We start from the raw sequence: 57671 nt of genomic DNA on the forward strand, positions 1-57671 counted from the left end.
GTACCCCTCGGAGCAGCCGATGACCTCCCGGTCGCCGGCGGAGTTGACGCCGATGGCGACCAGCACGGCCACGTTCTCGTAGGACCCTCCCCAGCTGCGCTTGAGGTAGATGCCGTCGACGAAGACGTAGGGGTAGCCGCCGTCGAGCGGCCTCTGCCGCCAGGCTTCGATGGACGCGAAGGCCTTCTCGTTGAGGTTGGAGACGGTGCCGGAGGACACCGGCGCTCCCCACAGGAGCTCGGAGACATCCTCGATCCTCCTGGTCGAGACGCCCGCCAGGTACATCTCGACGATGGCTTCCTCGACCGAGGTCTCGCGCCTGCGGTAGCGCTCGATGACGGCCGTCTGGAAGGTCGCCCCGCGGAGCTTCGGCACGCTGAGCTCGACTTCCCCGGCGCCCGTGACGAGCCTTCTCGTGTAATGGCCGCTGCGGTAGGCCTCCCGGCCCGCCGTCCTCTCGTAGCGTCCGGCCCCGACGAGCTCCGACGCCTCCTCGTCGAGCAGCGCGTTGAGCGTCTCCTCTACGGTCTTCCTCACCAGATTCTTTATGTCGTTGCGCAGCGACTCCTCGTCGACTGATACGATGTTCGCAGACACGGCCCGTGCCCCCTTCGTCGGTGATTTGTTGTTTAGTCGCTAGAAATCATATGACGGGGCGCGGGCCGTGTTCCGCCATGCGGTTGTCAATTTGCGAAAGAAATTATGCGTCACCGCCTTCGTCTTGCGCAGGACTGCCCGAGCAGCAAACCAACACTATCTCGCCAGCCCAGCGACCACCCCTCCCAAAGATTTTCAAAAAAGTTGTTGACGCGCGCGTAACGACTCGTCTAATATATCCCTTGCGCGATGGACCTGTAGCTCAGTTGGTTAGAGCGTCCGGCTGATAACCGGGAGGTCACAAGTTCGAATCTTGTCAGGTCCACCACTTTCTTTCGCAATAAACACCCCAGCGAGAGCCGAGTCGCCGCTGGGGTGTTTATTACTGTCTCCGTGGGGGTTTAGCTCAGCTGGGAGAGCGCGGGCTTTGCAAGCCTGAGGTCAGGGGTTCGATCCCCCTAACCTCCACCATGATGGACCTGTAGCTCAGTTGGTTAGAGCGTCCGGCTGATAACCGGGAGGTCACAAGTTCGAATCTTGTCAGGTCCACCATCTAAAACGTAAAGAGCCCTGGGGCATTGCCTCGGGGCTTTTTTCTTACCCGTTGGAGCAGTTAATTTGGGACGGGGCTTTTTTGGCTACCCTGTTCTGCGCAGCCTCAGTTTCTAGACCTGTCACTGGGTAGCTAAAAAAGCCCCGTCCCAAATTAACTGCTTTGATTTTGTGTGCTGGGCGAAAGTTTGGGTAGTATAGCTATTCAACGCGGCGGAGCTGCCGCGCATGCCAATCACAACGTACCGGAGGTGTTCCATGGTTCGTGTCGACATAGAGACCATCGTCATGGCCGCCGGTCCCGTGCCATCGCTGATCGTCTTGCGCGAGCGTTGCCGTAAGTCGGATTCGTCCGCGCCGCTGCGCTCTCTTTCCATCCAGACCGGTTCCTACGAGGCAGCGGCCATCAGCCGCGGTATCGATACCGGCCGCACCGATCGCCCCATCACCCACGATCTTTTGCTCGATACCATCGAAGTGGTGGGAGCAAAGATCGAGCGTATCGAGATCGTGCGCGCCGAGCCGCCGGTGTTCTACGCGACGGTCGTCGTGCACACCGATAGGGGCGAGCGTATGCTTGACGCACGACCGAGCGACGCTATCGCCCTTGCCGTGCGCAGCAATGCCCCCATGTTTGTGGAGGACGATATCATGAATCGCTTGGGCACCGTCTCTCCGCTTGCCGACGAGGTTGACGACGAGAGTGAGTTCGAGAAGTTTGACGAGTTTGTCCACACGCTCTCGCCCGATGATTTCTAAATGTCGGTTGAGCACGATGCACGGAGAGCGCTGATGGGCACCAGCGTGTCGGCCGAAGCAGCCGCTATCGCGCGTGAGGCCCATATGCGCGCCGAGGCATTTGAGGCCGCGCGCATTGCGTATGTGACGCAGGCTCGCACCCTTCGCGAGCGCCGTGACTCCTATATCAAGATGGTTGTTGTCTCCGCGCTTGCCGCGGTAATCTTGTCGCGGCTTCGTGGTACAGTTGGTGCGCTTGGGTTTTCGATTTCGACGGGCCTGGTGATCTGGGGCGTGGTCGATGCGGTAATGCTGACCAACCAGATCAAGGTGCTCGACAAGCGCGCGGCGGATATGGTTCGCGCCCGTGACGCTGCCGCCAGAATCGCGGCCGAGGCACAGGAGTTATAACGACGCCGAATGCGATGGGAAGGTCAAAAGATGGCACAGGATATGCAGGACGCCGGTAACGTCTCCGCCGAGCTCGACGCCATGGTGTGCGATCTGATCGGTGCGTTTTTGGACGACCTTGCCGCCGGTGAAAACCCGGGCGTTGTCGTGGCGATCGAGGATGCCGCCTCCAACCGCTATCTTGCGGCTCTCGACGAGGACGGTGAGGAGGCATGCCTGGAGGCTGCCACCAACTTTATCTCCGAGCACAAGATGGGTCTCAAGGACGAAGGCCTGGGCCGCATCGCCCGCTATGCCATCGGCTACACCGGCTGTGTGGAGATCGAGGGCGGATATCACGACGCTTTGCTCGTTAGCTTCTTCGAGACCACGCTCGAGAGCGGTTTTTCGGCATATGTGCTGTACGAGGGCATGGGCGCCGGCGATGGTTTTATGTGGAGCGACCCTGAACCTGCAGGTGAGGAAACCCCTCTCATCTAGAATCGCTAAAATAAACGAGTTTTCGGTAAAAGGCTCAATATTCCCGCCGAGCGTTGTGTTGCTGGACGGGTCACATACGCGTGCCGTTTGTATATAGATAGAAGATAGGGGAACTACATGCGCGTAGACAATCTGAGGAACATCGCCATTATCGCCCACGTCGACCACGGTAAGACGACGATGGTCGATAAGCTCCTGCGTGCCACGGACGCCTTCCGTGCCAACCAGCAGGTCGAGGATCGCGTCCTGGACTCCAACGACCAGGAGCGCGAGCGCGGCATCACGATTCTCGCCAAGAACATCTCTATCGAGTACAAGGACGTTAAGATCAACGTCATCGACACCCCGGGCCACGCCGACTTTGGTGGTGAGGTCGAGCGCGTGCTGCGCATGGCCGACGGTGCCCTGTTGCTGGTCGACGCCTTTGAGGGCCCCATGCCCCAGACCCGCTTTGTCCTACGTCACGCCATCGACACCGGCCTTAAGATCATGATCGTCATCAACAAGATCGACCGTCCGGGCGCCAACCCCGAGAAGGCCTACAACGACTGTCTGGACCTTATGGCCGACCTGGGCGCCACCGACGACCAGCTCGAGTTTGCCATGGAGCACGTGGTCTATGCCAGCGCCATGAATGGCTTTGCCCGCCTTGACCCCAACGACGGCAACATGGACATGTACCCGCTGCTCGACATGATCATCGACGACATGCCCGCGCCCGAGGTTGACGAGACCGCGCCGCTCGCTATGCAGTGCGTGACCATCGACCACTCCAACTTTGTCGGCCGCATCGGCATTGGCCGCGTGTACTCCGGCACCATTCGCCAGGGCGATCAGATCCTGGTCGTCAAGAACGACGGTTCCAGCGCCACCGCTACCGTCAAGCAGCTCTTTACCTTCGACTACCTGGGCCGCACCGAGTGCCAGGAAGTCGGCGCCGGCGACATTGCCGCCGTCGTGGGTATCGAGCGCACCGACATCGGCGATGTCTACACCGATCCCGAGAACCCCGTCGAGCTCGAGCCTATCGAGATCGATCCGCCGACCCTGTCCATCGTCTTCGAGGCCTCGACCTCTCCGCTCGTCGGCCGCGATGGCGACATTGTGGGCGCTCGTCAGCTCAAGGAGCGCCTGTTCAATGAGGCCGAGAACAATGTGACCATGAAGATCGAGGAGCTCGAGGACAAGAGCGGCGTCGAGGTCTCGGGCCGCGGCATTCTGCACCTGTCCGTCCTGATGGAGTCCATGCGTCGCGAGGGCTTTGAGTTCCAGGTCGGCCGTCCCCGCGTTCTGTTTAAGAAGGATGAGAACGGCAACAAGATGGAGCCCGTCGAGCAGGCTGTCGTCGAGTGCCCGGACGAGTACTCGGGCAAGGTCGTCGAGGTCTTTGGCACCTCTGGCGGCATTATGACCAGCATGGACACCTCGGGCATCGTGACGCACCTTGAGTTTAAGATCCCGACCCGCGGCATCATGGGCCTTAAGAACCGCATCATGAACGTCACTCACGGCGAGGGCGTGTTCTATCACACCTTCCTGGAGTACGGTCCTTACGCCGGCGAGATCGGCAACCGTCAGAACGGCGCCATGATCTCCATGACCACCGAGAAGGCCGTTGCCTACGCTCTGGGCACGCTGCAGGAGCGCGGCCAGCTGTTTGTTGAGCCGGGTGTCGAGTGCTACGAGGGCATGATCGTGGGTGAGCGCAGCAAGGCCGGCGACATGGTCGTCAACATCGCCCGTACCAAGAACCTGGGCAACCAGCGTTCCTCGACCTCCGATATCTCCGTGCAGCTGGTGCCGCCTCGCACCTTCTCGCTGGAGGAGGCACTGGAGTACATCGCCGATGACGAACTGGTGGAGATCACCCCCAAGAACATCCGTCTGCGCAAGCGTCTGCTCAACGCCACCGATCGCAAGAAGGCTGCCGTTCGCGCCGGTCAGGTCAACAAATAAGCGCTGAGCTCTGTAGCATTCACAAGAAAGGGCGTCGACCATCGCGGCCGGCGCCCTTTTTGTACCACCACAAAGAGGAAGGACACCTTTGCGGTGGTTGGCGGTTAGGCGGAGGGAAGGCCCGGGGTGTTGGGGGCCTTTTGCGGTTTGACGTGGGCGTTGCGCCAGATGATCTGAATGAGATAGCCCAGCATAAAGACGAAGGCTACGCCGCTGATAAAGTTGCCCATAAGGGGAAGTGCTGTAAGGGCGCCGGCGATGGCGCCGCCCACGGCGGCCATGGCGTAGCGGTTCTGGCTGTGCCCGACCATGCGTGCGACCGCGGTGCCCGCAAAGGCCGCCGAGACCAGGGCGATGCCGATGACGCCGCACATCAGGGCTCCGGCGAGCGACAGGCCGGCAATAGAGATGATGAGCAGCAAGATGGCGGGAACGGCGGCTACCGTGCCCAAAAGACCGCTCACCCACAGCGGGGCGGGGTGCCGGTGAAGCATGCCGGCCGCGCTGGCTGTTGCACGCGGAAAGACGAGCTCAAGGAGAATCGCGACAAAGCAGGTGGAAAGAGCTGCGGCAACGATGCCGCCGATGACGTCGTTGATGGTGGAGGTATCCTCGTTCTCGGTGCGGTCGATCTTGAGGGCTCCCACTTTGGCGCCGTCGGCGCGTTCGGGATCCTGTGAGACATGAGCGTTTACGGTGCCGGTGATGTTGGCGTTTTTGCCGAGCACCAGCTTGTCGGCCCAGACCTCAACATCGCCATCGACAGTGCCGTCGATGGTTACCGTACTGCCCGCGAGCACTGCCGACTTGGCGGAGCCGCGCAGGGCAACCGTCTCACCTGCGGCATAGAAGCAATTGGCGGTACTGCCGGAGTTAAGTACGACGTGCTGAGCGGCAACTGTCACGCTTCCATCAATGGTGGTCTTGGCGATATCGATGGTGCGCGCCGCCAGGCGAACGGCGCCGCCTACGGTGCAGTCGCGAATCGACAGGCTTTCGCCGGCGGCGATGATATCGCGGTCGATGGACGCGTCGTCCAGGCTAAGGCTTTGACCGGCCCAGTACAGATCGCCCCCGACGCCGGATGGACTGGAATCCCCGTCGGACACGAAAACATTGCCCGCGGTGTCGGTGCCGGCGAATGCCATGGAAGGCAGCGCGGTAAACGCCAGCGCGATAAGCGCGAAGGCCATAATGAGGTGTCCGCGCATGTTGTGATGTTGCGCCGCCGCGGGTTGGTTGTGAGGCATGGTGAATCCTTTGCTTGGTGATTTGCATACGACCAATATGGTACCCATTGCGCCTTCGCTCTAAAAGAAACTCGCGGTTGCAGTATTCTGCATGGGCAATTGCCTACGTAAGGCGTCGCGGGATATCGGGCCTGCGGCCGGTTGTAGATAGGCTGTCACCTTGCGATGGGCCGGGCTGTGCAATCTATTTTTTACGATGTAGGAAACGCGCGATATCGTCCTCGGTGGGGCTTTTGATGTCAAAGCGCAGCGAGAGCCAGCGCAGGCCCATGGTCACTGCGACGCAAACGACCAGCGCGACGACATTGCTGACCAAGCCGCTCATGACAAGGCAAACATAGCTTGCCGATCCAGCGATAGCCGCGATGGCATAGAAGTTGGTGCGCTGGAAAATACCCGGCACCACGCCCATAAAACCATCGCGCAGCATGCCGCCGCCTACCGCGGTAAAAAAGCCCATCATGATGCACACGACCGGTGCAAATCCGTACACGAGCGCCTTATCTGCGCCGGTTGCCGCATAAATACCCACCGAGATGATGTCGAGCAGGGGGATGAGCTTGTCGGGCTTGTCGACGATGGCAGGGAAGATGTAGATGATGGCCGCCGTGGCGATGGACAGCGGAAGCGCCATGGGCTGGTTGAGGATGTAGACGTTGCCCACCTGGAGCGTCATATCGCGCAAAAGACCGCCGCCCAGACCGCAGACCACGGCGAGCGCGACGGCGCCCACCAGATCGAGTTTGTGCTCGCGCGCAACCAGTACACCCGAAATCGACGCCGCGACGACAGCGAACATCTCGAGCCAAAACGGGATGGCAACCATGGCATCCGAGGCGTGTGCGGTAACGATTACAGTGGCGATGACGGGCAAGGTGGGTTCCTTTGGGTAGTTGGATTGGAAAATGCCCGTACATAGTACATGGTTGTGGGAGGTCGTGACCCCATTGCTCGGTAAACGGTCGGAACTGGGCGCGGTCACAGGTTCCAAACATGTACATCAGCATCCAAAAACGACATTTTTGACATCTTTGGAGGGTGATGTACATGTTTGGAGATCTGGGTTGGTGTTGAACGCCCTGGCGGGTTCGAACCCCTCCTCCGCCGTATTTGTTTGTAAGGGACTCAAAACAAAAAAGCTCCCTTTGTTGGGAGCTTTCTCAACCAAAATGGCGGAGGAGGAGGGATTCGAACCCTCGTGACCTTATACAGGCCAAACGGTTTTCGAGACCGCCGCATTCAACCACTCTGCCACCCCTCCGCGTGGGGTAAAAACAAAGCAGGCACAAAGGCCTGCTTTGGAATTAACTGGCGGAGAGTCAGGGATTTGAACCCTGGAGACGCTTTTGACGCCTACACGATTTCCAATCGTGCTCCTTCGGCCACTCGGACAACTCTCCGTTAAATGCGAAAGTCAGTATACACGAGGAATCGCAAAGTGCAAACCAAAAACTTGGCATTTTTCAAATTGCATCGCTCCGTCGTTTGCCCAACCGTGCCGAAACCAATCGATGACCTGCGTAATCTGACCAGACGAACTGTTCAAATGAGGTAGTTACGGACGGTCGGGAATCAAGTTTAATAATTCAAAATGTCGCGTTGTACCGCTGGTATGCATTTTGCGACCGCAGCCATGCTGCGAGCGACTTGCGGTTATCTGGCAGAAAGTCGGTATGTACCCGCCCTTGTCCTCAAATCCGTCAAGCTCTTGGACAGCATTTGGTTGGAATACGCAAGAAAGGCCGTGCGAGTATGGGCATATGTGGAGGTCATGAGGTTGTAGCTGCATATTCTTGCAGCCTGGGAGGTTGAAAGATACTATTACCAAGTCTTTTCCTGCTTCAGGCGCACCTTCACGACCTGAAGCCACATTTGTCCAGAGGAGGTGACAATATGAAGGCTTATGAACTGCTGTTCTTTGTTGACCCGTCGCTCGACCCCGAGACTCGTCTCGCTGTTATGAAGCGTATCGATACCACGATCGCTGAGGGCGCTGGCAAGGTCGACTCCGTTGACGAGTGGGGCAAGCGCAAGCTCGCCTACGAGATCAACGACCTCACCGATGGTGACTACACCCTCATCAACTTCCACGCAGATCCTACCCAGATCGCCGAGCTTGATCGCGTCCTGCGCATCACCGACGCTGTGGTCCGCCACATGATCGTCCGTCGCGACGACCAGGAGTAAGACTGTCGTTTTGGACTGGGCTTGTGCCCCAAGAGGAAGTAGTGAGTAATGAGCATCAATCGAGTGAACATCACCGGTAACCTCACCCGCGATCCCGAGCTGCGCGCCACTGCCGGCGGAACCCAGGTTCTGTCCTTTGGCGTCGCCGTGAACGATCGCCGCCGCAATGCGCAGACTGGCGAGTGGGAGGACTATCCCAACTTTGTCGACTGCACTATGTTCGGCACCCGCGCCGAGGCCGTGAGCCGTTTCCTGGCAAAGGGAAACAAGGTCGCGATCGAGGGCAAGCTGCGCTACAGCTCTTGGGAGCGCGACGGTCAGCGCAGGAGCAAGCTTGAGGTCATCGTCGATGAGATCGAGTTTATGAGCTCCCGTGGTGGCCAGGGTGGCTACGATCAGGGCGGTTACGCCCCCGCAGCTCCCGCGCCCGCAGCACGTCCTGCCGCACCGGTGGCTACGCCGCCCGCGGTCGACGTCTACGATGAGGACATCCCGTTTTAAGGGTTGTTCACCTATTTTTGAGTGAGAGGCGGCTTCGGTTCGCCGAAGTTGCCAAATGAAAGGTATTTTGACATGGCTAATGATTTTTCTGCACGTCAGCCGCGTCGTAAGTACTGCCAGTTCTGCAAGGAGAACACTGAGTTCATCGACTATAAGGACACTCAGCTTCTCCGTAAGTACATGACCGACCGTGGCAAGATCAAGCCCCGTCGCGTCACTGGCGCTTGCACGCAGCATCAGCATGACATCGCCAACGCCATCAAGCGTGCCCGCGAGATGGCTCTCCTGCCGTACACCGTCCCCGTGGTTTCCTCTCGTGGCAACCGCGACCGCGGCTAAGAAGGGAGACGCATCATGAAGGTTATTCTTCTCGATGAGATCAAGGGCAAGGGCGGCGAGGGTGACGTCGTAGAGGTCGCTCAGGGCTACGCTGAGAACTTCCTGTTCCCCAAGAAGCTCGCTGTTGCCGCCACCAAGGGCAACCTCAAGCAGCTTGACGAGCGTCGCAACAACATCGCCAAGCGTGAGGCCGTCCGTCTGGCTACCGCCAACGAGACCAAGGCTGCCCTCGAGGGCAAGCAGGTCACCGTTGACGTCAAGGTCGGCGACGAGGGCATCCTCTTTGGCTCCGTCACCGCCGCTATGATCGCTGACGCCATCAAGGATCAGCTCGGTATGGACATCGACCGCAAGCGCGTCGAGCTCGGTAAGCCCATCAAGGTTGCCGGTGCCCACACCGTTGCCATCTCGCTGTACCGCGAGATCAAGGCCGAGGTTGTCGTTCTCGTCGGCGTTACCGCCGAGGAGCTCGCTGCCGAGGCTGAGGTCGAGGAGGCCGCTGAGGTCGCCGAGGCCGAGACCGCCGAGGTCGAGACCGAGGCTGCTGCCGAGTAGCATTTGCTGCAACGCAACAATCTTGTTCTAAGAAGGGCGCTCTGGGAGACCAGGGCGCCCTTTTATTTTTTGCGCTGGGGGAGTGTCGTGGCAGCCATTGAGATGCGGTCCCGTGTATGCGTTGTGTTAGACCGCTTTGGATACTGGGACTTTTCCTATAATCTTTCTTGCTTAGATAGCAGGCGAAAGCGAAGGAGCTCCTATGGTCACCAAGGATGATGCGTGTTGGATAATCGGCCTTTCCGCAGGTGCGGGCATCGACGTATATCTTGATGGCGGCTGGGGCGTCGATGCGCTTGTCGGGCGTGAGACCAGGGCCCATAACGACATCGACCTGTTCGTTCAGCGCGGGGATTACCAAAGGTTCGTGGATCTAATTGCTGATGAGGGGTTTTCCGAGGTGGCTGCATCTTTCACCACCGAAGATCACACGGTGTGGCAAGACGAGGCGGGGCGCATCGTCGACCTGCATTGCTTCGATTTCGCCGAGAATGGCGATATTCTGTATCAGGGAGATCGTTTTCCCGGGGAGGTCTTTTCGGGGAGGGGGCGCATCGGCGAGGTGGAGGTGTCGTGCATCGACCCCGAAAGCCAGCTGTTGTTTCACTTGGGCTATCAGCATGACGAGCACGACGTCCACGATGTCATGCTCCTATGCCGTGAGTACGGTTTCGACGTTCCCGAAGAATATCGCTAGCTGTTGCTATTTGCATCGGGGCACGACTTCAGCGCTTGCCGCAGATGCGCTGCGCCAGACCGCCCTGGACATCACGCCACGCCGTATATGGCCCTCCGCGCACGCGAGTCCCATTTCGCCTGCTTGATCCAGTACTCGTAGAACGGATAGGGGGTCGCCTTGTACTGGCGCCAGGTCTTCTCGTACGTGCCGCGGGCCGCCTGCCTCACTATGAGCTCGGTGAGCTCGTCCGCGCTCCTGCGGACCTTGAAGCACCATGTCCACTTGAACCAGGCGAGGTAGTTCTCGAGGCGTCTCGTGGAGACGCCCCGGAACCTGCCGATGAAGTGCCTCATCTGGGAGTGGAGGCTGTTCACCCTGTTGATGGCGTGCTCCTCCCTCTTGCTGGCGATGTGCGCGCCGACGCCGAGGGCGGGCAGGACGCGGCGGTACACGCGAGCCCGGTCCGTCGAGATTATCGCGCCGACCGTGAGCTTGTCGGCGAGCAGTTCCCTGGCCGCCGCCTCGTCGAGGCCGCCCCTCCCCGCGATCTCGTAGAAGATGTCGCCGGCGTCGTTGATGCCGGTGAGCACGCATATCTTCTCGTGCCCGTCGGTTCCCTGCGACCTTGTGCGGGGCTTCCTGGGCACGCCGGACTCCGACCTGGAGCGGTTTCCCTTAAAGCTCTCCCTGAAGAAGCACTCGTCGAGCTCGGCCCCGCCGCCGGCCTCCACGCGGAAGGCGGGCATGCGCTTGGCCATGGCCTCGAGCAGCCTGTGGCGCATGAAGAACGCCGTCTTGAGGCACACGCCTCACTTTTCCGCCGACTCGCGCAGCGGGAGCATGTCCACGTGGCACTCCGCGAACCTCATCCAGGCCGACCTGTCGAGCTTGGTGGTGGAGAAGATGCGCATGGTGGCGTCGGTGAAGGTCCTGGCGCACCCTCGGCAGAGGAACCGCTGACGGCCGCGCCCGTCTCGCCCCCTCTTCACGTAATGCGGGGAGCCGCACCAGGGGCAGGCTCTGTCGGGATCGTCTTCCGCCCCCTCGCTTGCCGCGAGGTCGAAAAGATCCGCGTCTATCAGCGCCTTGAGCGATCTCAGGGCCCTGCTCTTCTCGGCAGCCGTCATCTGCGGGAGGAGCTGCCTCGTCAGCTGGGTGAGCACGTCTTCCATTGCAACCTCCATCTCTCCTGATGATGGAATTGTCGCAACCGGGGCCCCGTCGCGTGTACTGCGTGCAGGACACTTATCCAAAGTGGTCTAACACAACGCGTGTATGGGACCGTTCATCCGTTTGGTTCGGTGATGATTGCCGGGGCGCGGCCCGTTTTGAGGCTGTGGCTGATACTATGGATGCTCGCAAGCGATATGAATGAGGATGCTCATGGCATATGACGAAAGGGAGACGGGGCTGACGGTCGAGGACCGTGGCTCTAAGTTGGGTCTCCCTCAAAACCAAGATGCAGAGGCCAATGTACTGGCCGCCATGCTGCTATCGCCCGAAGTGGTCGAAGAAGCCCAGGTCGAGCTGCAGCCCGATGATTTCTACCGGCCCATTCATAAGACCATCTATACCGCGATGGTCGATATGTACAACAGTCGTATCCCCATCGACTCCATCTCGCTGATCGATTATCTGCGAAGCATCAACAAGCTCGATGCCGTGGGCGGCGAGGCGTACATTTTGGAGCTGATGGGTCAGACCCTGTCGCTCGTCAACTGGCAGCACCATGCCGCCATCGTTCGTCGCGACTCGATGCTGCGTGAGCTGATTGGCGCCACCAACGAGATTAACGCGCTGGCCTACAACGCCCCCACCGATACCAAAGAGGTCGTTGAGCTGGCCGAGAGCAAGCTGCTCAAGGTTACGGCGCGCGAGGTTAAGTCGAGCTACAAGACACTGACCGAGTTTATGGTCGAGGCCTATAACGAGGCCGAGGAAGTGTGCCAGGCCGGTGGCCAGGCAGCGGGCGTTCCCACGGGCTTCCCGTCACTCGACCGCATGCTTATGGGCTTCCGCGAGGGCCAGCTCATCATTATCGGCGCCCGCCCCGCCGTGGGTAAGACCTCGTTCGCTCTAAACCTGGCGCTCAATGCCGCCGCTGCGGGCTACACCGTCGGCTTTTTCTCGCTGGAGATGTCGGGCAAGGAAATTGCCCAGCGCCTGATTTGCGCCTATGCCATGATTTCGATCAGTGATTTTCGCATGGGTCGCATTAGCCCCGAGCAGTGGGCCAATATCAACGAGGCCACGCAGACCTTGTCCAAGCTCGATATTCTGATTGACGATACGCCCGGCACCACGGTGACCGAGATTCGCGCCAAGAGCCGCCGCATGCTCCACAACAAGGAGAAGGCCATCATTATCTTGGACTACCTGCAGCTGGTGAGTCCTCCGCCGGGACGCCGTTTCGAGAGCCGCACCGTCGAGGTCTCCGAGATGTCGCGTGGCTTAAAGATTATGGCCAAGGAACTCAAGATTCCGCTGATCGCGCTGTCTCAGCTGTCGCGTCAGGTCGAATCCCGTACCGGCAAGCGCCCGCAGCTTTCCGACCTGCGCGAATCGGGCTCCATCGAGCAGGACGCCGATATCGTCATGTTCTTGGACCGTTCCGCCGACGTGGCTGAGGCCTCACGCGACGACCGACCCGACGAGGGCGTCACGCGTATTGTCGTGGCCAAGAACCGTTCGGGCCCGATCGGCGACGTCGACCTGATGTTCCTGCCGGCATCCACCAAGTTCTATGAGCTTGATGGGGTGCATACCGAGGAGTAGGACAGGCGCCCGTTGCACGGGTATACTGGGAATGTTTTGTGCTTCTGCCCGCCGTGTGGCGCGCAGACAGTCCATGTATGTAAGGAGTAAACATGCCGTCAACCGTTTTGGTCGGTGCCCAGTGGGGCGATGAGGGCAAGGGTAAGATCTGCGACCTGATCGCCGGCGACTTCGATGCCGTCGTGCGCTATTCGGGCGGCAACAACGCCGGGCACACCATCGTTGTCAACGGCAAGAAGTACGGCTTACATCAGGTGCCCTCCGGCATCATGTACGCCGACCACGTGTCGGTGATTGGCAACGGCTGCGTCGTCAACCCCAAGGTTGTCCTTGAGGAGATCGACATGTTCGAGGCCGATGGAATCACCACCAAGAACCTCAAGATCAGCGGCAACGCACACGTGATCATGCCGTATCACGTCGACCTGGACGGAGCCTTTGAGCAGAAGCTCGGCAAGAAGAGCATCGGTACCACCAAGCGCGGCATTGGCCCGTGCTATCAGGACAAGATGGCTCGTATTGGCCTTCGTATGCAGGACATGCTGGACGAGGAGCTCTTCCGCGACAAGCTGGAAACCGCTCTCGCCCGCGTGAATCCCGAGCTCGAGCTGCTTTACGGCCTGCCCACCTACACCGTGGACCAGATCTGTGAAGAGTACCTGCCCATGGCCGAGCGCCTGCGCCCGTACATCACCGAGACGAGCCTGCTGCTCAACAACATGATCGATGAGGGCAAGACCCTGCTCTTTGAGGGCGCCCAGGCAACATTGCTCGATATCGACCACGGCACCTATCCGTTTGTCACATCTTCTAACTGCACCGCCGGCGGCGCGATCACCGGTTCTGGTGTTGGCATGAAAAACGTCGACCGCGTGCTGGGCGTCATGAAGGCCTACATCACCCGCGTCGGTGCAGGCCCCATGCCCACTGAGCTTTCCTACGAGTCCGAGGCCGGCCATACGCTGACCGAGGAGGGCTATGAGTACGGCGTGACCACCGGTCGCCGTCGTCGCTGCGGCTGGTTTGACGGTCCCATCGCCAACTACGCCTCGCGCGTCAACGGTCTTACCGACATCGCCCTGACCAAGCTCGACGTGCTTTCGGTCTTCGACACCATTAAGGTGTGCGTGGCCTATGACGTCGACGGCGAGCGCTACACCAGCGTGCCCGAGCACCAGGTGCGCTTTGAGCATGCCAAGCCCATCTACGAGGAGCTTCCTGGCTGGAAGTGCGATATCACCGGCTGCCGCAGCTTTGAGGAGCTGCCGCAGGAGGCTCAGGACTACGTGGCATTTGTCGAGGATCTGGCGCACACGCGCGTGACGTTTGTCGGTGTTGGCGCCGGCCGCGAGCAGATCATCAACCGATTCTGGAAGTAATCGGCGTTATTTGGTTATTGCGATATACCCCTTCGCAGCCCGGACGGGCGGCCGAGGGGTATATTTGCTTGTAATGGGCCCGCATGGTTGACGGGCCGTTAATCCATAGAGGAGGCACCCTTGAAGGCGGACACTCAAACCATCGACATCCTGTTGTTGGGCAGCGGCGGCCGCGAGCATGCTTTGGCAGCCAAGCTCGCGGCATCACCGCGCGCCGGCAAGCTCTACATCGCCCCGGGCAACGGCGGCACCGCGAGCTGCGGCGAGAACGTGGTTCTCGACGATTGCGATCCTGCTGCCGTGGCGGCGTTTGCACAGAGCCACGGATGCGGACTCGTGGTAATTGGCCCCGAGGCTCCGCTCGTGGCGGGCGTGGCCGACGCCGTGCGCGCGGCGGGCATTCCCTGCTTTGGCCCGGGTGCCGAGGGCGCCCAGATGGAGGGCTCTAAGCTGTTCTCCAAGCAGCTCATGGAGCGCGCGGGCATTCCGACGGCCGCCTACGGCTCGTTTACCGACGAGGCTTCGGCTCTCGCCTATGTGCGCGAGCAGGGCGCTCCGCTGGTCGTGAAGGCCGACGGTCTTGCCGCGGGCAAGGGCGTTATTGTGGCAACCGAGCTTTCGCAGGCCGAAGAGGCCGTGCGCGAGTGCTTTGGCGGCACCTTTGGCGACGCCGGCAACACCGTGGTTATCGAGGAGATGCTCGTTGGCCCCGAGTGCTCGCTGCTGGCCTTTACCGACGGCAAGACCGTGCGACCCATGGCCACCTCGCAGGACCACAAGCGCGCGCTTGAGGGCGACCTTGGCCCCAACACGGGCGGCATGGGCGTCTACAGCCCGGTGCCCATCGTGACCGACGAGGAGCACGCCACCATGGTGAAGGTCATGGAGCAGACCGTGGCCGAGCTCGCTGCCGAGGGCATCGATTACCGTGGCTGCCTGTACGGCGGCTTTATGCTTACCCCTGCCGGCCCCAAGGTGCTGGAGTTTAACGCCCGCTTTGGCGACCCCGAGACGCAGGTCGTGCTGCCGCGCCTTAAGAACGACTTGGTCGAGGTCATGCTTGCCTGCGCCAACTGCGAGCTCGACCAGATTGAGCTCGATTGGCGTGACGAGTGGGCGGTGGCCGTTGTCCTGACGAGCGCGGGCTATCCCGGCAGCTACGAGAAGGGCAAGGTCATCACCGGTATCGAGGATGCCGAGGCCATGGAGAACGTGACCGTGTATCACGCCGGCACCGCCGTGGTGGACGGCCAGCTCGTGACCAACGGCGGCCGCGTGCTCGCCGTGACCGCGCTGGGCGACACGTTCGAGAACGCTCGCAACCTTGCCTACGAGGCTTGCGAGAAGATCGATTTTGAGGGCAAGACCCTGCGTCACGACATTGGCCTGCGCGCGCTGCGCGGCCGCGACGCCTGGGATGCCTAAAATCCGAGAGGAATGAGACGGATGGACGAGAAGAACGAAGAGCTCGTGGACGCGCAAATCGTCGAAGAGGACAGCCGCATGTATGGGCACGCCGAGGGCGAGCCTGGTGGCGAGGTCGCTGACGAGCCGGCGCTGGTGCTGGGCGACGACGACCCGCACGATGCCGAGCTGCACGAGAAGATTCTTTCGGAGGAGTGTGCCTGGAAGGGCAAGATCCTCGACGTCCACCGTCTTGAGGTTGAGCTGCCCAACGGTCACCGCAGTGCCCGCGATATCGTTCGCCATCCGGGTGCGGCGGCCGTTGTGGCGCTGACCGAGAGCGGCAAGATCGTACTGGTGCGTCAGTACCGCACCGCCATCGACCGCGTGACGGTTGAGATTCCCGCCGGCAAGCTCGACCCAGGCGAGGACCCGCTCGATTGTGCCAGGCGCGAGCTGCATGAGGAGACGGGCTTTAAGGCCGGGCGCATTCGCTTTTTAACGTCTATTGTCACGACCTGCGGTTTTTGCGACGAGATTATACACATCTACCTGGCCACCAAGCTCGAGTTCGATGCGCCCAACCCCGACGATGACGAGTTTGTCAACGTTGACCTGGTGCCGCTGCACGAGCTGATCGATGCCGTGCTCGACGGCAAGATCGAGGATGCCAAGACCGTCGTGGGCGCGCTCGCCTGCGACAGCATCGCGCACCGCCTTGGTGGTTCTGAGCTGTAACGAGTGGGGATAGCCCTGGGACAAGTACTACTGATTGCTTTGTCCCAGGGTCTTACGTTGCTGATATTTCTTTGAGGATCACATGCTGAAGCGTTTTCTGTCTTACTACAAGCCCCAGATGGGGCTTTTTGTTGCCGATACCATTTGCGCCCTGGTGCTCGCCGCCATTGACCTGGCGTTTCCCATTATCCTGCGCAATCTGTGCGGCGGGCTGTTTACCCAGGGCCAGACTGCCATTATGCAGGCGCTCGGTATGATCGCGGTGGGACTGGTGCTGATGTATGCCACCCGCTGCGCCTGCCGCTACTTTGTGAGCTATTGGGGCCACGTGATGGGCGCGCGCATGGAGTCCAAGATGCGCGAGGACTTGTTCGATCAGTACGAGCGTTTTAGCTTTGCGTACTTTGATCGCAACAGCTCGGGTGACATGATGAGCCGCGTGGTCAACGACCTGTTCGATATCTGCGAGGCGGCGCACCACGTGCCCGAATGGATCATTATTTGCGGTATCGAGATCATTGGCTCGTTTGTAATTCTGTTTACCATTGCGCCGGTGCTCGCGCTCGCCATGGTCGTGGTGACGGCGGTGTTCGCGGTCATTATGTTTTGGCAGAATATGCGCATGCGCGAGGTCTTTAGCGATAACCGCAAAAAGATCAGCGGCATCAATGCGCAGCTGCAGGATTCGCTGGCGGGCATGCGTGTGGTCAAAAGCTTTGCCAATGAGCAGACCGAACGCTCTAAGTTCCGTGCCTCTAACGATCGCTACCTTTCGTCCAAGGAAAACATGTATCACGCCATGGGCGTCTACACCGCGACGTATGGTCTGCTCTCGGGCGTGCTCTATGTGATCGTGGTGCTGCTGGGCGGTTGGCTCGTTGCCCAAGGCCAGCTGCAGGCGGTCGATATGGCAACCTTCGCGCTCTACATTTCGCTGTTCTGCACGCCGCTTGAGACACTCGTCAATTCGGCCGAGACGTATCAGAAAGCCATCGCCGGCTTTAAGCGCATGGACGAGGTGCTCTCGACTGTTCCCGATATTCAGGATAAGCCGGGTGCTGCGGATCTGCAGGTGACGGACGGCGCTGTTGAGTATCGCGACGTGTGCTTTAGCTACGAGGATGTCGAGCTGGGCGCGGGCGACGGGACGCGTCCCGTTATCGACCATATGGATCTGTCCATTAAGCCCGGTCAAACCATCGCTTTGGTTGGTCCCTCGGGCGGCGGCAAATCAACGACTTGTTCGCTGTTGCCGCGCTTTTACGACGTTGCCGCCGGCTCCATTAGCATTGACGGCCAGGATGTGCGCGACGTGACGCAGCGTAGCCTGCGCCAATCCATCGGCCTGGTGCAGCAAGATGTCTATCTGTTCGACGGAACGATTGGCGAGAACATCGCCTATGGCAAGCCGGGCGCCACGGCAGAAGAAATCGCCGAGGCGGCCCGCCGTGCCAACATCGATGCTTTTATCGAGTCGCTTCCGCAGGGCTATGACACCGTGGTGGGCGAGCGCGGCAGCCGTCTTTCTGGTGGTCAAAAGCAGCGCGTCGCCATCGCGCGCGTGTTTCTCAAAAATCCCAAGATCCTTATTTTGGATGAGGCGACCAGTGCTCTGGATAACGAGAGCGAGGAGGCGGTGCAGGAGTCGCTCGAGCGCTTGGCGCGCGGCCGCACCACGATCATCATCGCCCACCGTCTCTCGACCATTAAGCATGCCGACGAGATTGCGACCGTTGAGCATGGTCGCGTTGTGGAACGTGGCACGCACGAGGAGCTTCTCGCCCGTGGTGGCACTTATGCCCGTTACTATCGAATGCAGTTCGAAGGTGCGCGTGCGCACGAGCTCGACTGATTGATATGGCAGGAAGGTTATGGCTGATAAGAACCATCTGACTCCGGAAGAAGTGACGGAGTTATTCTCCGAAATCGATGCATCCGGCGTCTTGGATCCTACACTCGCCAAAAAGCGTACCGAGCGCATGCGCGAGAAAGAGTCTGCCGTCAAACGCGGTGACAAGGCGACACTGGCGCGGCTGCGCAGCGAGGATCGCGCGAGCCAGGCAAAACATATCGACCCGCTGTCCGAGGACGATCCTTCGGGTTCGCAGGTGAGCCATACCATTACGAAGACTGCCATGGTCGTTGTTATCGGCATCCTGGTGCTGATTGTGGGCATGCAGATCGGCTATGGCGTGATGCGACGCCTGAACACCGCGAACCTCTCCGAGAGCGTTTCGGTGGATACCGTTTCGACCGCGCTCAAAGGTGGACTTGAATGGGGCAACGGCTTTACGCAGTTCCCGCTCGATTTTACCGTCGACGAGGCCGACGAGGGTACGGGCACGGTTGAGGTGACGGTGCTGGACACGTCTTCTGCCAATGAGCTCGAGTTGCTGTCCAACGGTCAGATTCAGGCGGCGGCGCTCGCAACCAATGCCCTGCTCAACGACAAGATTGACCGTGTGGTGTATAACGTCCACGCCTATATCGACGAGGACAGCAGGATTCAGCATGATTCCTTCTTTGGCATGTTTCCCGCCCAGGGCCACCAGAGCGCCATCCTGACGTTCGTCTGGACCAAGAGCTCTTCTAACGCCACCAATATCGACTGGAAGATGCGTATCGTGAGTATGGATGACACCATTGCCGAGCGTATTCAGAAACAGGTGAACTCGGTATCGTCGCTCATCGAGGACCCGGCGGTGAGCCAGACCAAGATTGACGAGGAAAAGGCCGAACGTGACCTGGAGCACCGCCTGCACGGCCGCGAGATTTTCCGTGGCGGCAAGCTTGGCCGCACCCCGTCCGAATTACTTGAGCAGGACAAGCAAAAGTAGTCCGTAGCCACATAGAACGATGACATCCCGCGTGAGCCGCAAGCCCACGCGGGATCATTTTTCTGGGACGGGGATTAAAAAATTATTCTGTCATGTATGCGGTTGGCGAGTAGTCAATTTGGGACGGGGCTATTTTAGCTACCCCGGCTGGTGGCACGACGGTTAGGTTGATTGACGGACGGGGCAGCTAAAATAGCCCCGTCCCAAATTGACTACTCAGCGACAAAGCCCTGCTTTCAGAATGATTTTTTAATCCCCGTCCCAGAAAAATCATTATGCATAAGAAGTCATAATTATCATTTTGTAAACAATTCTATGTAATTAACGCCATACGGCATACTTGCGGTTAGAATACCGCGAGGCCTAACTACACACCTTTAAGCCGGTCCCGAGAGACCGGGAAGGAGAACTATGGCGAACAACCATATTGCGGGCGCTGCCGCCCGCACCATCGCGCCCAGCGAACTGTGCCAGCGCATGCTGGCCAAAACCAGCAAGGGTGCTTGCGGTCCCTGCATCCTGTACCTTGAGGATGGGACCATTTTTTATGGCCGTGCATGTGGTGCCGAGGGCACCGCGACCGGCGAAGTCTGCTTCAATACCTCACTCGAGGGTTACTTTGAGGTTATGACCGACCCGAGCTATGCTGGCCAGATCGTTACCATGACCTATCCGCAGATTGGCAATTATGGCATCGACGAGACCGATGTCCAGTCCGCCTTCCCCGGCGATGACGTACGCCCTGCGAGTGCTCCCGCCATGCGCGGCATGATCGTGCGCGACATGTGTGCCACGCCTTCTAACTGGCGCTCGGCCGTCAGCGTGCCGGAGTACCTGCGCGCACACGGCATCGTCGCTATCGAGGGCGTCGACACCCGAGCCCTGGTGCGCCACCTGCGCGACAATGGCTCCAAGATGGGCATTATCTCGACCGAGGTCCTCGACATCGACGAGCTTGCCGAGCGCTTGGCCTCTGCTCCCACGTTGGTGGGGGAGAACCTGGTCAAGACCGTGAGCTGCCCTGCACCCCATCCGTTCGCCGGAAGCGATCTGCCTGCCGAGCATGGCTTTGCGCTTGCGGCCCCCGCTCCCGCCCGCCACAACGTGGTCGCGTACGACTGCGGTGTCAAGCGTGGCATCCTGGAGGGTCTGGTCCGTGCTGGCTGCGACCTCACCGTCGTGCCGTGGGATACACCCGCGCGTCAGGTACTCGACATGAATCCCGATGGCGTCTTTTTGTCCAACGGTCCCGGCGACCCCGATGCCGTGGTAGAGACCTACGAGCAGGTGCAGCAGCTGATCGGCAAGGTGCCCGTCTTTGGCATTTGCCTGGGTCACCAGATGATCAGCTTGGCATGCGGCGCCCAGATGGAAAAACTCAAATTCGGTCACCGTGGCGGTAACCAGCCGGTTATGAACCTGGTCAGCCGCCGCGTGGAAATTACCGCTCAAAACCATGGCTTTGGCTTGCTGTTCCCCAGCTTGGGCAAGCTTGTCCCCGAACTTTCGGGCGGCGAGACCGAGCATGCGGCCGACGGCGATCTGCGCGTCTGGGTGCGCCGTGGTATCGCGCCCGTCGTGATGAACGAGCGCTTTGGCCGCATTCGACTGACACACGTGAACCTCAACGACGGCACCGCCGAGGGCATTCAGCTGCTCGACGCCCCGTGCTTCTCGGTCCAGTACCACCCCGAGGCCTCGCCCGGCCCCACCGATGCCCACTATCTCTTTACCGCCTTTACGCGACTCATGGACGGCGAGGAGAACTACCTGGACATCGACACCGCGAAGGACCGCCTGCAGGGCTGGAACTTTGCCGACGAGGGTTCCGCCACGACCGAGACCGAGGAGAACTAACATGCCTAAGCGTACTGACATCAAGCGTATCCTCGTCATTGGCTCGGGTCCCATCGTCATTGGCCAGGCCTGCGAGTTCGATTACTCCGGCGCCCAGGCCTGCAAGGTGCTCAAGGAGGATGGCTTTGAGGTCATCCTGGTCAACTCCAACCCGGCGACCATCATGACCGACCCGGGTCTGGCCGACCGCACCTATGTCGAGCCCATCACCGCCGAATTTATCGAGCGCGTGATCAAGAAGGAGCGCCCGGACGCGCTGCTGCCCACGCTGGGCGGCCAGACCGGTCTGAACGCCGCCGTCGAGCTGGCAAAGGACGGCACGCTCGACCAGTACGGCGTCGAGATGATCGGCTGCGACCTTGCCGCCATCGAGCGCGGCGAGGACCGCAAGCTCTTTAACGAGGCCATGGCCGAGATCGGCCTGGAGGTCGCGCGCTCGGGCTATGCCTACAGCGTGGCCGACGCCGAGGCCATCGCCGAGCGCGTGGGATATCCCTGCGTGCTGCGCCCGAGCTTTACCCTGGGCGGCGCCGGCGGCGGCATCGCGCACACCCACGAGGAGCTCGTCTCCATCGTGAGCCAGGGCCTTGAGCTTTCGCCCGCCCACGAGGTACTGGTCGAGGAGTCCATCGAGGGTTGGAAAGAGTACGAGATGGAGGTCATGCGCGACCACGCCGGCAACGGCATCATCGTGTGCTCCATCGAGAACCTCGACCCCATGGGCGTGCATACCGGCGACTCCATCACCGTGGCGCCGGCGCAGACCCTCTCCGACCTTGAGTATCAGCGCATGCGTGTCGCCTCGCTCGCCATTCTGGAGAAGATCGGCGTCGAGACCGGTGGCTCCAACGTGCAGTTTGCCGTGAACCCGCAGACCGGTCGCCTGATCGTCATCGAGATGAACCCGCGCGTGAGCCGTTCGTCCGCACTGGCCTCCAAGGCCACGGGCTTCCCCATCGCCAAGGCCGCCGCTCGCCTGGCCGTGGGCTACACGCTCGACGAGATCGTCAACGACATCACCAAAGCCACGCCTGCCTGCTTTGAGCCCACGATCGACTACTGTGTGGTCAAGGTGCCGCGCTTTGCCTTTGAGAAGTTCAAGGGTACCGACCCCACGCTCACAACGCGCATGAAAGCCGTGGGCGAGATTATGGCGATCGGCCGCACCTTTGAGGAGGCCTTTGGCAAGGCCATGCGCTCGCTGGAGGACGGGCATCAGGGCATTTGCGCTGGTGGCAAGGAAGGTGCCGATAAGCTGAGCGACGACGAGCTCGCTCAGGCCGTGGGCACCCCGACTGAGCACCGCATCTTCTTTGTGGTCGAGGCCCTGCGTCGTGGCTGGGATGTCGCGCGCATCCATGCCATCTGCGGCATCGATCCGTGGTATCTCAACCGTATCGACGATATGGTGCAGGTCCAGGAGAGCATTCGCGGCCTGCGCGTGGAGGACATCGACGCCGACGCGATGCGCCTGCTCAAGCAGTATGGCACGAGCGATGCCGAGATTGCCGCGCTGACCGGCTCGGACGAGCGCTTTGTTCGCGCTTACCGTAAGGGTCTGGGCGTGGTTCCCAGCATGAAGACGGTCGACACCTGCGCTGCTGAGTTCTCGAGTGCCACGGAGTATCACTACAAGACCTACGAAAACATCTACCGCACGAGCCCGGTCGCCAAGAAGTGCGTTGCCCCCGACGAGACCACGCCGGCAGATAAGCCCAAGGCGATGATTCTGGGTGCCGGCCCCAACCGTATCGGCCAGGGTATCGAGTTTGACTACTGCTGCGTGCACGCGAGCTATGCGCTGGCGGCCCGTGGCTTCGAGACCATCATGGTCAACTGCAACCCCGAGACCGTCTCGACCGACTACGACACGTCCGATCGTCTGTACTTTGAGCCGCTCACCTACGAGGACGTCATGGACGTTATCGATGTTGAGCGCCCCGACGGCGTCGTGGTGACGCTCGGCGGCCAGACCCCGCTTAAGCTGGCGCGCATGCTCGAGGAGAGCGGCGTGAACATCATGGGTACTAAGCCCGATGCCATCGATTTTGCCGAGGACCGCGAGCGCTTTGCCGCCCTGCTCGACAAGCTGGGCATTATGTACCCGCCGGCGGGTCAGGCCACCTCGTTTGAGGAGGCCGAGGCCGTGGCTGCGCATATCGGCTACCCGCTGCTGGTTCGTCCGAGCTATGTGTTGGGCGGCCGCGGCATGATGATCGCCTACGATGCCGAGCATCTGCACGATTACATGGCCGAGGCTGCCCGCATTAGCCCCGACTACCCGGTGTACCTCGACCGCTTCCTGGAGGGCGCGATCGAGTCCGATGTCGATGCCCTGTGCGACGGCGAGGAGGTCTACATCGGCGGTATTCTGGAGCATATCGAGGAGGCCGGTATCCACTCCGGTGACTCCGCGACTTGCATTCCGCCGTTTAGCTTTAGCGAGAGTCTGCAGGCGAAGCTCCGCGAGACCACGCGCCGCATCGCGATGGCGCTGGGAGTTCGCGGCCTGGTCAATGTGCAGTATGCCATCAAGGGCGAGACCGTCTACGTGATCGAGGCCAACCCGCGTGCCAGCCGTACCGTGCCGTTTATCTCCAAGGCCACCGGCGTGCCGCTGGCCAAGTGCGCGGCGCGCATCATGGCGGGCGATTCCATCGCGAGCCTGGGCCTGCCGAGCGACGAGCGCCAGCTGGACTGCTTCTGCATGAAGGAGGCCGTTATGCCCTGGGGCCGTTTCCCGGGAGCTGACGTTATCCTGGGGCCCGAGATGAAGTCGACGGGCGAGGTCATGGGTGTCGCCAAGAGCTATCCCGAGGCATACGCCAAGACACAGCTGGCGATTGACTACAAACTGCCCGATCCGAGCGCCGGCAAGGTGTTCATTAGCGTGTGCGATCGCGACAAGCGCCATATCCTTTCGGTCGCCCGTATCCTGCGCTATCTGGGCTTTGACATCTGCTCTACCGAGGGTACGGCGCGCGTGCTGCGCGGAGGCAACGTGACGTGCGAGGTCGTGGAAAAGATCAGCGGCCCACACGACGGCGGGCGCCCCAACATCGGTGACCTTATCGCCGATGGCAAGATCGCGGTGATCATCAATACGCCGTACGGCCCGGGCTCGCGCGGCGACGGCTATCTGTTGCGCACCGAGGCGGTGCGCCGCGGCGTGACCTGTGTGACGGCGATGTCTGCCGCCAATACCTACGTGAGTGCTATCGAGGCGGTGCGCGAGGACCAGCAGGGCCACGGCAGCGCCAACGACATGGGCATGGACGTCATCGCCCTGCAGGACCTGCCGCAGTACACGGTGTAATGTGACCTGGTCGGCCGGGGCGGCAGCCGGACACTTTCTCTCGGAAACTGGGCTTCGCGAAGTTTTCCGAGAGAAAGGTCCGCCTCCCGCCCCGGCCTGCGGTGACTCGGTTGCACCGTGTGCTGCAGAAGGGGCTTTGCGCAATGACTAGGGTTGAATAAAAAGTGAGTGTGGGCGCCGCCGTTCATTCGAACGGCGGCGCCCACGTTAATTATTCAGCCAACGTACGTCATGGCAATCCCCGGTAGGTCGAAGGTGCTCTGCGGCGGCCCGGTGTTTTCATCTGAACGACTTTGCGTAGCAACCGGAGTGAAGATGAAAACACCGGGCCGCCGCAGAGCACCAACAGACCGCAGGGACGGGAGCGGCTATACTACTCTCAGTAGTTAAGGGTCGCGGATTGGCCGCGTCACCGCTCTCAACAGGAGGTCTTTGTTTATGGCAGATCAAAAGCCGGTTGTCGGGATCATCATGGGTTCCAAGTCCGATCTGGGCGTTATGGAAGGCTGCACCGCCGAGCTCGAGGCGCTCGGTGTGCCCTATGAGCTCGTGATTGCCAGCGCGCACCGTACGCCGGCGAAGGTCCACGAGTGGGCCTCGACTGCCGCCGACCGTGGCATCAAGGTGATTATCGCCGCAGCCGGCAAGGCCGCGCATCTGGGCGGTGTCGTGGCTGCCTTTACGCCGCTGCCGGTTATCGGCGTGCCTATGAAGACGAGTGATCTGGGCGGCATGGATTCGCTGCTGTCGATGGTGCAGATGCCTTCGGGCGTGCCTGTGGCATGCGTTGCCATCAACGGCGCCAAGAACGCCGCCATCTACGCCACGCAGATTCTGGGTGCTTGCGATCCCGAGTATCGCGCAATTATCGAGAAGATGAAGCAGGAGATGGCTGACGCTTAAGCGGCTTGCCGTTCCGTTGTAATCATAGGGAGAGTCATGTCCGACTATCAGGGAAAACGTTTCTCGGCTTCTCAGATCCCCAATCCATCCAAGTCGGGATCGGCCCGCTCCATGCAGCAGGGTCGGGCATCCTCTCCTCAACAGGCTCGTGCGCCGCGCCCCGTAACGCCGACGTCCCATCGCCGTCAGGATACGCCGGCTGTGTTTCGCCCCTCGTCATATGGCACGGCAAAGAAGCAGGCCCGGTCGACGAGGCAACCGAGCGGCGCTCCGTCCAGCTACACCGAGCCCCCGCGTAAGAAGCGCCGCTCCATTATCCCCATTCTGCTCATCATCGTGGGCATCGGTCTGATCGTTGCCGCTGCCGCCATCTTTATCAATGCACAGATTGGCTACAAGCAGGCGAGCGATTCGTACCAAAAGATCGAGAAGCAGTACGTGAGCGATAAGGATGCGAGCGGCGTGCCGATTGTCGATTTTGACGCTCTTGCTAAGGCAAATCCCGAGATCGTGGGATGGATTTATGTGCCGGATACCAACATCAACTATCCCGTGGTGCAGGCCAAGGACAACTCTAAATACCTCAACACGCTGTTTGACGGTACGTCCAATGCATCGGGTGCGATTTTCTTGGACTTCGAAGATGTCGCGCCGGGCATGGTGGACCAGCAGACGACAATCTACGGCCACCATATGAACGACGGATCGATGTTTAATGTGATCTCGGACACCACCGACCAGGCGACGTTCGACAGCATCGAGTACGTGTACTACATCACGCGCGATGGCACGTATAAGCTGAGACCGCTGGCGACCAAGGTGGTTGAGGATACGTACTCCAAGGCGCGCGCGACCAACTTTGAGGGCGACGACGGGCTGACGAATTATCTGTCCGAGATGCTCGATGGCGCCTCGGCCGTGGCAAACGATGCGACCGACCGTGCTGCCTCGGCAACCAAGGTTGTAACGCTTGTGACTTGTCGCTCGCTGTCGCTGAGCAACGCGCGCGCCGTCATGGTGCTCACACCGGTCGAGGAATAAGTGGTTCGGGAGCAGCTAATTTGGGACGGGGCTCTTTTAGCTACCCCGGGTATGCAGAATGATTTTGCTGGTTTGGGTGACGGGGGTAGCTAAAAGAGCCCCGTCCCAAATTAGCTACTCGACGACGGAAAAAAGGGGAAGCGATGCTTGAAAGTGGCAAATTGATGCCTTCGGTCGATGCGTGGCTGCGCGAAGCCAAGGCCGACGCTTCGGCGCCGGCGTGTGGCATGTACCTGACGCACAATGGCGTGGTGCGTGCAACGCCCAAGTCTGAGGCCCGTGGTGTCGAGACCGATGGTGTGGCGCCGGGCCACAAGGTGGGCGGCGTGGTGTTTGGCTACGACGCCAGCAAGGTACAGGCTGCCATCGAGGCGACGCGCGCGATGCCCGGCATCGGCTATGTGCGCGTATGGCTGGCGAGCGGCGAGCTTGCCGTGGGCGACGACATCATGCTCGTGCTCATTGGCGGAGACATTCGCCCGCACGTGGTCGATGCGCTGCAGGCGCTCGTCGGCACTATCAAGAACGAGTGCGTGAGCGAGGTCGAGCGCGAAGCGTAACGCCTAGCCGGCAACCCGTGTACGTCTATAGCAAAAGCCCGCTGGCAGTTCAGGTAAATCTGCCAGCGGGCTTTGGTGTGTTGGGGCTGTTTTGTGCCGGCGCTCGCTACACGCGTGTGGCGTCCTTGGGGCTCATGGTCATGCTCTGGAAGCGATTTTCCATATACTCGTTATCGAAGTACTTTCCGTAGAACTGCGCAACGGGAATATCGCTGGCCGTGCCGTTGACACGCTGGTACCAGTAGTCGAGCGATTGCAGCGTCATGACGCCGTCGACCAGCATGATGATGGTAAAGATGACGGTGGCTGAGTAGCGATTCTTCCAGGGAATCATGTTAATGAGCTTGAGCAATCTGGGCAGCAGCAGCTTGATCCAGATGAGTCCGCCCAGACCCCACAGGCAGGCGAAGCCCGTGCAGGTGCGACCGCCCGTAAGCACGGCGAGCGGATCGGGCATGCCAAAGAGCTTCATGTGCGAGTAGTTCCACGAGACCACACCGAACGAGGTCTGCATAAACCAGCCCACAAAGACCTCAAAGCTTGCGCCAAGCAGGGCGCTCACCAAAAAGATAATGATGGGGTTCTTTTTGTAGAAGCGGTTGAGCACCATGGTCATGAGTACGGCGCCAAATCCGTAGATGGGGCTGAAGGGGCCAAATAGCATGCCGGCGCGGTTCTGGTAGACGCCTGGATCGTCGACCGTCATGTGCCAGATGTCCTCCAGGATCAGACCGAGCACGCAGCAGACAAAGAATACCCAGAACAGGTTGAAGTAGTTGAGCTTGATGTAGCCCTCGCCGGTCTCATCGCGGCCGAGCATACCCTCGGCGGCGGCGTCGCGATCGAGCATCTCCTGCAAGCGGCGCTGCAGTTCGCGCTCCTGACGAAGCGTTGGGTCAACAGTGGCCGAAAGCGCGACGAGGATGCCGAGCTGGATGGCGGGGCGCAGCAAGAACGGCCCGATACCCTGGAGCATCACGTCGACCAAAAGCTCAACGACGGTAAGTGCGATAAGGATATAGGACAGGCGCGCGGCGTTGCGGCGCTGGTTCTTGATGAGGTCCAGGCCAAAGATGATCAAGATGACCGCGCTCGCCGCCGAGAGCATGATGCCGGCGACGATAAGGCCGACCGCGACGAGCGTGTTGTCGCCGAGCTTGGCGGCGGCGTTGCCGTTGATGAGCGCGGTGATGACCTGCCACATAAAGGCGCCGACCGAAGGGAGCGTGCCTACGCCGGACAGGATGCACAGGACGGCGTACACCTTAATGATGAGGGGAATCTTCTTGACCTCCGTGGCGCTGGGGACGCTGGGGTCGAGTTCGTTTCGATCCATACGGAACCTTTCTCGTTTTGTTGTAGGTTACAAGGATACGCCGCCGACCTGCTTAAAGACAGGACGAATGGCCCAATTGCAGCAATGTAAGCCCTAACGGTGGGCGAGACGCGTCGCGACGGAAACATACGGGACCGTTGGCCCCGAGGGCGGGTTGCCAGATAAAATGTTTGGCCGCAAAACGGATTATAAGCTCGGTGGGCTTTTAAAAACCGCTGTTCATGCGCGGGAGTGCTTGTCTTGCCGTGCGTATAATAGGGCAGGTAACGCCAAATAACGAGGCTCTGAGGGGATGCCATGTCTCAAGAAACCATCCGCGCGGCCGAGCGTGCTACGGGACGGCTGACGACCATGTCGACGTATGATCCGGACTCCGACCAGCTGCATGAGGAATGCGGCATCTTTGGTGTGTGGGCACCCGATCGCGACGTGGCTCGACTGACGTACTTTGGTCTGCGTGCGCTGCAGCATCGCGGCCAGGAATCGGCGGGAATCGCCGTGGGCGATGGCGGCACGGTTATGGTTCGCAAAGACCTGGGACTGCTCGATCGCGTGTTCTCCAACGCCGACCTGTCGACGCTCTCCGGCCAGTTGGCTGTGGGCCACGTGCGCTATGGCACCGCCGGCGCCAAGAGCTGGGAAGCCTCGCAGCCGCATCTTTCCACCATCAACAGCGTCATCATCGCGCTTGCGCACAACGGCACCCTGGTTAACACTGACGAGCTGCGCCGCCAGCTGATCGAGCTCGGCGTGCCGTTCCTCTCCAATTCGGATTCCGAGGTCGCGACCAAGCTCATTGGCTACTTTACCCAGTGTACGGGCCACCTGCGCGAGGGCATTCGCAAGACCATGGAGCTCGTGCGCGGCGGCTACGCCATGACGCTCATCAACGAGCAGGCACTCTACGCTTTCCGCGACCCGCATGGCATTCGTCCGCTGGTGCTGGGCAAGCTCGTGGACGAGGGCCTGGACCAGGCCGACGCCGCATCCGTTTCGCAGCTACCGTCGCAAGACGACGCCGCGAGGGTCGACGCTGCCGCTCATGTCACGCGCGCTGGCGGCTGGGTCGTTGCCTCCGAGACATGTGCACTCGATATCGTGGGCGCCGAGTATGTCCGTGATGTCCGTCCCGGCGAGATCTTGCGCATCAGTGCCGAGGGCCTGGTATCCGAGCAGGGTGTGCCCGCTGCCAAAGAGCCCGCTAACTGCATCTTTGAGCAGGTCTACTTTGCCCGCCCCGACTCCATCATGAATGGCAAGAGCGTCTACGCCTGCCGTTACGACATGGGTCGTCAGCTGGCACACGAGGAGCCCGTCGATGCCGACCTGGTCATCGGCGTGCCCGACTCCGGTCTGCCGCCTGCGGAGGGTTATTCGCGCGAGAGCGGCATTCCCTTTGGCGAGGGCCTCATCAAGAATCGCTATGTGGGCCGTACGTTTATCGAGCCCACGCAGGAGCTGCGTGCCATGGGCGTGCGCATGAAGCTCAATCCATTGCGCGACAATATCGAGGGCAAGCGCCTGGTCGTCATCGACGACTCCATCGTTCGCGGCACCACCATGGTGCAGCTCGTCAAGATGCTGCGCAACGCCGGCGCCAAGGAGATTCACATCCGCATCAACTCGCCCGAGGTCATCTGGCCGTGCTTCTACGGCATCGATACCGACGTGCAGTCGCAGCTCATCAGCGCTAACAAGACGGTCGATGAGATCTGCGAGTACATTGGCGCCGATTCGCTGGCCTTCCTTTCGGTCGAGGGCCTGCTGAAGGTCATGCCCAAGGGCGGCTACTGCGATGCGTGCTTTACCGGCCGTTATCCCGTGGCGATTCCCGAGAGCTTTGGCCGCGACAAGTTTATGGAGGGCTTTAAGCCCCGCAACCTGGATAAGCCGCTGCACTTTGGCGAAGACGCCGTGGTCGAGAAATACGATGACCGCAGCTGGGAAGAGAAGCACGGCGAGGCCTAAAACCTGCCATTTAGGGACAGGTTTATTTTGGTAGGTTTTACCTGCTGTTTTGTTGATATGACGGCGCGCACCGCTGCGGTGTGCGCCGATATGAACGCAACTATGAGCACTGTTTGGCGTCTGTGTGTCAAACGGTAGTGGGAGAGGAAGGCTCAGATGAGCGACAGCAAGCATGTGACGTATGAGGATGCCGGCGTCGATACCGCCGAGGGCGGCCGCGCCGTCGACGCTATTAAGCAAATGGTTAAGGATACCAACCGTCCCGAGGTTATCGGTGGCATCGGTGGCTTTGGCGGCCTGTTCTCGGCCGCCGCGCTTAAGGATATGGAAGACCCGATCCTGATCAGCGGTACCGACGGCGTGGGCACCAAGCTCGTCCTCGCCCAGATCATGGACCGTCACGAGACGGTGGGCCAGGACCTGGTCGCCATGTGCGTCAACGACATTTTGGCTTCGGGCGCCGAGCCGCTCTTCTTTTTGGACTATGTTGCCATCGGCCACATCGAGGCCGAGCACATGGCAAAGATCATCAAGGGCGTGGCCGATGGCTGCAAGCTCGCGGGCTGCGCGCTCGTGGGCGGCGAGATGGCCGAGCACCCGGGCGTCATGGCTCCCGCCGACTACGACCTCGCCGGCTTTACCGTGGGTGTCGTCGACCGTCCCAAGATGCTCGACCCCGCCAACGTCCGCCCCGGCGACGTGATTCTGGGCCTTCCCTCCACCGGCGTGCACTCCAACGGCTACTCGCTCGTGCGTAAGGTCATCGGCGTTGACGGCATCAAGCCGGGTACGCCCGAGGCCGCCGCTAAGGCCGAGGAGCTGAGCCGTCCGCTCGAGGAGCTCGGCGGCGCATCACTGGCAGACGCTCTGCTGGCCCCCACGCGCATCTACGTCAAGCCGATTCTTGAGCTGCTCCGCGGCGGCGCTCCGGTGCACGCCATCGCCCATATCACCGGCGGTGGCATCACCGAGAATCTTAACCGTGCGCTGGCCGACGACGTCGACGCCGTGGTCACCCGCAATGGCGCCGAGATGGGCTGGGACATTCCGCCCGTCATCACCTATGTTTCGCACCAGGCCGAGCTTACGCCCAACGAGGCATGCAAGACCTTCAACATGGGCGTCGGCCTGTGCCTGATTGTCGCTCCCGAAGATGAGGCCGCGGTAACCGATGCCCTGGTCGCGCTGGGCGAGAAGCCGTTCCGCGTGGGCGAATGCGTCGAGGGCTCCGGTAAGGTCGTGTACTCCGATGAGCGCTAACGAGCAGACGGCTGCCGCCGAGGGCCTGGGTTTTGCGCCCTATACCCGTCCGACCGGCACCGATACCACCGAGCCGCTCAAGATCGGCGTGCTCATCAGCGGTTCGGGCACCAACCTGCAGGCGCTGATCGACCTGATCGCCGCCGGCAAGCTCAATGCTTCGATCGAGCTCGTGGTGTCGAGCCGTCCTTCGGCCAAGGGCCTGCAGCGTGCAGAGCGTGCGGGTATCCAGACGCTGACGCTCTCCAAGGATGTCTACGCCGACCCTATCGCCGCCGACGAGATTATTGCGCACGAGCTTCTCGAGCGCGGCTGCGAGTATGTGGTCATGGCTGGTTACATGCGCATGGTGCATACGCCGCTGCTGGCGGCGTTCCCCAACCGCGTTGTCAATCTGCATCCGGCGCTGCTGCCGAGCTTTACCGGTGCGCATGCGATCGATGATGCCTTTGCGCGCGGCGTCAAGGTGACCGGTGTGACCGTGCATTTTGCCAACGAGATCTACGACAACGGTCCCATCATCGCCCAGCGCGCGCTGGCTGTTGAGGAAGGTTGGGATGTCGACACACTCGAGGAGCACATTCACGCGATCGAGCACGTGCTGTATCCCGAAGTCGTGCAGATGCTCGCTGACGGCCGCGTCCACGTGCTGGAGAGCGGTAAGGTGGCAATTGATCCGGCGCGCCATCGTGCGTAAAAGGATTCGCTTGGTTTTCGTTGCAACGTAAACTATCAAAAAGCTGATTGGGGCATTTGGAATCACATGTGCCCCAATCAGCTTAATATCTCTTTGATTTTGGGCTCTGGATAACGTGACGGGCACCATTCCCATTTCAAGAAATCCGATAGGGCCTCGTCTGTGTGTGGGCGGGGCCCTTTTGCGTGGCCTTTTATGTTTGCTATACTGCTAGCAAGTAGAGAGGAGCCGCTATGGGTGCAGCAACGGTGCAGCTCAACACACGAATCGATCCTATGCTCAAGGCTGGTGGCGATGCGGTCCTGACACGCAATGGATTGGGGCCGAGCGATGCCGTTCGTGCGCTTTGGGCCTATCTTGTCGAGCATCAAGCGTTGCCGGGATTTATGGTGACGGATAAGCGCGAGGCACCCCGCGCGGAGAGCCTGGCCGAGCAGGGGTGTGGCCTAGCTTTTTCATCGCTGGGGCTAAGTGCTTCGGATTTTGCGCCAGTTGGATCATCTGCGGAAGACTGGGATGCCGTACGAGATGATATGTATGACACGATGATTGCCGATATTGAGGCGAATTGTCGATGATCGAGGCAAAGCATCTCTTGGTAGATACGAACGTTTGGCTCGATTATTACCTGCAAGAGGGGGCGTTCGACGAAGCGAAGAGATTGGTTGAACTGGCCGAGGCGGGAAAGATTGACCTTTTGTACGCGCCCACGACGGCAAAGGATGTGTTCTATATCCTGCCTCGGCGTCTGGCCCGGCGGAATGCGAATGGGATTAACATTTCGTTTGCCTCGGCGTCATGGGCCTGCATCGAGCATATGATGCAGGTGGCAACTGCCTCTCCGCTTTCGTTGGCGGAGTGCGAGATGGCGCGCATGCTTGGCAAGCGCATGCCGGATCTCGAAGACAACCTCATCATCGCTTCGGGCGAGACGGCAGATGTTGACTACGTGGTCACGAGCGACCGGCGCATGATGGAGGCGATGCCCGAGGTGTGCTTGACGCCTGCCCGCGCACTCGAGATGATTGGGATCCTCGGCTAACCTTGCCTGTCTGGTTTCGCTATCATATGGGGCATTGTGAACCTCATGCAACTTTGGAGGATGGTATGGCGGATAACGCCGAGATGCTATTCGCGCCTGAGCTGGTGTTTTTTGATTGGGAGTGCGCGACGCCGGATGAGGTGTTTGCGCGACTCGAGGGCGAGCTTGCTCCGCACGGCTACATTGCGTCCGGTTGGCTCGATGCCGTCCGTACGCGCGAGGACATCTATCCCACGGGCCTCGCCATGCCGGCGGCCAATATTGCCATTCCGCATACCGATCCGGGGTTTGTGGCTAAGCCCTATATCGCGGTGATGAAGCCCTCCGCGCCCGTGACGTTCAATGCTATGGCGGGCATGGGTGCCCCCGTGCCGGCGCAGATCATCATCAATCTGGGTATTGCCGAGCCGGGCGGCCAGGTCGAGGCTCTGCAAGCGCTTATGAATATCTTTATGGATGCTGACGCCGCAGCCGACGTGCTCGGTCAGACCTCGTCCCAGGGCATGGTCGACGCCATCCGCCGCCACTTCTAGGGCCGGCATTTGGGGACTGTCCCTAACTGCCGGCAGAAAAGGAACGTCCCTAGCTGTCGGAGCTGTCCCCTTTGCACCAAAATGGTGCAGATTAACCTGTCTCCCATGCACCAGGTGTGCCGCGGGGTTGCGTTGTGACACAATGACGTTTGTTCGATTCGTGATGCGAAAGGCCAACTATGGCAAACAAGAAAAAGAACCCAGAGGCCGCACCGACGCCCGAGCAACGGTCCCGCGCTGCCTCCAGCTCTCGCAAGAAGCAGCGCAAGACGTACGTGTCTAAGACCGTCAAGATCGTTCTGGTGGTTATCGGCGTGCTGGCAATGCTGCTTTCCGTCTCGGCCATGGCGTGCTCCGGTTTGATGTCGCAGACCGAGAACAATAACTCGGGTTACAAACTGACCGGCGGCGTGGCTGCTACTATCAACGGCACCAACCTCACCGAGGACACCGTGACCAAGCAGATCATGAGCATGCGCACGTCCTACGGCTATACCAAGGATGAGGATTGGGCGCAGTATCTGGTTGACAACGACCTGACGCCCAAGAAGTACCGCAAACAGCTCATCGATTCCTATACGCAGCAGATTCTGCTCCAGCAGGCGCAGAAGGAGAACGGCGTGACGGTTTCGGACGAGGAAGTAGAGAAGGCTTGGAAGGACGCCTGCAAGAGCGCGGGCGGCGCCAAGACCTTTAAGGAGACCCTTAAGACCTACGGCTATACCGAGGACACCTACAAGGATTCGCTCAAGGAGAGCCTGGCGCAGCAGAAGCTTAAGGATGCCGTTGCTCCCACCAGCAAGCCCAAGGACAGCGAGATTGTCGATTACATTAACGAGAACCTGTCTAACTACAACGATGCCCGCCGCTCGTCGAACATCCTGATCAAGGTTGATTCCGACGCTTCCGACGAGGACAAGGCCGCCGCCAAGGCCAAGGCGCAGGAGTGCCTGGATAAGATCAACTCCGGCGAGCTGAGCTTTGAGGATGCCGTGAAGCAGTATTCCGACGACACCGGTTCCAAGGAGAAGAAGGGTGACGTGGGCTGGGATAAGCTCACCACCTTTGTCGACAGCTACCAGACGGCGCTCGAGGGCCTTAACAAGGGCGATGTGAGCGATGTGGTCGAGTCGACGTATGGCTACCACATCATCAAGTGCACCGACTACTTCCATGTCGATGGCCAGGTCGATGACATCAATCAGGTGCCCAAGGCTATTAAGAAGTACGTTTCCAATGTGGTGAAGACCCAAGCATCGGGCACGGCATACAACGAGTGGCTGGAGAAGTACACGAAGGATGCCGACATTACCGTCAACCCCATGCCCAAGGACGTGCCCTATAACGTGAGCCTGAAGGGCGTCACCAAGAGCTCGACCGACGATTCGTCGACGACTGAGTAATCAAGGGGCGGTGCTCGTGCGAGTGCCGCCCACACTATTGAGGAGGATTTGCAGATGACCAACGAAGAGCTGCAGCAGGAAATGATTGCCGCCATGAAGGCCAAGGACAAGGTTCGCCTGTCTATCATTCGCCAGGTCAAGGCCGAGGTTAAGAACATCGAGGTCAACGAGCGCCGCGACGTGACCGAGGAAGACGTCAACAGCATGATCAAGCGTCTGATTAAGCAGACAAGCGAGACGTTGGAGATGTCCATCAAGGCCGGTACCGATCAAGATCGTACCGACAACCTGACCGAGCAGGTCAAGATTCTGGAGAGCCTACTGCCCGCGCAGGTTTCGGGCGAGGAGCTCGAGGCTCTGATTGAGCAGGTCATCGCCGAGCTGGGCGCCACGTCCAAGAAGCAGATGGGCCAGGTTATGGGGGCGCTCGGCAAGGCCACCGGCGGCAACTTCGATAAACCGGCCGCGGCAAAGATCGTCGGCGGCAAACTCGCGTAATTTGTTACGCGGTTTTACCAAACCGCGTAACGGCTCGACGCTGCAAACCCGTACACGCGGCAATCTGACGTTCAATTTCAAGGGCGCGACCATGAGGTCTGCGCCCTTTCATTTCACGTCACCTTGCTCGCGTGTACGGGTTTTCGCTGACTTATGCTCAACAAGGGCGGTTGTATTATTTTCGGGTCTTGAGGGGCGCGGCCGTCATGGTCGCGCCCCTTTTTGCTGGGCTGGGTACTCATTTAAGCCTGTCCCCAATGAGTGGTCCCCAATGAGCGGGTTAAAGGTTGCGGGTTCTTTACGGGAATGTAGTGTGGGCTGCGGAAACGTGGTTCTTTCCGTAAAATAGAGCAATTCGTGTAAGCGCAGGGAAGGGATATTCATGGCAGACATGATCGAGATCAAGCATCTCAACAAGTACTTTGGCGACCTGCATGTGCTCAAAGATATCAACCTCACCGTCAAGCGCGGCGAGAAGCTCGTAATGATCGGGCCTTCCGGCTCGGGCAAGTCCACGCTCATCCGTTGCGTCGATTATCTGGAGGAGCCCACGTCGGGCGAGGTCATCATCGACGGTACGCCGCTCACCAAAAAGAATCACCTGGAGATGGCTCGCAAGTACAGCTCCATGGTGTTTCAGCAGTTCAACCTATATCCCAACATGACGGTGCTGGGCAACCTGACGCTCGCGCCCATCAAGCTGCAAAAGAAGAGTAAGGAGGAGGCGACCGAGATCGCCATCGCCGCGCTCAAGCGCGTCGGCATGGCGCATAAGGCCGGCGAGTATCCGCAGAACCTCTCGGGCGGTCAGCAGCAGCGCATCGCCATTGCCCGTGCCCTGTGCACCAAGCAGCCCATCATCTTGTTTGACGAGCCGACCTCGGCGCTCGACCCCGAGATGGTCCAGGAAGTCCTGGACGTTATGATTGAGCTCGCGCAGGAGGATATCACCATGATCTGCGTGACGCACGAGATGGGCTTTGCGCGCCAGGTGGCCGACCGCGTCATCTTTATGGAGGACGGCCGTATCCTAGAGGAGGGCACACCCGAGCACTTCTTCGATAACCCCGAGAACCCGCGCTGCCGCGAGTTTCTGTCCAAGATTCTGCACTAGGCGCGGTGATGGACATGACGGATATGACGAGGGCGGCCGTGTCGCGCCGCCACTTTTTGCAGCTGGCGGGCGCCGGTATGCTCGCGCTGACGGGGACCGCGCTTGCCGGTTGCGGCAACTCCACCGTCGGCGAGGGCTCCGACAAGGGGTCTAAGCTTGCGGCCATCAAGTCGCGTGGCCATCTGAACGCCGGCGTTAAGAAGGACGTTCCTGGCTACGGCTATTACGACACCGCCAAGGGCCGCTTTGAGGGCATGGAGGTCGATTTGTGCTACCAGATCGCCGCTGCCGTCTTTGGCGTGAGCTACAAGGATGCCCGCGCCCAGGAGCTTGTCGAGTTTACCGACGTAACGCCCAAGACGCGCGGCCCGCTGATCGATAACGGCCAGCTCGACGTGGTCGCGGCGACCTACACCATCACCGACGAGCGCAAGAAGAGCTGGGATTTCTCGACGCCGTACCGCACCGACTACGTGGGACTCATGGTCAAGAAGCGTTCGGGCTTTACCTCGATTGAGGACCTGGACGGCAAGGTCATTGGCGTGAGCCAGGGTGCCACCACGCAGGGCCTGATCGAGCAGATGATCAAGGACAACGGCTTTAGCTGCGAGCCCGAGTTTAGGGCCTTTAGCGGCTACCCCATCATCAAGAGTTCGCTCGATGCCGGCAACATCGACGTCTTTGCCATGGACCGCTCCACGCTGGCCGGTTACATGAACGAGACCGTTGAGCTGCTGCAACCCGAGGTCAAGTTTGGCGAGCAGGGCTACGGCGTGGCGACCAAGAAGGGCTGCGATCTTTCGGCCGTGGTCGATCAGGTGATATGCGATCGCCTGGCCGACGGCTGGCTCGACCAAGAGGTCAAGACCTGGGGTCTTGTATAGGCGCATCGTCCAAGGAAGGAATCAAATGCTCGAAGGATTGTTTGACGCCGACCGCTGGTCGACGACATTCCAAAACATGGGGCCCTTCTGGGAGGGCTTTGGCGTGACGATGCAGGTGGTCGTTGCCGGCCTGCTGCTGTCGCTGGTGCTGGGCACGCTGCTGGGCGTGTTCTCTACCACTCGTTCTCGCGTTCTGCGCGCCATAAGCCGCGTGTACGTGGAGTTTTACCAGAATACCCCGCTGCCCGTGCAGGTGCTCTTTATGTACATGGCCGGTCCGCAGTTTTTGCAGGCCATAACCGGTGCCGACCAGCCGGTGCGTATCGCGCCGTTTGTGCTGGGCTTCTTGGGCGTGGGCCTGTATCATGCTGCCTACATTTCGGAGGTCATCCGTACCGGTATCGAGGCCGTTCCGCGTGGCCAGATGGAGGCGGCCCAGAGCCAGGGCTTCACCCGTGCGCAGGCATACTGCTACATCGTGCTGCCCCAGACGTTCAAGATCATTCTGCCGCCGCTGTGTAACCAGGCACTCAACCTGGTCAAAAACACGTCGGTGTTGGCGCTTGTGGCCGGCGGCGACCTTATGTACCGTTCCGACAACTTTGTGAGTCTGTACGGGTACCTGCAGGGATACATCATCTGCTGCCTTATGTATTTCATCATCTGCTTTCCGCTCGCCATGCTGGTGCAGTGGCTCGAGCGCCGCTCCAAGGAGCGCCCGCGCGGCGTGAGCCTGGCCGAGCTGGGGCTCGACAACGTAGAGGAGGCCTAGCGCATGGAAATCTTCAACGCGACCAACCTGCTCTACATTTGGGGCGGCTTTGTTAAGACAATCGAGATCTCGGCGCTGTCGATCTTTTTCTCGCTCATCTTTGGCACGGTGCTGGCGCTCGTTAAAAGCTACGCGCCCCGTCCATTCCGTATTTTGGTGAGCGCCTATATCGAGCTGTTCCGTTGCACGCCAAACTTGCTGTGGATCCTGTTTATCTACTTTACGGTGCAGGGTTTGGACATTGTGATTTCGACCATCGCCTTTACGCTGTTTACCAGCGCTGTTATGGCCGAGATTGTGCGCGGCGGCCTCAACTCGATTCCACGCGGCCAGTTTGAGGCGGCGCAGAGCCAGGGCTTTGGCTTCTTTGCCACCATGCGCTACATCATTCTGCCGCAGACGTTTAAGACGATCATTCCGGCGCTGTTTAGCCAGTGCACGACTGTCATCAAGGACAGCTCGTATCTTTCGGGCATTAACGTGGCCGAGCTCATGTACACGGCAAACGTCGTGATGGCCCACGCGATCGACCTGTCGCAGGTGCTTATGCTCTACGGCCTGGTGTTTGCGATGTACTTTGTGCTCAACTTTGGTATCTCGCTGCTGGTGAGGGCATATCAACGTCGCATTGTGGCCGCATAGTCCTGCTTCCCCAAGCACGGCACCTTGCCCCTCAATCGTCGCTTGCGTACATTTAGTACGCGGCGCTCCTCTTTCGGGGCAATCTGCTGCACTTGGGAAACCAGGACGAAGGTGGGGGCAAAATGAATGTGACAAAGGGACTGTCCCTTTGTCACATAGAGAAAGGAATCGCGATGAGCGATCTGGAGAACAAGAAGAATCCTGTGGTCATTACCATCGCGCGCGACTTTGGCGCCGAGGGCCACGAGATTGGCCGCATGCTCGCCAATGAGCTGGGAATTCCGCTGTACGACAACGAGCTGCTGGTGCGTGCGTCGATGCGCGCGGGTGAGTCGCTCGATAAGATGGCCGCCTATGACGAGCGCCTGGCCGTGGAGAACATGGCGTTTCTGCCCGACCGCTACGATGCGCGTTCGTACTCGGACAAGTTGTTCCAAAAGATGAGCCAGGTGATTTTGGACCTGGGCGAGACCGAGAGCTGCATTATCGAGGGCCGCCTGTCCGATTACCTGTTGCGTAACAACCCTAATCACATTGCCGTGTTGGTGACCGCACCCTTTGAGGACCGCGTCGAGATCGTGCGCAAGAAGCGTGGGCTCAACAAAAAGAAGGGCGCCAAGCTGGTCAAACAGCAGCAGAAGGCACGCGAGGCGTTCTATAAGCGCTACAGCGCCGGAAAGTGGAAGATGACGAGTGGCAAGGATATCGTCGTCAACCGCGCCAAGCTGGGCCGCGAGGGCTGCAAAGACGTCATCGCCGCTGCCTACCGCTACAAGGTGGCTCAGCTCGAAGGCTAGCCGACCAAAAGCCATCACAAAGGGGATAGGCACCTTTGTGATGGCTTTTGTTTTAGGCGGAGGGGAAGGCCTTGGTGAGACCGGCGCGCGTCTGCGTGTCGGTCTTTTGGTAGATAGAGCTCAGGTGGCGCTGTACCATGCGCATCGAGATACCGAGTTCCTCGGCGACCTGCTTGAGCGGGCGTTCGTCTTGGGTTACAGCCATGAGCACGTCGACTTCGCGCGGGGTGAGGGCGTGGTTGGTGATGAAGGCCTGACGCTGCTCCTCGATGGTGGGGGCGGCGAGTGCTTCTTCTGCCAGCTGCTCGCGTTCGCGCTCCTGCCCGGTTTGGGGTAGACGGAACAGGCCGGCTGCCACGAATGCCGCGCAGGCGGCGACGAGCAAGACGAGTGCACCGATCAGGATGAGGGCAACGTTGCCCGAGGTCACGAGGGTAAGCGAGATGCTCGATGTAGTGAACGCGCATACGTTGTTGGCCGCGCGACCCATGCCGGCCCATAAGGCGGGCGCGTGCATGCGCGGCGCTAGCTGTGTAAACGTGGTGGTGAAGAACGTGACGAAAAAGCCTGAACTCAGGTAAAAGACGATGAGGCCCAAGTTGGGGTCGGCGCCGGCTTCCACGGCCAAGATCGAAATGCTGGAAAGCACCGTGACGCCGAGCATGACGAGTCCCATATAGCGACGCTCGGCAAGGTCAAAGATGATACCGGCAAGCAGACCGCTCGCTGCCAAAAAGAGGCGTGGCCAGGTTTGCACGGCAATGGTGCCGTGGGCGTTTGAGAACGTGACGACGTTGTCGAGGGTGGAGAACAAGCAGGCGAGAATCATGACGAGTGCGATGCTCCAGCACGCCTGTTTGGCGAGGGCGCGTGAGGGCTCGGCTAAGGGATTGATGGTGCGACTTGCGCCCCTGTCTGTCGCTTGGGGAGCGGCGCTGAGGGCGGAGATGACGATCGTCGCCGTGCCAAGAACGATGAGCTCCGCGATGCCGCCGCAGTCGAGCAGGTTGATCGCGAACTGCATCAGGATGCCTGCGGCATAGGCCGCTCCGGCGCCGGTGGCGAGTTTTGGGTCATCTTGGAACGCCATCGAGAATGCGTGGTGCGCCGCGGCGCCCAGTAGGCCGAGTCCGAGGAATGCGAGACATCCCAGAATCTCGAGCGCAAGCGGGCTTGTGGGGGACTGGACCTGGGTCAATCCCAGGATGGCGATGGGAACAGCGGCGTTGGCGGCTGCCAGTGAGTGGCCTTTGCGCTGTGCGAGCCCGAGCAGCGGGGCGTACCCGATAAAGCCGAGCACGCTCGCACCCAGAATAAAGCCCTGTGCGATTACAACGCGTTCGGCATCGGCGAGCAGCCCGACGTTGACGTCGAAGCGAAACTCGGCGGCAAGGAAGGCGAAGGTGAAGAGCGCGAGTGCCAGAAGCGCGTTGATTTTAGACTTGCTCAGGTTCAAGGACGGTCCTTTGGGTGGACGAATAATCGTGTCCTCGATTGTAGCGTTCCCGGGACGAGTGCGGCGATGGCGAAATCATATTGAATTAAATCGCAGGTAGAGTCCCAGGTTCGCATCTACGAACCTAGGTATACGGAGTCATTTGACACATCTTGGTGCTACAGGACCACCACAAAGGGGACGGGCACCTTTGTGGCGGTATGTCCCTACGACCAAGGAGGGCGTTATGTGCGGAAGCCACTTTGATGAGCAAACTCAGCATGAGCGCACCTGCTCGCTCATTCATGGAACTTGGCGCTGCGCGGGCGTGAGGATTGCCGGCGTTGGTGCGTGTGCGCTTATGGTTGGCCAGCTGTTGCTGCCGAGCGTGGCGCTGGCGACGGAATGTGCCGATCCTGTCGCTGCGGCGGACGAGGTTGCCGCAGCTCCGGTGACGCCGACGGTTGCGGAGGATACGGCGGCTCCGGCGCCGGTACCGGTGGCCCCGGCTGCGCCGATGACTGACGCGGCTCCGGTGGCGCAATCCACGGCAGAACCTCAGCAGGCTCAGCAGGACGCATCAGCGGCAACGGCGAACGATGCGACACCCGCTGAACAAAACACCCCCAGCGACAACGCCGCCACTCCGGCAATCGACGCCATCATGCCCTGTGGCGTGACCGATGTGACAGGCGGGAGCGGCGTTAGGGTCAATACGACCGTGGTTCCCCACTACACGGACTGCGTGCTTCCGAGCAATGTCACACTCGAAAAGGGCCAGTCGTATACCTATGATTTTCCCGATGTTGAGGGCGGCATGCCGGATAAGCCGCTCTGCGAACTTGTCGAAACAAAGTACTACCGGGCCGATGCTGTTTCGGGCACCCTGGCTGAAGTCCAGGACACATCTATGTCCGATGTGACGGCTCACTTTGAGCCTGTTGGCGATCACATGAGGCTGACGCTGACCTTTACGGGTGGCGCGGCAGGCGGCTCGTATCGACTCACGCGCAATGAGGTTCTTTATATTGGCGCGGCACTGACGTATACCGGAACTGACTATGGCACCGACTATGAAGGTGACAACAGCTACGCGGGCAGCTCGATTACCCTCAACGAAACCAGGGACGACTATTACCTCCGCTACGCCATCAATAGCGAAATTACGCTTGATGCATCGGAAAACGAAGCCCTCGAGAATCTGAACGTCAACGACGTGAAGACCGACTACGCGCCCGGCGAGGCACCGCGCGCGACCGCGACGATCCCCGCTGCCGATGCCGACAAGTACGAGATCGCGTATGAGTGCTGGGAGGAGATGGATGGCAGCGACCCTGCGGAGCTCAGGCCCGTTGCCTTCTGGTATTCCGATCCTGCCAAGTATCCGACGGGCGCGAGGAGGATCGAGTACTTCGAAGAGGGCAAGTTATACATGTACTCCGTTGAGCTGAGGCTCAAGGGCGACAATACCGTGGCCGATGACTGCGAAATGAACGTCAACGGCCGTTGGGTGCCCCATATCAAGACCGCCAACGGTGTCTTCGCGCCAAACGCTGACAATATGCTGTGCGAGGCTCCGATTGATGAGTGGCGGGCAATCGATCTTATCGAGATTAGCGGTGCCATGACCACCTTTAAGGCGGGCGACAGGCCGGTCTTTACGGCGGGTACTCCGGCGGGTTCCGACTCTATTCTCCAGTGCGAGTTCTGGACGGGCAGCGACGGCAGCGAAGTAAATTCCGTTGAGTTCTGGGACCAGCACATCACCAACCACATCGACGCCTTTAAGCCTGGCGTGACCTATCGCTACGGCATCTACCTCAAGTCCGCACGCGGTTTCTACTTCACGCCCGACACCAAGCTGGTGATCAACGGCCAGGAGTGCGGCTACCAGATGGACGAAGCGAGTGTGGTTGATCCCGAGAGCGGTTGGATCTACACGCTATGGCTGAGCACCAACCTGACGTTTACGCCCGAGGCCACGCCAGCCCCGGTCGATCCCGAGAAGCCAGCGCCGCAGCCTGAGGTGAAACCCGAGACCAAGCCCGCGACAAAGCCGGTCGCGACAACTACCCCGACCAAGACGGCTGAGAAAGCCACGCCGGCCAAGAAGCCCGATATCGCTCTAGTCGCCACGGGGGATACCACCGCGATGACGGTTGCTGCCCTGGGCATCGCCGGTGCAACCGTTGCCGCGGCCGGCATCGCCGCGACCAAGCGCCGCAAGCGCTAGGTTTTTGGTGGCAGCGCCCATCCTCGGATTTTGCAAGATCTCAATATGTAACACCAAACTGCCCAAAACGGTTCTAGATGTTACAGATTGAGATGAGCCGAATGGCCGTCAATCTAACGTCTTGATCTGTAACACCAAGCGGGGGATTTGACCTCTAACTGTTACAGATTGAGACAAACTGGCCGGCCAAGTCCAGAACCGCCACAAAGGTGCCTGTCCCCTTTGTGGCGGTTTGCGCAGGTAGAACGGTAGGTTCGTATATATGAACCTACCGTTCGCTTTGTTTTTGGACAACGATTACGCTGGATGACTTTTGGTTTGCAGGAAAGGAACGACCATGAGGTGGACTGCTGTTCGAGCGCTTTGCCGCCGCCTGACCGTTGTCGCGGTGACCCTCACCATGGTGACGGGTTCGTTGCCCGCGGGCGCGTTTGCCGAGACCCTCACCACCGACGGCACTTTTGTGCAGACGGATAACGGCCAGGCAGTCGACGCCGCCCCCGCCGATTCGGCTGACGCCCAAACGCCAGACTCTGCTTCCGCCGACCCCGCGCCCGATGCCGGCGCTGCCGACCCCACAGTGCTCGATACCGGTGACACCCCTACGCCCCCGGCTTCCGAGATTGCATCGGCGGCGGGCCTGACGGGCGCCGGGCAGACCGAGAGCACACCTGCGGGTACGCTCGCCACCGATCTTGTCGAGGGCAAGGAACTCGCCGAGCAGCAGAAGCAAGAGGAGGCTTCCGGTGCCGAGGCAACCTGGAACGAGAAACTTGAACTCTGGGCAACCTCTAAGGGCGCCACGGGCGTAAAGGGCGAAGACGACGATGGCTACATGGCCGGCGAGCAGACCCCCGCGCAGTACTACTTCTCGATCGATAGCCTCACCAACGAAATTTCTATCGAGTATGGCGACGCGGGCATTACCACGTTGGAGGTGCCCTCGACCATCGACGGCAAGCATGTCGTAAGCCTTACGGGTATGGGAAGCGCTGCGCTCACATCGATTACCTTCGCTTCGAATTCGCACGTCCGCTCGGTTGGCGGCTTGGGCGGCAGCAGCATCAAAGAGATCGCACTGCCCGATTCGGTTGAGGAGTTGGGCTGGAATGCGTTTACCGGGAGCAAGACACTTCAGACGGTGACCTGGCCCAACAACGCGGCCTTTACCACGATTCCCGAGCAGGCCTTTGAGGGCTGCGAGCAACTTGACGACAATGTGGTGGCAACGCTGCCGCCTTCGGTTAAGACTATCGACTATCGTGCCTTTGCCAATTGTGGCGTGCCGCAGTTCCATGTCTCGGACACAACGGTACTCACCTTTACGCAGATCAACGTGCCGGGCACGGTGGAGCGGATTGAGCGCTATGCCTTTGACGGGTGCTCGCATGTGTCGTCGGTGACGATCGGCGATGGCGTCAAATATATCGGAGCGCACGCGTTTACTTACCTCGATCCCGCGCTGGCCGGTAAGGAAATCGTTGTGCCCAAGAGCGTGCAGTCGATTGATCTGGAGCCGTTCGACAACACGCGTAATACCAGCAGCGCCGGCACCTCGACCACCAACCACAATGCGGTGACCCTGCGCGTCATGAATCCCGACATCAAGCTCGAAGAGGCGGGCCTGTACACCAACAACGTGACGATCGATGGCGTCGATTACCTGATGCCTTTTAGCGAGGGCCAGACCATCTATGCCTATGCGACGGACTCGGCGGGCAACCCCTCGATGATCAAGAAGATTGCCGATGCCGTCGCCGATCGCATGGACTCGGCCGACCCAACGCGTCCCGCCTATACCTTTGAGTGGATGGGCGAGGACGCCCAAATCACGGGCAAACTTCCCCAGGGCGCGGCGGCCGTGCTCGTGCAGGCGGGGCAGTCCACGCCGTTGACGGTTGGCGATGACGGCTCCGTTGCTGCCGACGTCCTCTCCAAGACGGCAGCAACGCTGCGCATTTCGCTCAGCGGTTACTATGACATGGTGCTGGCGCGCCCGGGCGACCAGATGACGGGCACATGGAATATCGGGGAGATTAAGGCGGAGGACTTTACCAAGATTCCGGCTTCGCGCGCGATTGAGCTCAACGTGGGCTATCTCGAACCGGTCGCAGGTCAGGATAAGACCGAACGCATTGAGCTCGATAGTCTCGATAACATCGATTTGACGGTGAAGAGCGGCGGCAAGACGCTCAAGCCTGCCAAGGGCGACAAGGAAAACGACTACCGCATCCAGGGCACAGTGCTCGTGGTGTCGCAGGCCATTGCCGACGCGGACCAGGATCTGGAGATAACGCTCGAGCCCAAAGACAGCCTCAAGCTGGGTGGGGCGACGGCGACGGTGAAGCCTTCGGTCGGCAAGGTCGATATCGACTTGAAGCCCTGGGGCACGGCGACGGTCACGACCAAGGGCGACTACCAGGGCGCCAACCGCGTGCTGGTGTTCCGTACGTCCGACGGTAAGCTGGTCGCCGACGGCGTCACCTATTTGATGGGTTACGAAGACGATGGCACCACGCCTATCATGAAGGCCGAGACGCCGCGCCTTAAGGCCGGTTCGTACACCATCATCGCCTTTAACAAGACGAGCTACGACATCCAAGCGACGAGCTATTCCACGTTTAGCCGCCTGGGACTGACCGTGGGTAAGCATATCGCGCAAAAACAGGTGAAGATCGAGGACGGCAAACGGCTCGACGTGACGCTCGACGTGCCGACGTTTGACGTGGAGACCTATCGTGCCGAGCGCGGGCTGACGGCAGGCTCGGTTATCGCTGATTCGTCCGCGGTCGTTGGCGTGGAGACCGAGCTGCGCATTCATTACGAGCTCAAGGACAGCCAAGCTGCCAAGATTGAGATTCCGCTGGCCAAGGATGCCGTCGAGGATGTGTCCGCAGGCGCTCGCGAAGCCGGCGCCAGCTCCGATGCCATGTGGGCTGACACAACTTGGGAGGGCGACAACCTCGTTCTCGATATGAAGAAGAGCGCGGGTGCCGATGTGTTTGTGCGCTTTAAGCCTAAGTCCTCGGGCATCTATGCCGTCTCGCCGCTCATTACGCTGGGTGAGGTGACATTGCCGCTGGGAAGCACCACACTCGAGGTTAGCGGATCGCGCATCGAGGTCGACAGCACCGACGTTCACAGCTTACTGGGCAATGTGGCCTACGTTTATGCGGCACCGGGCAAGAGCGTGCAGCTCACCGTGGGGACGGGCTCGTTGGCTCCAAAGTACACCGGCAAGACCAATAAACTCGGCCGTGCCAAGATTGAATACGACCTGCCGCAGGATACGCTTGCCGCCGAGCGTGTGACGCTCGAGGCGCGCGTGGGCTCGACCGATGTTGCCGCCGCTGCTGCCGAGGTAACAGCTCGCAATTATGTGCGCTATATTCCGGGTGCTTCGGTCTGGAGCTTTGATGTGACGTATCGTGGCGGTACGCAAAACTTGGTCAAGGACGGCAAGGACACCGGCAAGAGCCTGTGGACCTTCCATCATCTGCCACAAAAGAAGAACGCCTACTGGACCTTTGACATCACGCTCGAGGTGGGAAACGAAGAGGCCGCCGATACGCTCGACCTGTACGTGGACTGCGTGGATGGCAAGACGGTGACGATTCCTCTGACTCAAAAGTCGCGCGAGGGCACCCGTGTGCGCTATGTGGCGGAGTATGTGGACGAGGGCTACCTTAAGCTGCTCGACGAGTTTAACAAGGCGAATGACTCGACCTATGTGAACTGCGGCAACTTTGAGCAGATCTTTATGCCGCAGACCTACCGCATCTCCAATGCCCAGCTTATGACCATGCTGAGTTTTGACGCCAAAGCTTCGGCCAAAAAGCATTCCGCTGCGGCCGAGGAGCGCCAGCAGGAGTTCTCGAATGCCGTGCAGCAGTGGCACGAGTATATGATGGATAACTCGTTTAATGATGTCGACAAGGCCTTTAACGACGCGATTGACCGGATGGTCGCCGATGCGTTTGCCGAGGAGGACGAGAACGGTAAAGAGGACGAAGCCCAAGGTGGAGCTGCCCGCAAGGCTCGTCGCGCCCCTGCCGCCAGCGACGGCGAGGGCGATGATGCTGGCAACGAGGAGGCCGCGCAGTTTGCGGCTGAGCTCAAGGCCGCGGTCGGCGGGTCGGCGGCGCTGCTGACCCAGCAGGGCGACAGCTATGGCGTCAATGTGGACAAGATGATCTTTGAGGATGCTTACGGCACCAGCGAGGATTGGTATCAGGAACTCGCGGCGGCCCAGGGTGCGAACCCTGCGGATGCGGCCGCCATCAAGGAGCTCGTCGACCATGCATCGCGAGCGGAGTTTATCGCCCAGCAGGCCGAGGATCTGGTGGGCCAGTCGATGGGTATCGGCCGGCTCAACCAATACGGAAGCTGGAATGACGCAACCGCTGCGGCGCTCAACAAGTGTGCGGGCATTAAGGCCAGCGAATACAACGGCCAGTCGACGAGCGGGTTTAACGATTTGGGCCAGGCGCTCGGCAGCTCGCTGAGCTACAAGGCGGCTGACGACGATACCATCAAGGGCTTTAAGGTCGCCGCGCCCGATGGCGAGCAGACGGCCTATATAGAGTCGGAATTTATCGAGAACTCCAATAACAACAAGAACCAGGCGCTTCTGTTTAACTCGATCGCCATGCAGTGCGATATTCTGGACAACCTGTACGACAACTGGGATGTGGTCCATAGCCTCAACAACTCCAAGGTGCGCGGATGGCTCATGGCCTGGAAACGCAACGGCGACGTGAGCGCCCATATGAAGCTCATCCGCACGATCCGTTCGCTCAAGAGCTATAAGATCGAGTGCGAGATGTTCGGACAGGTCTTTAAGACCGATGCGTGGAAGGCGGCCGGACAGGCGTTTCCCGCGGCGACCCAGGGCATCGGCATCTTTACCGGCATTTACGGCGTGAACGATGCCAGCAAGAACTGGGAGAACGTGAACGTTCGCATGCAGAAGCTGAAGGGCGAGCGCGAGGGCTATGAGCTTCAGCATACGCGCTTGCTTGCCAAGCCCGAGAAGACCGAGGACGACTGGAAGTGCATTTACGCGCTGCGTGACGCCATGGAGAAGGCGCGTGCGTTTGAGGATCTGCTGTATCGCCAGCTCTGCCACGATAGTACCGATGTGGCGGTGGGCTCTATTATGACGATCGCCGGCGTGCTCACGGCTGGCTCGGCGGGTACTGTGGTGGGCGCCGCCTATGACGCGGCCTCGACGAGCGTGGGCTCGGAGCGCGCGGTTAAGTTGACCAATGCCGAATGCGCCTACGATGTTGCCTGCGAGCAGGTGGAGCGCGCGTGCCAGAATCGTATTACGGTCAACTGGGGCGAGCTGACCGATGCCGAGGTCTACAAGGCCAACAAGGATGGCTTGATCTCGGACGAGAAGATGCAGTCGATCTTCGAGGCGCGTTATCGCAATGTGGCTGCCAAGGCAGCACCCGACCCTGCGGGCGTGGTGTACGAGGGTCTGCTGTCCAATACGGTTGAAGGTGCGACGGTTGAGCTGTGGAGCGCCGACGATGCGGCCGGTACCAATGAAGTGCGTTGGGATGCCGAGGAGTATGAGCAGGACAATCCGCTTGCAACGGGTGCGGACGGTGCGTACAACTGGAATACGCCGACCGGCTGGTATCAGGTGCGCGTGACCAAGGGCGGGTATGAGGAAGCGCGTTCCGCTTGGCTGCGCGTACCGCCGATTCAGACTGAGGTGAACATTGGCTTGGTGTCGACGGCGGCGCCCGAGGTGGCTTCGGCCCATGCCTATACCGATTGCATCGAGGTTGAGTTTGCGCAGTATATGGATGCGAGCGACGATGCCCTGGTCGCATTGTGCGCGCAGGGCTTGGGCGACGTGACGTATACGTGGCTCGACAAGCAGGACGATCCCAATGGCAAGCCGCTATCGCGCGTGCTGCGTATTCGCTATGCCGATGCGTGTGAGGCGGGCTCGACGGTGGCGCTTGAGCTCGACGGTGCTCGCAACTACGCCGGCACGGCCATGGAGCGCTGGGCAAGTGGCGAGCTTGTCGTGGGCGTTCGTGCCGACAAGCTCAAGCTCAACGTGGAGCAGGCCGTGACCATGCTTGAGGGCAGTGACTTTGAGCTGGTGGCGCACGTGACCGATAAGGCGGGCAAGCCGTTTGCGGGCGCCAAGGTTAGTGTTGGGCTGGAGTCCTCGGCTATCTGCTCTGTCGATGCCACCCAGGCCGTGACGGGCGAGGACGGCGCGGCGACGTTTGTGCTGCATGGTGCTCTGCCCGGTTTGACGACGTTGACGGCGGCGGTTGACGGCACGGCGCTGTCCAAGCAGGTCGACGTTCGCGTGTCTGCCGAGGCGGTGCGACCGGCGCGACCGGTGGCGACGATTGGTGCGACGACGTTTGGTGCATGGTCGCCCAAGGAGAACTACATTACGGTGCCCAAGGGTACGAAGCTAGAGCTTTCGGCCGAGGATGGCACGACGATTTGGTACACCACCAACGACACCTGCCCCTGCCGTGACGAAGGCCGCGTAAAGTACACCGAGCCTATTGCGCTCGATAGCAACATGTATGTGCGCATTGCGGCACAGCGCCCTGGCATGTCGTACAGCGAGTATTCCGAGCGTCTGAACATTACGATTACGGTGACCGATGAGGCGGCGCCTGAGCCGACGCCCGAGCCGACGCCTGACGGCGGCGGGCAGGGCGGCGGTACGGATGGCTCTGGTGGGGCCGGGGTCCCTGCGGGCAGTTCGACTTCGACGACGACCACGGTGACGACGGAAAAGTCCAAGGGTAAGGGCAAGAACGGCAAGAAGTCCGGCGGCACGGAGCTTGCCAGCACGGGTGACTCCGCCGTGATGACGGTCGCCGCCCTAGGCATCGCCGGCGCAACCGTAGCTACCGCCGGCATCGCCGCGACCAAGCGCCGCAAGCGCTAGGTTTTGGCGGCGGCGCCCATCCTCGGCTTTAACAAAATCTCAATCTGTAACACCGAGCCAGATATTTGGACCCCAAGTGTTACAGATGGAGATGAACTGTTCGGCCGCCAACCTAACGTCTCGATCTGTAACACGTAGCGAGGAATTTGGTCTCTAACTGTTACAGGTTGAGACAAACGTCGGAATCGGTTCGCCGGCCAGGCCCTCAACCACCGCAAAGGTGCCCGTTCCCTTTATGGTGGTCGGGCGGCTGGCATAGAAAAAAGTCCCCGCCGGGCGTGTGCCCGACGGGGACTTTGCCGTTTGGTGGCTAGCGCTGCAGGTGGTTACTCGCCCAGCAGGCTCTTGGTGATGGAAGCGGCGGCCTTCTTGCCGGCGCCCATCGCCAGAATGACCGTAGCGGCACCGGTGACGATGTCGCCGCCGGCCCAGATGCGGGGATCGGTGGTCTGGCCGGTCTCCTCGTCGGCAACGATGTAGCCCCACTTGTTGAGCTCCATCTTGCCGCCGATCTTGGCAGCGAAGGGGTTGGCGTTGGTACCGATAGCCGAGATCGCGACGTCGCAGGGGATCTCCTCGATGGCGCCCTCGATGGGCACCGGGCGACGACGGCCGGACTCGTCGGGCTCGCCGAGCTCCATCTTCTGGACCTTGACGGCGCACACGGAGCCGTCCTCGCCAGCGACAAACTCGAGCGGGGAGACGAGCGGCAGAACCTCGACGCCCTCGGCCTTAGCATGGTGCAGTTCGGCGCGACGGCAGGGCATCTCGTCCTCGGTACGACGGTAGGCGATGATGGCGTGCTCGGCGCCCAGGCGCTTGGCGGTACGGACAGCGTCCATAGCCACGTTGCCGCCGCCAAAGACGACGACGTTCTTGCCGTGCTTGGTGGGGGTGTCGTACTCGGGGAACTTGTTGGCCTTCATCAGATTCACGCGGGTGAGGTACTCGTTTGCGAAGAAGACGTTGGGCAGGTTCTCGCCGGGGACGTTGAGGAACTTGGGCAGGCCAGCGCCGGTTGCCACGTAGATGGCGTCGAAGCCCTGCTCGAACAGCTCCTCGGCCGTGGCCATGTTGCCCACGACGGAGTTGTACTCAAACTTGACGCCCATGTTCTCCAGACCGTCAATCTCGCGCTTGACGACTGCCTTGGGCAGACGGAACTCGGGGATGCCATAGACCAGCACGCCGCCGCCGGTGAAGAAGGCCTCAAAGACGGTGACGTCGAAGCCGTTACGGGCGAGCTCGCCGGCGCAGGTGATGCCGGACGGGCCGGAGCCGACGACGGCGACCTTCTTGCCGTTCTTGGGAGCCATCTTGGGCGTGGAGGCGAGCTCGGGGCGGTCACCCAGGAAGCGCTCGAGCTGGCCGATGGCCACGGGCTCGGACTTCTTACCACGGATGCACTTGCCCTCGCACTGGTTCTCCTGCGGGCAGACGCGACCGCAGATGGCGGGCAGCATGGAGTCCTCGCGGATGGTATCGAGGGCGCCGCCAAAGTCCTTCTCGCGGATCTGCTCGATAAAGCGGGGGATGTTGATGTTGACGGGGCAGCCCTCAACACAGAACGGCTTCTTGCAGTTGAGGCAGCGCTCGGCCTCGGCCAGCGCCATCTCCTCGGTGAAGCCCTTGTCGACGGGGCGGAAGTCGCAGGCGCGCTCGGCGGCCGGCTCCTCGTTATCGGGGGTGCGGGGCGACTTCATATCGGCAACGAAACGACCGTTAACTAGTGGCATGCGCAGCTCTTTTCCTCATAGGCCTTGAGGGACTCGCCCTCTTCGGAACGGTAAGCGGCCTGGCGGGCACGAAGGTCATCCCAGTCGACCAGGGTGGCATCGAAGTCGGGGCCGTCGACGCAAGCAAACTTGGTCACGCCGCCCACCTCGACGCGGCAGCAGCCGCACATACCGGTGCCGTCAACCATGATGGGGTTGAGCGACGCGGTGATGGGGGTGTCGTACTTCTGGGCGGTGAGGGTCGAGAACTTCATCATCGGAACGGGGCCGACGCAGAAGACCTGGCTCACGGCCTTGTCCTGCAGCAGGCGCTCCAGCGGAGCGGTGACAACGCCCTGCTCGCCGTAGGAACCGTCGTCGGTGGTGATGTGGATGTGGTCCTCGTCGAGGAGCTCGCGGAACTGGTCCTCCATGAGCAGGAGGTCCTTGGTGCGAGCGCCCATGATGGCGTGCACCTCGTGGCCGGTCTCGACCAGGTGCTTGGCGACCGGGAAGGCAATTGCCAGGCCGACGCCGCCGCCAATGACGGCGCAGGGGCCCTCGGCCATCTCGGTGGGAACGCCCAGCGGGCCCACGACGTCGCGCAGCGACTCGCCGGCCTCGTAGGTGGAAAGCATCTCGGTGGTCTTGCCGATCACCATGAAGATGAACTCGACCCAGCCCTCGTCACCGTTCCAGCCGGCCAGGGTGAACGGGACGCGCTCGCCCGTCTCGTTGGCGCGAACCATGAGGAACTGTCCAGCGTGCGCATGCTTGGCGATTGCAGGCGCCTCGATGCGGAACTTGAACACCTTCTCCGAGAACTGCGTCTTCTCCAGGATCTTATACATAGAACCCCTCTCTTGTTAGGGCAACCGAACCGTGCCTCCACGGAAATGGACGGCAGCCCGAATAAAACCGTACGCGCACAGGCGTTGTGCAGACATACGGTGTAAATTATACCCTCATGGACATGTTGCTTACGTGTATCTTTGGCAGGCGGGAAAAGTGATCTAGCACAAAGAGGCAGGTTTATTTTGGCGGGTTTTATCAGATAAAACGACAAAAGGGGCCGGCCTTGCACATCGGTGAGGCCGGCCCCTTTTGGGGTGTTGGGTATGTATGTCGGCACAGGGTTTATTGCGATGCGGCCGCTGCGGCGTTTTCGCATATAAAACCTGCCAAAATAAACATCCCTTTTTGGTAGGTTTTAGTGCTTGCCGTTGGCAGAGGCGGAGCCGTTGACGTGGTCGCGGGCATAGATTACGCCGTGCACAATCGCCAGGCCGGCGGCGTCGGCGGCGCGGGCGCAGGTGTCCTGGAAGTCCTCGGCCTCGCGGGCGCGCAGCTGCTTGAGCACGTAGTCGGCGACAGCCATCTTGCCGGGAGGGTTGCCGATGCCAGTGCGGATGCGGCTAAAGTCGCGGCTGCCCATCTTGTCGATGATGGAACGCAGGCCGTTGTGGCCGGCGTGGCCGCCGCCCACCTTGACGCGCACGTCGCCGGCGGGAATGTCGAGCTCATCGTGGATTACGAGCAGCTCCTCGGCCTTGATTTTGTACTCGCGGCAAAGCTTGGAGATGGGGCCGCCCGAGGTGTTCATGTACGACTGCGGCTTGACCAGCACAATCTGGCGCTTGCCGTCCTCTTCCTCTGGATCGTTGATGTTGATGAGCGCGACCTCGGCGCCGGCCTGGTTTTTCCAGTACGTGACGCCGGCCTGACGCGCCAGCTCGTCGATCGCCTTAAAGCCTGCGTTGTGGCGGGTCTCGGCATACTCATCGCCAGGGTTGCCAAGTCCGGCAACCATGCGAATCTTAAGCGGCTGTGCAGCTGCCATGTGCTTCCTTTCATCGATTTGTCGCCTGCTATGGTGAGCGACCCCGTTGCTGCTGTCAAATGGAGGGTGATTGAGGCCGCATGAGGGCGTTTGGACAGTCGTCAGAAGCCGGGATGGACAGTTAGTTCAGATTTGTATAAACCAAGAGATCTTTGACTGCCAAAATCGGGGCCACGGAACTGTCACGGCGCTTTGGGGAGCACAATTTGTGCTATTTCAGATCTTTTGAGTCTTCAAATGAGGTGATTGGCGCCGGGATGGCGGCAAACTACCTCGAAATGAGCCGTCTGTTTATACAAATCTGAACTAACTGTCCAGCCATGCTCGGTAACACTGGGTAAAAGTCTTTTAGACCGGCGCGAGGCCGATTCCGGCCCGCAGGGCGTTGAGCCAGGCGGCCTGACGCTTGCGATAACCCTTGATGCGGTAGCGGAATCGAACTCCCGCAAGTCGATGCATCGTCTGGGCGAAGGCTTCGAGTGCAACAAGGTCCTTCATTTGGTCACGATTGATAACCAGGACGTGGATACCCATGGCCTTAAGGCCATTGTTGCGATTGCCATCGTGGATGCGAGCGTTTTGAAGCTCATGTCCAATTCCGTTGTATTCGTTGTCGACTCCGGCGGCTGGGCAATATAAGTCGCAGATGGCGTAGGGGATGCCCGAGGACATGTTGACCGCAAGGGTGTCGAAATCGATTCGATAGTTGAGCAGCAGGCCTCCCATGGGCAGGCTGCAACACCCGAATCCGCCAAAGCGCATGGGTGCGCCCAGGACAGCGAACATCAATGATTCCGCTGGGGATGCGGATCCGGCCCGGGCGAGTTTGATAGCTGTGCGAAACGAGGCGTAGGAACTACTTTTGGCAAACCGTGCGACCGCCTCGAGCTCTTCGATGGTTGTGGCGGGCTCGCATTTGTAGTGCGCCTGTTCGTAGCGGGTTTCGGCTTGCTTTTCGGGTGTCGGTTGGTCGCCCTGGCAGTCGAGATCGTCCATCGTTTCGAAGCTGTTGGCCTCGGGCCACGTGTCGTCGTAGGCGATGGGGTAAGTTGCTTCGGGCGGAAGTGAGTAGGTTCCGAGCAGTTCCATGAGAAGCATCAAGGTTTTGGCAACCGATTCATTTTTGGAACAAAGCATGGCCGTCATGGCGGGAGACGTTGCGTAGATGTCGGCTTCGATGTGCATGATCGCGCCCTGGGGGAGAGGGGCGGTGATGGTGTGCTGGAGGAGCCGTCCGTCGGGTCGTCTGTTGCTGCCGCTCGCAACAAAGAGGTCTAGACGCTCGGAGTCGTCTTCGCTCCAGGCGTCAAGTATTGCAAGGGCCGCAAAGTCTATGGCGTCCTTGTTGGGAACGCAACCTACGAGGGCTTGTGTCTGTTGCTCGTCATCGATGGCGTCCCAGGGAAGGGCGGAGTACGCCCGTCGAGCGCGGCGAATTGCGCGGAGGGCGGAGAGGTGTGAAATTACGGTTGTCATAGCTATAAGGTACTAAGCCGTTGGCGAAATGATATGGCCGTGCCGTTCTTTTCGCTCAAAGGGGCGTCGCGCGCCGCGGGCGGTAACGACATCATACGGAATGCCTTGGAAAAGTGGAGAATGGAGTGATGGGTTGGCCCTGGAGGCATCTACCGAGATGGGTGCTGGACAGTTAGTTCAGATTTGTACAAGGTGACCGGGGTGTATTGCCGTTGTTGAAGGACTCGGTGGGCAAAATGGGGCCAATGGCATGGTGAAGAGATCCATAGGTGGAGGAATCGAGTGGAATTATGCCGGCAAGAGAGCTTTCGACGCATTAAATGGCCCAAACGAATGCCACATTAATACAAATCTGAACTAACTGTCCAAGGCGGGTTGTCGAGGGGCAGAAAAAAGGGTCGGAAGCGAGCCTCCGACCCTTCAAAAACACCAGAGATGATGCGATGCGCGCTGGATTACAGCGCGAAGTCGCCGCCGACGAGCGTGGAGACGGGCTCCTCGTGGTAAACGGCAGAGATGGCCTCGGCGAACTCCTCGGCGACCGAGATGGTCTTGATCTTGCCGCCAACCTCGACGGGGATGGCATCGGTGACGAGGCACTCGACGATGGGGGCGTCGTTCAGGCGCTCGATGGCCGGGCCCGAGAAGATGCCGTGGGTGGCGCAGACGTAGATGTCGCCGGCACCCATGGCCTTGAGCTCCTTGACGTTGGCGCACAGGGTGCCAGCGGTGTCGATCATGTCGTCATTGATGATGCAGGTCTTGCCCTTGATGTCACCGATGATGCCCATGACCTCGGCGGCGTTGTGGCGCGGACGGCCCTTGTGGGCGATGGCGAGGCTGCAGCCGAGCATGTCGGAGAGCTTCTTGGCAGCTTTGGCGCGACCCACGTCGGGGGAGACGACAACCAGGTTGTCGGTGTCGAAGTGCATGTCGTTGTAGTACTGGCCAAACAGCGGCAGTGCAGACAGGTGGTTAACCGGGATATCGAAGAAACCCTGAATCTGGCCCTGATGCAGGTCGAGGGTGATGATGCGGTTGACGCCAGCGCGCTCGAGCAGGTTGGCGACGAGGCGGGCGGTGATGGGCTCGCGCGGGCCGGCCTTGCGGTCCTGGCGGGCATAGCCGTAGTGGGTGATGACGGCAGTGATGGAGCGGGCGGATGCGCGCTTGGCAGCGTCGGTGGCGATGAGCAGCTCCATGAGCATGTCGTTGACGTTGCCGCCGGCCACGGACTGAATCAGGAAGACGTCGGCGCCGCGGACGGTCTCGTCGTAGCGGGCGTAAATCTCACCGTTGGCGAACTGCTTTAGCGTAAGGCCCGAAAGCTCGACCCCAAGGTAATCAGCGATCTTCTGAGCGAGGGGACGGTTGGAGGAACCGGAATACACGCGGATGGACTTGCGCATATTCTCCGACTTCTCGGGATCATTAATCGGCATTACCCTTCTCCTTTATACATCGAATGCCATATAGATGCCTTGTTGCATTGTAACCGCGTGGCGGGGTTTATGGGGTCTTGATAACGTCTTTACCGTCAACGGACACGAACCGACCACTCATCGGTCGCGCAGGTCAGCATAGAAAAAGGAGCCATTCCCATGGGAACAGCTCCTTAGATACTTGGTAAAACGTTATACCTCGTCGTCCTCGTGCAGACGGCGGCGATAATCGGCGGCCCAGCCCTCAATATTTACCTGACGGGCGCGGCCCAGGCCGAGTGCGTCAGCCGGGACCGGCTCGGTGATGACGGAGCCGGCGGCCACGAGCGCGCCGTCGCCGATCTGGGCGGGCGCGACCATCATGGTATCGGAACCGATGAAGGCATCCTTGCCGATGACGGTCTTGTGCTTGTGCACGCCGTCGTAGTTGCAGGTGATGGAGCCCGCGCCCACGTTGACGCCGGAACCCATGGTGGTGTCGCCGATGTAGGACAGGTGCGGTACCTTGGAGCCCTCGCCGATCGTGGACTTCTTGATCTCCACGTGTGTGCCGGCCTTGGAGCCATCGAGCATGTGGGTGCCCGGGCGC

48 protein-coding genes and 5 tRNA genes (1 of these 53 running past the window's edge) are annotated in these 57671 nt (G+C 60.3%); 38 read left to right on the forward strand and 15 right to left on the reverse strand.

The features are described 5' to 3' along the window. Positions 1-597, reverse strand: a 597-nt coding sequence (locus tag ACTM86_RS03050; RefSeq protein ID WP_441015224.1) for an IS256 family transposase, incomplete at its 3' end; no start/stop codon positions are given. 251 nt (positions 598-848) lie between these two features. Between ACTM86_RS03050 and ACTM86_RS03055 the strand changes: the two genes are divergently transcribed. The 7 genes from ACTM86_RS03055 (at position 849) to typA (ending at position 4734) form a co-directional block, all read left to right on the forward strand. Then, positions 849-925: transfer RNA gene (locus tag ACTM86_RS03055), tRNA-Ile, on the forward strand. 67 nt (positions 926-992) lie between these two features. Continuing rightward, a tRNA-Ala gene (locus tag ACTM86_RS03060) sits at positions 993-1068 on the forward strand. A 4-nt stretch (positions 1069-1072) separates the two neighbouring features. Then, positions 1073-1149: transfer RNA gene (locus ACTM86_RS03065), tRNA-Ile, on the forward strand. Positions 1150-1407: 258 nt separating this feature from the next. After that, on the forward strand, positions 1408-1908 hold the full coding sequence (locus tag ACTM86_RS03070; protein WP_427748159.1) for a bifunctional nuclease family protein: 501 nt from the start codon (positions 1408-1410) through the stop codon (positions 1906-1908). A 33-nt stretch (positions 1909-1941) separates the two neighbouring features. After that, on the forward strand, positions 1942-2298 hold the full coding sequence (locus ACTM86_RS03075) for a hypothetical protein (protein WP_441036911.1): 357 nt from the start codon (positions 1942-1944) through the stop codon (positions 2296-2298). Between the two features lie 30 nt (positions 2299-2328). Continuing rightward, positions 2329-2778, forward strand: a complete 450-nt coding sequence (locus tag ACTM86_RS03080) for a hypothetical protein (RefSeq protein WP_154516767.1) — start codon at positions 2329-2331, stop codon at positions 2776-2778. Positions 2779-2895: 117 nt separating this feature from the next. Then, a complete protein-coding gene (gene typA / locus ACTM86_RS03085) occupies positions 2896-4734 on the forward strand; it encodes a translational GTPase TypA (RefSeq protein ID WP_154516764.1) in 1839 nt (612 codons plus the stop codon). Between the two features lie 104 nt (positions 4735-4838). Here typA and ACTM86_RS03090 read toward each other — a convergent pair whose 3' ends face one another. The 4 genes from ACTM86_RS03090 to ACTM86_RS03105 all read right to left on the reverse strand — a co-directional run bounded on the left by ACTM86_RS03090 (position 4839) and on the right by ACTM86_RS03105 (position 7384). Beyond that, positions 4839-5984, reverse strand: coding sequence for a polymer-forming cytoskeletal protein (locus ACTM86_RS03090; protein ID WP_441015228.1), 1146 nt, complete (start codon positions 5982-5984; stop codon positions 4839-4841). Between the two features lie 184 nt (positions 5985-6168). Next, the gene (locus ACTM86_RS03095) at positions 6169-6858 is read right to left on the reverse strand and encodes a trimeric intracellular cation channel family protein (protein WP_229770653.1); all 690 of its coding nucleotides are present in this window, start codon (positions 6856-6858) and stop codon (positions 6169-6171) included. Positions 6859-7154: 296 nt separating this feature from the next. Further along, a tRNA-Ser gene (locus tag ACTM86_RS03100) sits at positions 7155-7245 on the reverse strand. 48 nt (positions 7246-7293) lie between these two features. Continuing rightward, positions 7294-7384, reverse strand: a tRNA-Ser gene (locus tag ACTM86_RS03105). A gap of 493 nt (positions 7385-7877) precedes the next feature. Between ACTM86_RS03105 and rpsF the strand changes: the two genes are divergently transcribed. The 5 genes from rpsF (at position 7878) to ACTM86_RS03130 (ending at position 10263) form a co-directional block, all read left to right on the forward strand. Continuing rightward, positions 7878-8171 (forward strand): 30S ribosomal protein S6, encoded by a 294-nt coding sequence (gene rpsF, locus ACTM86_RS03110; protein ID WP_006235831.1) that lies wholly within the window; start codon positions 7878-7880, stop codon positions 8169-8171. Between the two features lie 48 nt (positions 8172-8219). Further along, positions 8220-8672 carry a single-stranded DNA-binding protein gene (locus ACTM86_RS03115; RefSeq protein WP_006235830.1) on the forward strand — a complete coding sequence of 151 codons (453 nt, stop codon included), beginning with the start codon at positions 8220-8222 and terminating at the stop codon, positions 8670-8672. 72 nt (positions 8673-8744) lie between these two features. Further along, positions 8745-9011 carry a 30S ribosomal protein S18 gene (rpsR, locus tag ACTM86_RS03120; protein WP_006235829.1) on the forward strand — a complete coding sequence of 89 codons (267 nt, stop codon included), beginning with the start codon at positions 8745-8747 and terminating at the stop codon, positions 9009-9011. Between the two features lie 15 nt (positions 9012-9026). Next, positions 9027-9566: a 50S ribosomal protein L9 gene (gene rplI, locus ACTM86_RS03125; RefSeq protein WP_154516756.1), complete on the forward strand. Its 540-nt coding sequence runs from the start codon at positions 9027-9029 to the stop codon at positions 9564-9566. Between the two features lie 202 nt (positions 9567-9768). After that, entirely contained in the window at positions 9769-10263 is a 495-nt protein-coding gene (locus ACTM86_RS03130; protein WP_117843039.1) for a nucleotidyltransferase domain-containing protein, read from the forward strand. A 71-nt stretch (positions 10264-10334) separates the two neighbouring features. Here ACTM86_RS03130 and ACTM86_RS03135 read toward each other — a convergent pair whose 3' ends face one another. After that, entirely contained in the window at positions 10335-11051 is a 717-nt protein-coding gene (locus ACTM86_RS03135; protein WP_441015230.1) for an IS1595 family transposase, read from the reverse strand. A gap of 3 nt (positions 11052-11054) precedes the next feature. Then, positions 11055-11417: an IS1/IS1595 family N-terminal zinc-binding domain-containing protein gene (locus tag ACTM86_RS03140; RefSeq protein ID WP_441015232.1), complete on the reverse strand. Its 363-nt coding sequence runs from the start codon at positions 11415-11417 to the stop codon at positions 11055-11057. Between the two features lie 205 nt (positions 11418-11622). On the opposite strand from ACTM86_RS03140, the gene dnaB reads away from it, so the two are divergent. The 11 genes from dnaB (at position 11623) to ACTM86_RS03195 (ending at position 27055) form a co-directional block, all read left to right on the forward strand. Beyond that, positions 11623-13020 (forward strand): replicative DNA helicase, encoded by a 1398-nt coding sequence (gene dnaB / locus ACTM86_RS03145; RefSeq protein WP_441015390.1) that lies wholly within the window; start codon positions 11623-11625, stop codon positions 13018-13020. A gap of 92 nt (positions 13021-13112) precedes the next feature. Then, positions 13113-14399, forward strand: a complete 1287-nt coding sequence (locus ACTM86_RS03150) for an adenylosuccinate synthase (RefSeq protein WP_427717940.1) — start codon at positions 13113-13115, stop codon at positions 14397-14399. Positions 14400-14519: 120 nt separating this feature from the next. Continuing rightward, on the forward strand, positions 14520-15824 hold the full coding sequence (gene purD, locus ACTM86_RS03155) for a phosphoribosylamine--glycine ligase (RefSeq protein ID WP_154516747.1): 1305 nt from the start codon (positions 14520-14522) through the stop codon (positions 15822-15824). A 21-nt stretch (positions 15825-15845) separates the two neighbouring features. After that, positions 15846-16541: an NUDIX domain-containing protein gene (locus tag ACTM86_RS03160; protein WP_195838565.1), complete on the forward strand. Its 696-nt coding sequence runs from the start codon at positions 15846-15848 to the stop codon at positions 16539-16541. An 82-nt stretch (positions 16542-16623) separates the two neighbouring features. Beyond that, positions 16624-18393 carry an ABC transporter ATP-binding protein gene (locus ACTM86_RS03165; protein WP_441015234.1) on the forward strand — a complete coding sequence of 590 codons (1770 nt, stop codon included), beginning with the start codon at positions 16624-16626 and terminating at the stop codon, positions 18391-18393. 19 nt (positions 18394-18412) lie between these two features. Next, on the forward strand, positions 18413-19378 hold the full coding sequence (locus tag ACTM86_RS03170; RefSeq protein WP_427729200.1) for a hypothetical protein: 966 nt from the start codon (positions 18413-18415) through the stop codon (positions 19376-19378). 411 nt (positions 19379-19789) lie between these two features. Further along, positions 19790-21235 carry a glutamine-hydrolyzing carbamoyl-phosphate synthase small subunit gene (carA, locus tag ACTM86_RS03175; protein WP_441015236.1) on the forward strand — a complete coding sequence of 482 codons (1446 nt, stop codon included), beginning with the start codon at positions 19790-19792 and terminating at the stop codon, positions 21233-21235. A 1-nt stretch (position 21236) separates the two neighbouring features. Continuing rightward, positions 21237-24551 carry a carbamoyl-phosphate synthase large subunit gene (carB, locus tag ACTM86_RS03180; RefSeq protein WP_441015238.1) on the forward strand — a complete coding sequence of 1105 codons (3315 nt, stop codon included), beginning with the start codon at positions 21237-21239 and terminating at the stop codon, positions 24549-24551. Positions 24552-24989: 438 nt separating this feature from the next. Next, positions 24990-25454 carry a 5-(carboxyamino)imidazole ribonucleotide mutase gene (purE, locus tag ACTM86_RS03185; protein ID WP_154516732.1) on the forward strand — a complete coding sequence of 155 codons (465 nt, stop codon included), beginning with the start codon at positions 24990-24992 and terminating at the stop codon, positions 25452-25454. 36 nt (positions 25455-25490) lie between these two features. Then, the gene (locus tag ACTM86_RS03190) at positions 25491-26495 is read left to right on the forward strand and encodes a class B sortase (RefSeq protein WP_441015240.1); all 1005 of its coding nucleotides are present in this window, start codon (positions 25491-25493) and stop codon (positions 26493-26495) included. Between the two features lie 143 nt (positions 26496-26638). Further along, positions 26639-27055, forward strand: coding sequence for a molybdenum cofactor biosynthesis protein MoaE (locus tag ACTM86_RS03195; protein WP_154516726.1), 417 nt, complete (start codon positions 26639-26641; stop codon positions 27053-27055). A gap of 106 nt (positions 27056-27161) precedes the next feature. Here the strand turns inward: ACTM86_RS03195 and ACTM86_RS03200 are convergent, their stop codons facing one another. Beyond that, entirely contained in the window at positions 27162-28391 is a 1230-nt protein-coding gene (locus ACTM86_RS03200; protein ID WP_441015242.1) for a putative ABC transporter permease, read from the reverse strand. A 297-nt stretch (positions 28392-28688) separates the two neighbouring features. On the opposite strand from ACTM86_RS03200, the gene ACTM86_RS03205 reads away from it, so the two are divergent. The 13 genes from ACTM86_RS03205 to ACTM86_RS03265 all read left to right on the forward strand — a co-directional run bounded on the left by ACTM86_RS03205 (position 28689) and on the right by ACTM86_RS03265 (position 40001). After that, on the forward strand, positions 28689-30359 hold the full coding sequence (locus ACTM86_RS03205; RefSeq protein WP_441015244.1) for an amidophosphoribosyltransferase: 1671 nt from the start codon (positions 28689-28691) through the stop codon (positions 30357-30359). Between the two features lie 156 nt (positions 30360-30515). Beyond that, positions 30516-31619: a phosphoribosylformylglycinamidine cyclo-ligase gene (purM, locus tag ACTM86_RS03210; protein ID WP_427717964.1), complete on the forward strand. Its 1104-nt coding sequence runs from the start codon at positions 30516-30518 to the stop codon at positions 31617-31619. Next, positions 31609-32316, forward strand: a complete 708-nt coding sequence (gene purN / locus ACTM86_RS03215; RefSeq protein WP_441015246.1) for a phosphoribosylglycinamide formyltransferase — start codon at positions 31609-31611, stop codon at positions 32314-32316. Before purM ends, purN begins: the two co-directional genes overlap by 11 nt. A 233-nt stretch (positions 32317-32549) precedes the next feature. Next, positions 32550-32894 carry a type II toxin-antitoxin system RelB/DinJ family antitoxin gene (locus ACTM86_RS03220; protein ID WP_427795604.1) on the forward strand — a complete coding sequence of 115 codons (345 nt, stop codon included), beginning with the start codon at positions 32550-32552 and terminating at the stop codon, positions 32892-32894. Further along, positions 32891-33358, forward strand: coding sequence for a PIN domain-containing protein (locus ACTM86_RS03225; protein ID WP_441015248.1), 468 nt, complete (start codon positions 32891-32893; stop codon positions 33356-33358). The genes ACTM86_RS03220 and ACTM86_RS03225 overlap by 4 nt, the downstream gene beginning before the upstream one ends. Positions 33359-33423: 65 nt before the next feature. After that, positions 33424-33891 (forward strand): PTS sugar transporter subunit IIA, encoded by a 468-nt coding sequence (locus ACTM86_RS03230; RefSeq protein ID WP_441015250.1) that lies wholly within the window; start codon positions 33424-33426, stop codon positions 33889-33891. A 179-nt stretch (positions 33892-34070) separates the two neighbouring features. Next, positions 34071-35294 (forward strand): peptidylprolyl isomerase, encoded by a 1224-nt coding sequence (locus tag ACTM86_RS03235; protein WP_441015252.1) that lies wholly within the window; start codon positions 34071-34073, stop codon positions 35292-35294. 54 nt (positions 35295-35348) lie between these two features. Beyond that, positions 35349-35792: a GatB/YqeY domain-containing protein gene (locus tag ACTM86_RS03240; protein WP_427795123.1), complete on the forward strand. Its 444-nt coding sequence runs from the start codon at positions 35349-35351 to the stop codon at positions 35790-35792. Positions 35793-36174: 382 nt separating this feature from the next. Then, the gene (locus tag ACTM86_RS03245; protein WP_055251548.1) at positions 36175-36906 is read left to right on the forward strand and encodes an amino acid ABC transporter ATP-binding protein; all 732 of its coding nucleotides are present in this window, start codon (positions 36175-36177) and stop codon (positions 36904-36906) included. An 8-nt stretch (positions 36907-36914) separates the two neighbouring features. Next, entirely contained in the window at positions 36915-37790 is an 876-nt protein-coding gene (locus ACTM86_RS03250; RefSeq protein WP_427793746.1) for a transporter substrate-binding domain-containing protein, read from the forward strand. Positions 37791-37815: 25 nt separating this feature from the next. Further along, on the forward strand, positions 37816-38562 hold the full coding sequence (locus tag ACTM86_RS03255) for an amino acid ABC transporter permease (RefSeq protein ID WP_441015254.1): 747 nt from the start codon (positions 37816-37818) through the stop codon (positions 38560-38562). A 3-nt stretch (positions 38563-38565) separates the two neighbouring features. After that, a complete protein-coding gene (locus ACTM86_RS03260; RefSeq protein ID WP_055285379.1) occupies positions 38566-39204 on the forward strand; it encodes an amino acid ABC transporter permease in 639 nt (212 codons plus the stop codon). A gap of 173 nt (positions 39205-39377) precedes the next feature. Beyond that, positions 39378-40001: an AAA family ATPase gene (locus tag ACTM86_RS03265; RefSeq protein WP_427717988.1), complete on the forward strand. Its 624-nt coding sequence runs from the start codon at positions 39378-39380 to the stop codon at positions 39999-40001. 52 nt (positions 40002-40053) lie between these two features. On the opposite strand, the gene ACTM86_RS03270 is transcribed toward ACTM86_RS03265, so the two are convergent. Further along, positions 40054-41457, reverse strand: a complete 1404-nt coding sequence (locus tag ACTM86_RS03270; RefSeq protein WP_441015256.1) for a helix-turn-helix transcriptional regulator — start codon at positions 41455-41457, stop codon at positions 40054-40056. 226 nt (positions 41458-41683) lie between these two features. Here ACTM86_RS03270 and ACTM86_RS03275 point away from each other — a divergent pair, with 226 nt between their 5' ends. Both ACTM86_RS03275 and ACTM86_RS03280 read left to right on the forward strand, forming a co-directional pair. Beyond that, a complete protein-coding gene (locus ACTM86_RS03275; protein WP_441015258.1) occupies positions 41684-43669 on the forward strand; it encodes a hypothetical protein in 1986 nt (661 codons plus the stop codon). A 337-nt stretch (positions 43670-44006) separates the two neighbouring features. After that, the gene (locus ACTM86_RS03280) at positions 44007-50609 is read left to right on the forward strand and encodes a leucine-rich repeat protein (protein ID WP_441015260.1); all 6603 of its coding nucleotides are present in this window, start codon (positions 44007-44009) and stop codon (positions 50607-50609) included. A gap of 326 nt (positions 50610-50935) precedes the next feature. Here the strand turns inward: ACTM86_RS03280 and gltA are convergent, their stop codons facing one another. From gltA to glmU, 6 genes are all read right to left on the reverse strand, one after another. Next, the gene (gltA, locus tag ACTM86_RS03285; RefSeq protein ID WP_441015262.1) at positions 50936-52345 is read right to left on the reverse strand and encodes an NADPH-dependent glutamate synthase; all 1410 of its coding nucleotides are present in this window, start codon (positions 52343-52345) and stop codon (positions 50936-50938) included. Beyond that, positions 52336-53175: a sulfide/dihydroorotate dehydrogenase-like FAD/NAD-binding protein gene (locus tag ACTM86_RS03290; RefSeq protein WP_006235793.1), complete on the reverse strand. Its 840-nt coding sequence runs from the start codon at positions 53173-53175 to the stop codon at positions 52336-52338. Before ACTM86_RS03290 ends, gltA begins: the two co-directional genes overlap by 10 nt. Before the next feature lie 359 nt (positions 53176-53534). Continuing rightward, positions 53535-54164, reverse strand: a complete 630-nt coding sequence (gene pth, locus ACTM86_RS03295; RefSeq protein ID WP_195838564.1) for an aminoacyl-tRNA hydrolase — start codon at positions 54162-54164, stop codon at positions 53535-53537. A 348-nt stretch (positions 54165-54512) separates the two neighbouring features. Continuing rightward, a complete protein-coding gene (locus ACTM86_RS03300) occupies positions 54513-55349 on the reverse strand; it encodes a hypothetical protein (protein WP_441015264.1) in 837 nt (278 codons plus the stop codon). Positions 55350-56095: 746 nt separating this feature from the next. Further along, a complete protein-coding gene (locus ACTM86_RS03305; RefSeq protein ID WP_441015266.1) occupies positions 56096-57082 on the reverse strand; it encodes a ribose-phosphate diphosphokinase in 987 nt (328 codons plus the stop codon). A 192-nt stretch (positions 57083-57274) separates the two neighbouring features. Next, positions 57275-57671, reverse strand: the 3' end of a protein-coding gene (gene glmU / locus ACTM86_RS03310) for a bifunctional UDP-N-acetylglucosamine diphosphorylase/glucosamine-1-phosphate N-acetyltransferase GlmU (protein WP_441015268.1). The gene runs 1016 nt beyond the window's last position; the window shows 397 of its 1413 coding nt (coding positions 1017-1413); its start codon lies beyond the right edge, outside the window; its stop codon occupies positions 57275-57277.

Source organism: Collinsella sp. HCP3S3_E11 (assembly GCF_052067375.1).
Lineage (GTDB): Bacteria > Actinomycetota > Coriobacteriia > Coriobacteriales > Coriobacteriaceae > Collinsella.

Coding starts and splice junctions, on each gene's coding strand:
- ACTM86_RS03070 (WP_427748159.1), top strand. CDS start 1,408: ATGGTTCGTGTCGACATAGAGACCATCGTCATGGCCGCCGGTCCCGTG.
- ACTM86_RS03075 (WP_441036911.1), top strand. CDS start 1,942: ATGGGCACCAGCGTGTCGGCCGAAGCAGCCGCTATCGCGCGTGAGGCC.
- ACTM86_RS03080 (WP_154516767.1), top strand. CDS start 2,329: ATGGCACAGGATATGCAGGACGCCGGTAACGTCTCCGCCGAGCTCGAC.
- typA (WP_154516764.1), top strand. CDS start 2,896: ATGCGCGTAGACAATCTGAGGAACATCGCCATTATCGCCCACGTCGAC.
- ACTM86_RS03090 (WP_441015228.1), bottom strand. CDS start 5,984: ATGCCTCACAACCAACCCGCGGCGGCGCAACATCACAACATGCGCGGA.
- rpsF (WP_006235831.1), top strand. CDS start 7,878: ATGAAGGCTTATGAACTGCTGTTCTTTGTTGACCCGTCGCTCGACCCC.
- ACTM86_RS03115 (WP_006235830.1), top strand. CDS start 8,220: ATGAGCATCAATCGAGTGAACATCACCGGTAACCTCACCCGCGATCCC.
- rpsR (WP_006235829.1), top strand. CDS start 8,745: ATGGCTAATGATTTTTCTGCACGTCAGCCGCGTCGTAAGTACTGCCAG.
- rplI (WP_154516756.1), top strand. CDS start 9,027: ATGAAGGTTATTCTTCTCGATGAGATCAAGGGCAAGGGCGGCGAGGGT.
- ACTM86_RS03130 (WP_117843039.1), top strand. CDS start 9,769: ATGGTCACCAAGGATGATGCGTGTTGGATAATCGGCCTTTCCGCAGGT.
- ACTM86_RS03140 (WP_441015232.1), bottom strand. CDS start 11,417: ATGGAAGACGTGCTCACCCAGCTGACGAGGCAGCTCCTCCCGCAGATG.
- dnaB (WP_441015390.1), top strand. CDS start 11,623: ATGCTCATGGCATATGACGAAAGGGAGACGGGGCTGACGGTCGAGGAC.
- ACTM86_RS03150 (WP_427717940.1), top strand. CDS start 13,113: ATGCCGTCAACCGTTTTGGTCGGTGCCCAGTGGGGCGATGAGGGCAAG.
- ACTM86_RS03160 (WP_195838565.1), top strand. CDS start 15,846: ATGGACGAGAAGAACGAAGAGCTCGTGGACGCGCAAATCGTCGAAGAG.
- ACTM86_RS03165 (WP_441015234.1), top strand. CDS start 16,624: ATGCTGAAGCGTTTTCTGTCTTACTACAAGCCCCAGATGGGGCTTTTT.
- ACTM86_RS03170 (WP_427729200.1), top strand. CDS start 18,413: ATGGCTGATAAGAACCATCTGACTCCGGAAGAAGTGACGGAGTTATTC.
- carA (WP_441015236.1), top strand. CDS start 19,790: ATGGCGAACAACCATATTGCGGGCGCTGCCGCCCGCACCATCGCGCCC.
- carB (WP_441015238.1), top strand. CDS start 21,237: ATGCCTAAGCGTACTGACATCAAGCGTATCCTCGTCATTGGCTCGGGT.
- purE (WP_154516732.1), top strand. CDS start 24,990: ATGGCAGATCAAAAGCCGGTTGTCGGGATCATCATGGGTTCCAAGTCC.
- ACTM86_RS03190 (WP_441015240.1), top strand. CDS start 25,491: ATGTCCGACTATCAGGGAAAACGTTTCTCGGCTTCTCAGATCCCCAAT.
- ACTM86_RS03195 (WP_154516726.1), top strand. CDS start 26,639: ATGCTTGAAAGTGGCAAATTGATGCCTTCGGTCGATGCGTGGCTGCGC.
- ACTM86_RS03200 (WP_441015242.1), bottom strand. CDS start 28,391: ATGGATCGAAACGAACTCGACCCCAGCGTCCCCAGCGCCACGGAGGTC.
- ACTM86_RS03205 (WP_441015244.1), top strand. CDS start 28,689: ATGTCTCAAGAAACCATCCGCGCGGCCGAGCGTGCTACGGGACGGCTG.
- purM (WP_427717964.1), top strand. CDS start 30,516: ATGAGCGACAGCAAGCATGTGACGTATGAGGATGCCGGCGTCGATACC.
- purN (WP_441015246.1), top strand. CDS start 31,609: ATGAGCGCTAACGAGCAGACGGCTGCCGCCGAGGGCCTGGGTTTTGCG.
- ACTM86_RS03220 (WP_427795604.1), top strand. CDS start 32,550: ATGGGTGCAGCAACGGTGCAGCTCAACACACGAATCGATCCTATGCTC.
- ACTM86_RS03225 (WP_441015248.1), top strand. CDS start 32,891: ATGATCGAGGCAAAGCATCTCTTGGTAGATACGAACGTTTGGCTCGAT.
- ACTM86_RS03230 (WP_441015250.1), top strand. CDS start 33,424: ATGGCGGATAACGCCGAGATGCTATTCGCGCCTGAGCTGGTGTTTTTT.
- ACTM86_RS03235 (WP_441015252.1), top strand. CDS start 34,071: ATGGCAAACAAGAAAAAGAACCCAGAGGCCGCACCGACGCCCGAGCAA.
- ACTM86_RS03240 (WP_427795123.1), top strand. CDS start 35,349: ATGACCAACGAAGAGCTGCAGCAGGAAATGATTGCCGCCATGAAGGCC.
- ACTM86_RS03245 (WP_055251548.1), top strand. CDS start 36,175: ATGGCAGACATGATCGAGATCAAGCATCTCAACAAGTACTTTGGCGAC.
- ACTM86_RS03250 (WP_427793746.1), top strand. CDS start 36,915: ATGGACATGACGGATATGACGAGGGCGGCCGTGTCGCGCCGCCACTTT.
- ACTM86_RS03255 (WP_441015254.1), top strand. CDS start 37,816: ATGCTCGAAGGATTGTTTGACGCCGACCGCTGGTCGACGACATTCCAA.
- ACTM86_RS03260 (WP_055285379.1), top strand. CDS start 38,566: ATGGAAATCTTCAACGCGACCAACCTGCTCTACATTTGGGGCGGCTTT.
- ACTM86_RS03265 (WP_427717988.1), top strand. CDS start 39,378: ATGAGCGATCTGGAGAACAAGAAGAATCCTGTGGTCATTACCATCGCG.
- ACTM86_RS03275 (WP_441015258.1), top strand. CDS start 41,684: ATGTGCGGAAGCCACTTTGATGAGCAAACTCAGCATGAGCGCACCTGC.
- ACTM86_RS03280 (WP_441015260.1), top strand. CDS start 44,007: ATGAGGTGGACTGCTGTTCGAGCGCTTTGCCGCCGCCTGACCGTTGTC.
- gltA (WP_441015262.1), bottom strand. CDS start 52,345: ATGCCACTAGTTAACGGTCGTTTCGTTGCCGATATGAAGTCGCCCCGC.
- ACTM86_RS03290 (WP_006235793.1), bottom strand. CDS start 53,175: ATGTATAAGATCCTGGAGAAGACGCAGTTCTCGGAGAAGGTGTTCAAG.
- pth (WP_195838564.1), bottom strand. CDS start 54,164: ATGGCAGCTGCACAGCCGCTTAAGATTCGCATGGTTGCCGGACTTGGC.
- ACTM86_RS03300 (WP_441015264.1), bottom strand. CDS start 55,349: ATGCACATCGAAGCCGACATCTACGCAACGTCTCCCGCCATGACGGCC.
- ACTM86_RS03305 (WP_441015266.1), bottom strand. CDS start 57,082: ATGCCGATTAATGATCCCGAGAAGTCGGAGAATATGCGCAAGTCCATC.